The organism is Oceanimonas sp. AH20CE76, assembly GCF_039654065.1.
Taxonomy (GTDB): domain Bacteria; phylum Pseudomonadota; class Gammaproteobacteria; order Enterobacterales; family Aeromonadaceae; genus Oceanimonas; species Oceanimonas smirnovii.
This window is the reverse complement of sequence record NZ_CP155481.1, coordinates 1,051,717-1,107,106: the sequence shown is the minus strand read 5'-3', so window position 1 is coordinate 1,107,106 and position 55,390 is coordinate 1,051,717. Positions and strand designations below refer to the sequence as shown.

The window sequence follows — 55,390 nt, the reverse complement described above, 5'->3', positions numbered from 1 at the left end:
GGTTGTTATAATCTTTGGCAAGTTTCACTACCACACCCGACAGCAGCAAGATAGCCACCAGGTTAATCAGTGCCATCATGCCCATGGAGGTATCGGCCATGGCCCAGATAATAGGCAGCTCACCCACAGAGCCAAACATCACCATGCCCAGCACAAACAGCCGGAACACCAGCAGGCCGCCTTCGTGGTTGTGCTCCAGAAACACCAGGTTGTTCTCGGCGTAGGCATAGTTGGCCACTATGCTGGTAAAGGCAAAAAACAAAATGGCAATGGCAATAAAGATATTGCCCCACTCACCCACCTCGCTCGACAGCGCTTTCTGTGTCAGCTCAATGCCGGTCACACCAGAGCCTGGTTCAAACTGACCCGACAGCAGAATAATAGACGCGGTACAGGTACAGATCACAAGAGTATCAGCAAACACACCCAGCATTTGCACATAGCCCTGAGACGCCGGATGGGGCGGATAAGGGGTAGCCGAGGCTGCCGCGTTGGGTGCCGAGCCCATGCCTGCCTCGTTAGAGAACAAACCGCGTTTAATACCATTGATCAGTGCCTGAGAAATGGCATAGCCCATGGCACCACCACCGGCCTGCTCCAGACCAAAAGCTGATTTCACTATTAACGACAGCACACTGGGCAGCTCGCTGATGTTCATGGCCACCACCACCAGCGCAATCAGCAAATACGCCAGCGCCATCACCGGCACTACCAGCTCTGCAAAGCGCGCAATGGTGCGCAAACCACCAAAAATAATCAGCCCCGCCAGCACTACCAGCACCATGCCGGAAGCCCACTCGGGCACATTAAAGGCCACCTGCATGGCAGCACTGATGGAATTGGCCTGCACCGCGTTGAACACCAGACCAAAGGCAATAATCAGAAAAATAGCAAACAGCACGCCCATCCAGCGCATGCCCAAGCCCCGTTCCATATAATAGGCCGGCCCGCCCCGGTAGTTGCCCTCGTCATCTTTTACCTTATAAAGCTGAGCCAGTGCGCTTTCGGCAAAGGCAGTAGCCATGCCAATCAGAGCAATCAGCCACATCCAGAAAATGGCGCCGGGCCCACCCAGATAAAGCGCTACCGCCACCCCGGCCAGGTTGCCGGTGCCCACCCGGGCCGCCAGACTGGTGCACAATGCCTGAAACGATGAAATGCCCGCTGCATCGGACTGACGGCTGTGCTTCAGCACCGAGAACATATGGCCAAAGTGACGAAATTGAATAAAACCTAAACGAAAGGTAAAAAATACCCCCACACCCAGCAGCAGGTAGATCAGCACGGATCCCCACAGCAGATTGTTGATAAAAGCAATAACAGAATCCATGAACACCTCTGCGTTAGTCCCATATGAAGCGGCGCAATGTAACACACACGCCCGCATGGCGATAAATGACTTTTGTGGCTGATAAAACTAGAATATAGCGCTAACACACACCCACAGGACCCGTTCATGGCCAATTCTCTTACTCAACTGCGCAAGCTCACCACAGTGGTAGCCGACACCGGCGACATTGAAGCCATTCGCAAATATCAGCCTGAAGACGCCACCACCAACCCGTCGCTCATTCTGAAAGCCGCCCAAATTCCGGAATATCGCCCGCTGCTGGAAGATGCCGTGGCCTGGGCCAAGGCACAAAGCGACAACCCGGCGCAACAGCTGACTGACGCCTCCGACAAGCTGGCGGTAAACATTGGCTGTGAAATTCTGAACATTATTCCCGGCCGCATCTCCACCGAAGTAGACGCTCGCTTGTCGTTCGACACCGAAGCCAGCATTGCCAAGGCCCGCCGCCTTGTTGCCCTCTATGCCGATGCCGGTATCAGTAAAGAGCGTATTCTGATCAAACTGGCGTCTACCTGGGAAGGCATTCGTGCTGCTGAAGTGCTTGAAAAAGAAGGTATTAACTGTAACCTGACGCTGCTGTTCAGCTTTGCTCAGGCCCGTGCCTGTGCCGAAGCCGGCGCGTACCTGATCTCTCCTTTTGTGGGTCGTATTCTCGACTGGTATAAAAACAACACCGACAAGAAAGACTACACTGCAGAGGAAGATCCCGGCGTACAGTCTGTTACCCGCATTTATAACTACTACAAAACCCACGGCTATAGCACAGTCGTCATGGGAGCCAGCTTCCGTAATACCGGCGAAATCATTGAGCTGGCCGGCTGCGATCGCCTCACCATTGGCCCCGACCTGCTGGAAGAGCTGAACAATGCCAGCGTAACAGTGACAGCCAAGCTGAAAGACACCGGAGCCAATAAAGAACGCCCCGCCCCCATGACCGAAGCCGAATTCCGCTGGGAGCAAAACCAGGACGCCATGGCCACCGAGAAACTGGCCGAAGGCATTCGCAACTTCGCCGTGGATCAGGGCAAGCTGGAAGACATGCTGAAGGCGATGATCTGACATTCGTCCACGATTTAACAGAATAAAAAAGGCGTCTTGCGACGCCTTGATTATTTTGTGCTCTTAAAGCTCCAGCTCTTCGGGCAGCGCCTCAAGTTCGAGGGTGCAATCCAGATCCTGAAGCTCTTCCTGCAAACGCTTTTTATCCATAATGGCTTCAATTTCCCGCCACTTGCGCTTTTTTGCCGGTTCCCGTGGTGTACGGGGTGCCCGTTCAACTACAAAGTCCTGATCGAAGCTTGACCTCTCCATGTGAGCTCCCTCCTGTTGGTTATCAGTTGCAGTCGGCTATTGATATATCACAAGAGGTTATAAAGTAGAACTTTGTTATTGCAAAATTATTAAGCTGCAACGCAAAAAAGAAAAAACACCTGCATATATTAATCAAGTTGCCAGTTAACAGGCGTTTTGCCGTCGTTTTGCAGCAACTGGTTGGCTTGCGAAAAATGCCGGCAGCCAAAAAAACCACGGTAGGCAGACAAGGGGCTGGGATGCGGGCCGCTTAATACATGATGACGCTCCCGGTTAATATGCCGGCCCTTTTTCTGGGCATGACTGCCCCACAGCAAAAACACCACTCCCTCACAATGCTCATTGACTGCCTGAATCACTTTGTCAGTAAAGATCTCCCAGCCAAAACCAGCATGAGAATGTGCCTTGCCCTGCTCTACGGTCAATACCGTATTCAGCATTAGCACCCCCTGCTGCGCCCACGGCTCAAGAAAACCATGATCGGGCGCGACAAAGCCGGGAATATCCGTTTCCAGCTCTTTATACATATTGCGCAAAGAAGGCGGTACCTTAACACCGGGGCGCACCGAAAAACACAAACCATGAGCCTGGCCCGGCCCGTGATAGGGATCCTGCCCCAGCATCACTACTTTCACATGCTCCAGCGGTGTCAGCTCAAGCGCCCGGAACATATCCTTTCTGGGCGGAAACACCTGCTTACCGGCAGCCCGGGCCGCATCTACTGCATTTATGGCCTCAATAAAATAAGGCTGTTGCTTTTCCGGGCCAAGCACATCATGCCAGGAAACAGCCATCACTGACCTCCCCGCGGACGAATAAGCCCTTCCTGCATGGCCGTGGCCACCAGACGACCATCGCGGCTGTAAAAGTGCCCCTGTACCAGGCCTCGACCGGCAATGCTGCGCGGGCTTTCCATGACATACAAGATCCAGTCATCAAACCGAAAGTTGTCATGAAACCACATGGAATGGTCAATGGTAGCCACCTGCAGCTGCGGCTCCCAGAACGAATGACCATGGGGCATCAGTGCCGTGGGCAAAAAGTTAAAATCAGCGGCATAGGTCAGCAGATATTTATGAATGCGGGGATCGTCGGGTAACTCGCCATTGGCCTTCAGCCAGATATAGCGCAGCGGCTCGGCTTTTTCCGGCTTCATCGGATCCACATAGTTCACCTGACGCATATCGATAGGATTTTCTGCCAGCAGCTTTTTACGCAGCTTGGCCGGCACCTTGTCGGCCAGCGCCGCCAGCCGTTCGCTTTCAGGGGTTAACTCTTCCGGCCCCGGCACCTCAGGCATAAGCGACTGATGCTCAAACCCGGCTGCCGGCTGCTGAAACGAGGCCGTCATATAAAAAATAGGCTTACCATATTGCAGCGCCTGCACCCGGCGGGTGGAGGTAGTTTTGCCATCACGGATGTTTTCTACATCGTAGATAATGGGCTTGTTAACATCGCCCGGGCGTAAAAAATAAGAGTGGAAAGAGTGCACCGGTCGCTCCGGCTGCAGCGTATATTTAGCCGCTGCCAGCGCCTGCCCCATGACCTGGCCGCCAAACACGGCACCAAAGCCAAGATCTGTGCTCTGGCCGCGGTAAAGGCCATCATCCAGCGGCTCCAGGGCCAGCAAGGTTAATAAATCATCCAGTGCTTTGCTCATATTGTTATCCCGTTGAATATAACCCCGTCACTTCGGCGCAGGCCGGCGTTTGTTCTGTCAGCAACGCAAATGTTGGAAGTCGCTTCGCTCATTCGCAAAATCTTACCATTAAAAAAGGGGCTTTCGCCCCTTTATGATAACCGGATATGCCGGCAATTAATGCAGAATACGGGCACGAATGGTGCCATCAATGGCCTTCAGCTTGGCCAGAGCCTGCTCGCTTTGGGCGGTTTCCACATCAATCACCACATAACCAATTTTCGGCGACGTTTGCAGATATTGTGCGGCAATATTGATGTCATCACCCGCAAAGGCCTGCGCAATCTGGCTCAGAATGCCCGGCTTGTTATGGTGAATGTGCAGCAAACGGCTGGTTCCGGCATGGCTGGGCAAAGACACTTCAGGGAAGTTCACAGCAGACAGCGTAGAGCCGTTATCGGAATATTTAATCAGCTTGCCGGCTACTTCATAACCAATGTTTTCCTGCGCTTCCTGAGTAGAGCCGCCAATATGCGGCGTCAGGATCACGTTATCAAACTCTCGTAGCGGAGACACAAACTCTTCGTCATTAGACTTGGGTTCAACCGGGAATACATCAATGGCGGCACCGGCAATGTGCCCGGAAGCCAGCGCAGAAGCCAGCGCATCAATGTCGACCACTGTGCCTCGTGAGGCATTAATCAGAATGGTTCCCGGTTTCATCATCGCAATTTCTTCAGCACCAAGCATGTTCTTGGTTTGCGCGGTTTCCGGCACATGCAAGGACACCACATCCGCCATGCCAAGCAGCTCTTTCAGGCTGCCCACCTGAATCGCATTACCCAGCGACAGCTTGTTTTCAATGTCGTAGTAATACACCTGCATGCCGATGCCTTCAGCAATAATGCCAAGCTGAGTCCCAATGTGGCCATAACCGATAATGCCCAGCTTTTTGCCACGCGCCTCAAAAGAGCCGGTCGCGGTTTTTTGCCACTCACCACGATGGGCCTTGGCGTTGCGCTCCGGAATACCCCGCAGCAGCAACAACAGCTCGCCCAGCACCAGTTCAGCCACACTGCGGGTGTTGGAGAAAGGCGCATTAAACACGGGAATGCCGCGCACCTGGGCCGCATCCAGGTTAACCTGGTTAGTGCCAATGCAAAAACACCCAATGGCAACCAGCTTCTCAGCGGCATCCAGCACAGACTCAGTCAGTTGAGTGCGGGAGCGCAGGCCCACAAAATGCGCATCTTTAATGCGCTCTTTCAGCTCATCTTCGGCCAGAGACGTTTTCAGATAATCAATATTGTTGTAGCCAGCGGCTTTAAAAGAATCCACCGTGCCCTGGTGCACACCTTCGAGCAACAAAATTTTGATTTTATCTTTATCTAGAGAATAGTTGGCCATTACTGGGTCCTTTATGACTACTGCGTTAGGGTTTTTCATAAAGTACCAAAAACATCGACTTTAGGGAATTTTTGCCATCAAAGTCACGTTTTTTTAACTTATAAATTTTTTTTTAAGAATTACTTAAGGGTATAAACCACCTGAACTCTGTCGGTAAACTCTATCTCGTTTTGCTGATAGCTCTCGACAGGCGCATCTGCGGCCATCATTTTAGCCATGCCCAGAGGACGCGGATGCACAGGCGACGACTCGGTGTATTCAATGGCATAAATATCGCCCAGGCTCTCATCAAAGCCGGTGGCAAGCTCGGTGGCAAGCTCGGTAGCACGCTTGATGGCTGCTTGCCGGGCTTTTTGCTGATAGCCGTCAGCTTCACGCACACCATAAGCAATATTCTGAACATTTTGTATGCCCTGCTTCAGTACAGTATCAATTACCTGACTGAGGGTATCCAGCTGATACAACCTTACCGTGACATGGCGCTCAGCAACGTAACCGTTCAGCTCACGTTTGCCGTTTTCAGGATAGTGATAATCGGGCCGGGTAAGCAGATTGCCGCTGTCAATATCGGCTTTTTTGATACCCAGACCGTTCAGACCACTGAACAAGGCAGCCACACGAGTGTCTGCTTCGGTTTTGGCCTCACTGCTGTCGTCCTTTAATGCGGTTACTTTAAACGTCAGGGTGGCCATGTCCGGTACCACACTGATGCTGGCCTGACCTTCCGTAACCAAATGCGGCGCATCGGGCACGGCAATGGCAAAACTGGCTGAGCTGAATAACAAAGGCAAGCTATAGAAGGCAGGACGTACAAATTTACGCATAATCACTCTCCGCAGATGGTTACTCGTAGCCACTATACACCGAGAGCCAATTGATCAGTGAGTCTTGTTGCATCAGACATCGGAAACGAGTTTAATCTGCGGCTGATTTTTTGCGCTGTTGCAAAGACAAGCAACGCTGTATGCTACGAACAATAAAGATAGCCCCCCGCTCTGCCATTGCCTTTGGCACGCTTGGCCTTATTACCCTCATTATTGGCTTAATGGCCATTTTTCAGCTGAAAAACATCGACAACCTGGTTTCCGGGCTTACCTACAAACGTATTCCTGCTACCAACAATGTCGGCAAGCTGCGCCAGGATTTTTTGCTGATCCGGCTGTACACTGTCAATGCTATCTACCCGCAAAGTGACCAAAGCCGCCGCCAGGCACTGACCCGCCTTGAACAGCTGGGTACCGAATTTAATAATGAACTGCAAATCATCAATTTTGCGCGGGAAACCCCGTCCTTTCAGGGCGGGGAGGGATAGCACGGCGGCGTCAGCCGCCCCTGTTCCCGCTCCTCCTTTTAAACTGGCTATCTATACAGTGGTTTACTAAACTAAGCGCATGACGAAACGCGCTTATAAATATCGGTTTTACCCGACCCTCGAACAAATTGAGCTGTTGGCTCAGACCTTCGGTTGTGTGCGTTTTGTCTATAACGCCATACTGCGCTGGCGTAACGATGCTTTTGAGCTGCGTCAGGAAAAAATCGGCTACGTTGGCGCTAACGCCCGACTGACCGAACTCAAAAAAGATCCTGAGCTGGCGTTTCTGTCTGAGGTGTCGTGTGTGCCCTTGCAGCAATGCTTGCGCCACCAGCAAACCGCCTTCAAAAATTTCTTTGAAGGCCGTGCCAAATATCCGGTATTTAAGCACAAGCGGCACCGCCAGTCGGCGGAGTTCACCCGCTCGGCCTTCAAATACCGGGACGGCAAGCTGTACCTGGCCAAGAGCAAAACCCCGCTGAATATTCGCTGGAGCCGTGAACTGCCCGGCGAGCCCAGTACCGTCACCGTTTCCAAGGACGCGGCAGGCCGTTACTTTGTGAGCTGCTTGTGTGAGTTCGCGCCCAGTAAACTGCCGGTGACACCGAACACAACCGGCATCGATCTGGGTCTGAAAGATCTGTTTGTTAACGACCAGGGTAAGCCGGTCGGCAATCCCCGCCATACTGCGAAATACGCCGCCAGGCTGGCCAGAGCGCAGCGCCGGCTGAGCAAGAAACAGCTCGGCTCGGCCAATCGTGCCAAGGCCCGGCAGAAGGTGGCGAAACTTCACGCTAAAATCTCCGATTGCCGACAGGACAACTTGCACAAGCTGTCCCGCAGATTGATTAACGAGAACCAAGTGATCTGCGTCGAATCCCTGAAAGTGAAAAACATGATGCGCAACCCGAAACTCAGCAAAGCCATCGCTGATGCTGGCTGGGGCGAGTTCGTGCGCCAGTTGGCGTACAAGGCGGAATGGGCCGGGCGCTCCCTGGTCGCCATTGACCAGTGGTTCCCCAGCTCCAAACGCTGCTCGGATTGCGGGCATACCTTGTCGTCGCTGCCGTTGTCGGTCAGGGAGTGGGACTGCCCCGAATGTGGTGGCCACCATAACCGCGACCACAATGCCGCGATCAATATTAAAGCCGCTGGTCTAGCGGTGTTAGCCCTTGGAGAGAATGTAAGCGGCATGGGGTCAGTCTCCGTGCCCGGTTCTCAGTGAATTGGGAATCCCCTTCCTTCAGGGAGGGGAGCAGTCAAGCAGAGCTTCTTAACCACAGACGAAGGCAAAGCGCTGCAAACCCGGCTGGAAAATGCCAAAGCAGCGTATGATCAACGCCACCGCCAACTGGTGGGCATGATAGAACGCAACCAGCTGGAACAGGCAGATTTCTTTCGTCATCAGGGTTTTAATGAGCTGGGCATAGCGGTAAGCACCGCGCTCAGCGACATTGCCGGCTACCATCAGCGCCGCGCTGCCGAGTCTTCTGAAGAAGCCAACAGCACCATGCATCATGCAGTACAGAGTAACCCTGCCGTCATTCCGGGCTTGACCCGGAATCCATCTGTCAGCCAGCGCTGTGCTAACCGATGGTGCACCATGCCATAGACTCTGGCCCGTCATGCTGAACTTGATTCAGTACAGAGTGACCCTGCCGTCATTCCGGGCTTGACCCGGAATCCATTTGTCAGACGGCGCTGGGCTAACCGATGGTGCACCATGCCATGGACTCTGGCCTTCGCCAGAGTGACACAAGAGGAGCCAGAGTGACCCTACTCCCCAATCACTATGTTTGTGTCCGGCAGCAACTCCCCCAGCCTTGCCTGCAACACCGCTTTCGCTTCCGCTTCACCGTGGATCAACCTGATCTGCCGTGGCGGAGGATGAATGCCGGTGGCAAAGGCAATTAAATCATCCTGGCCGGCATGAGCCGAATAACCACTTATCTGATGCACCTGAGCGCAAATATCAAACCGCTCGCCATCCAGCTCCACCCAGCCACCATCGGGGCCATATTCCAGAATATCCCGCCCCGGTGTGCCTTCTGCCTGATAACCCACAAACAACACATCGTTGCGGGCATCATTGAGCAGCGCCTTTAAATAATTCACTACCCGCCCGCCTGAGCACATGCCCGAGCCCGCCAGCACCACACAGGGCTTGTGCGAACGTGCCAGATAACCCACTGCATTTAAATGATCGCCATGGGAGTTAATCACGGTTAACTGCTCAAACGACAACGGATGCCGGCCCTCACTCAGGCGCGCTTGTGCTTCCTCATTCCAGAATGGCTTGAGCTTGCGATAAAGCTGAGTAAAGTTGGCCGCCAGGGGGGAGTCCACCACCACTTCCAGTTCGCTCCAGGGCAAGCCCGGTGCCGCCTGCTCGGTGCCAAACTCGGCAATCAGGCTTTCCAGCTCATACAGCAAATCTTGCGTGCGCCCCAGGCTGAACGCCGGAATAAGCAAGGTGCCGCCGTCTTCCAGCGCATGCTCTACCGCTGCTTTTAACCGCAGACGGCGGTGTTCACGGCTTTCATGGTTTTTATCGCCATAAGTGCTTTCCAGCACCAGCACGTCGCACCGCTCGGGCGGCACCGGAGCCACCAGCAGCGGCGAATGGGGCGCACCCAAATCACCACTGAACACCACCCGCTCGCCGGCGGCCTCACATTCCACATAGGCCGAGCCCAGAATATGCCCCGCCCGCTGCAGCCGAATGCGCACATCACAGCCTTTAATTTGCTGCCACTGGCCATAAGGCAACGGCCGCAAGCGCTGCTCCAGCACCTTAAGCACCCGATCAATCAGCTTTTTATTACGGGTAAAACCAATTTTCAGCGCGTCTTCCAGCATGGCCGGCAACAACAACGCCGACGGCTGCGAGCAATAAATGGGCCCTTCAAAGCCCGCCCCCAGCAAATAAGGCAAACGACCAACGTGGTCTATATGCACATGAGTCACCACCAGCGCCTTGATATGATCAATAGCAAAATCAATGGCCAGCTCATCTCGCGCATCCAGTCCCTGAAACAGCCCGCAATCAATTAAAATGCCCGCATCATTCACGCGCAACTCATGGCAAGAGCCGGTAACGCCGCTCACCGCCCCGTGATGAATAATATCCATTTTACCATCTCTCCCATACAGGCCGGACTTTATGTCCGGCAGCGGCATCGCATGCAACCACTGAGGGAATAGGAAGCAGGGAATGGGGAATCCTCACCGCCCGGCCCTACACACTAAGCACGGCCACCAGCACACAACCCAGCACCAGACGATAAATAACAAATGGCAGCACACCAATGCGGTTAAGCAACGCCAGAAACAGCTTGATGCACGCCAGCGCACTCACAAATGACACCATAGTACCAATGCCAATGGCCGACCAGGGCATAACAGACGCCGAGCCCAGCAAACCACCGGCCTGATGGCTGCCCGCCAGAAAAATAATGGGAATGGACATTAAAAACGAATAGCGCGCTGCTGCCTCACGGGTAAAGCCCAGCATTAACCCGGCGGTCATGGTAATGCCACTGCGCGATGTGCCCGGCACCAATGCCAGCGCCTGAGCACACCCCAGAAACAAAGCACCGCGCCAGCCGGCTTCATATTCTGTTCTATGCTGTTTGGCCACTTTATCGGCCCACCACAGCAAAAGACCAAACACCACAGTGGTCGCGGCAATTACCCAGCCGCTGCGCAAATAAAGCGCTATGGCATCACCAAACAACAGCCCCACCACACAGGCCGGAATGGTAGCCAGCACAATGCCCCAGGCCAGCTGCGACTCAGCCGTGCGCTGGCCACCGCGCAACGACCCAAACCAGGCGCGTGCCATGGCGTTTACCTCAACCCGAAAGTAATACACCACCGCCAGCAAGCTGCCCAGGTGCACCGCCACATCAAACGCCATGCCCTGATCCTGCCAGTCCAGCAACACAGACGGCAGTATCAGATGCGCCGAGCTGGAAACAGGCAAAAACTCAGTAAAACCCTGGATCAGAGCCAAAAAAATCGCGTGAATCTCCACAGTTACTCTTCCCGTAAGGTAACGATCACAAGACCATGAAATTACCACCAAATAATGACAACTTGAGTGCATCAGAAGAGAAAATGTTAACTGACACAACATCCGTTAAACAGGCTCCTGATTAGGTTATGGGTATTCAGCAGCACTTTGCTGCTTTGCGCGAGCCGCCGGCTCAGGCAGAATAGATCTAACTCATTCTGATATTAAGGATTTGTCATGCGTGTTATTGCTTTGGCTGTGGTTGCTTTGGCGTTGTCTGGCTGTGCCAATATGGCGGTAGACAGCAATGTGTCGCCTTCCGGCATTAAGGATTATTACAAGGGTAATAACGTTAAGCTGTATGGCCGTGATGAGCTGAAAGATGTGAACTATGTGACTCTGGGCACGGTGGAAGGTGAGGCCTGCCAGATTGAGGCTAACGAGCCGCCCCCCAAAGATGCTGACGCCCGCGCCCACCTGCGCCGCCGCGCCGCCGATATGGGGGCCAATGGCGTACTGCTGGACAGCTGCATTCGCTTTGACGATATGCCCGGCTGCATTGAGCAGGTGCTGTGCAGCGGCCAGGCGCTTAAAGTGAGCGAGCTGTAAGCTGTCAGCTGTAAGTGGTGTTGGCTGGAGATGCTGTGGTGTGTTTGTTGGCCTGGCACTGTTTGTGGCATGGATTCCGGCCTTCGCCGGAATGACTGCGTTTTTTGCACGTGTTTTGTAGCTGCCGCTTTAGCCGGCAGGGCCTGCAAAGCAGGCCTGAGTTACCGTCACCGACGGTATGCGCCAACTAAAGTGGCGCCTACAATCTCTACCACTTACAGCTGATAGCTTAAAGCTTACAGCTGTCTTTTTGAGGATTTATGACCACCATTAACCTCGACCCCATCGGCGTGATTCGCTCGCCATATAAAGAGAAGTTTGCGGTGCCGCGCCAGCCGGGGCTGGTAAGCCGTGCTCGCGCTCAGCTTGAGATGCTGCCGCCCTATAATGACCCCAGTGCATTCAGAGGCCTGGGCGAGTTCAGCCATTTGTGGCTGGTGTTTGTGTTTCATCAGACCATGGAGCAAGGCTGGAAGCCCACGGTGCGCCCTCCCCGCCTTGGCGGTAATGAACGGGTGGGCGTGTTTTCTACCCGCTCTACCTTTCGGCCCAATCCGCTGGGGCTGTCGGTGGTGGAGCTGCGCGACATGTGCAAAAGCGGTAACAAAGTGTGGCTGGAGCTGGGCGGGGTAGATCTGGTAGACGGCACGCCCGTGGTAGATATTAAGCCCTATTTACCCTGGGCCGATGCCGTGCCCGGTGCGCACGGCGGCTTTGCACCGGCTCCGCCGGATTTGGGTATGGAGGTGATTTTTTCACCGGACGCTGAGTTGGCATGTGCCCGCTCAGCTGTGCCCGAGTTGCAAGAATTTATTACCGAAGTATTAGTGCAGGATCCCCGCCCGGCCTATAAAAAAGCCGAGCAGAGCTGGCGGCAATATGGCGTGCGTTTATACGATTACAACGTACGTTATGAAGTGCTGGGCCAGCTTACCCGGGTGTTGGCCATCGAGCCTGTGTAAGCCCTACAATATTCCTTTTTCCATCCAGCCTTTAAGCCATGCCAATGCGGGCACTTCCGGCTCCAGAGTGTCTGAGGCGTCTACTTTAAGGTGCTCGGTAACTTCCTGTGCCTGCAGTTCTTGCAGTTGCTCGTTCAGCCGTTCGCCGGCACCGCAAAAGTGCTCATAGCTGCTGTCGCCCAGCGCCACCAGGGCATAACGCACATTCGGGATAGGCGGACAGGTGTCGCGCAGCTCCTGATAAAAGGGCACCAGATCCGGGGGCAGATCACCTTGCCCGGTGGTAGAGGTAACAAACAGCCAGAAGTGAGACTGGTCGAGTTCGGCCAGCGCTGGCTCTTCGTGCAGCGCTACCGTGTGGCCGGCTTTTATCAGCTCTTCTTCCAGGGTTTCTGCCACCAGCACTGCCGAGCCGTAAACCGTTCCGATAATAATATCCACTGTTGCCATGAGCGCACTCCTTGTTGTTAGTTATCAGTGCACTATGCCACGGCCATGGGTTTATTTGTAGGCCCCAATTCATTGGGCAAATGGCACAACATGCGGCACAGTTCGCCCGAAAAATTCGGGCCTACAGGCTCCACCCAAACTCGGTGGCCAGGCGCTGCCAGTGCTGATCGGTGGCGGCAGTAATGTGTAATGGTTTGCCGGTTACCGGGTGGCTAAGGCGTAAACCGGCGGCGTGCAGCATGAGCCGGTCACATTGATATTGCTCCCGAAAGAAGCGGTTGTGGCGGCCGTCGCCATGACTGGTGTCACCGACGATGGGGTGGCGCAAATGGGCCATGTGCCGGCGCAGCTGGTGCTTGCGGCCGGTTTCGGGGCTGAGTTGCATCAGGCTGTAGCGACTGGTGGGATGCTTTTTGGAGACGGCAAAGGGCAGCTCCACTTTGGCCAGGCCCTGCCAGTGGGTAATGGCGTCTTGTGGCGGCTTGTCGGCATCGGCAAATTTGTCGGCGATGTCGTCCAGCTCCCGGGTAAGGGCATAGTCGAGCCGGCCTTCGCCTTCCAGGTAGCCGCGCACCACTGCCAGATAGGTTTTGCTGATTGCCCGGCTGCCAAAGGCCTCGGTAAGAGTGCGCGCCACTTCGGCGTTTTTGGCAAACAGCAGCACGCCGGAAGTGGGCCTGTCCAGCCGGTGCACCGGAAACACATGGCAGCCCACGGCATCACGGGTAAGCTGCATGGCAAAGCGGGTTTCATGGCGATCCAGCCAGCTGCGGTGCACCAGCAGGCCCGGCTCTTTGTTTACCGCCACCAGCCAGTCGTCTTCATAAATCAGCTCAATGCTCATCAATTTTGCGCGGGAAACCCCGTCCTTTCAGGGCGGGGAGGGATAGCGCGGCGGCGTCAGCCGCCCCTGCTCCCGCCTCTCCTTTAAAGCTGGCTATCTATACAGTAGTTTACTAAACTCAGCGCATGACGAAACGCGCTTATAAATATCGGTTTTACCCAACTCCCGAACAGGCTGAGCTGCTGGCTCAGACCTTCGGCTGTGTGCGTTTTGTCTATAACGCCATACTACGCTGGCGTACCGATGCTTTTGAGCTGCGTCAGGAAAAAATCGGCTACGTTGGTGCTAACGCCCGACTGACCGAACTCAAAAAAGATCCTGAGCTGGCGTTTCTGTCTGAGGTGTCGTGTGTGCCCTTGCAGCAATGCCTGCGCCACCAGCAAACCGCCTTCAAACACTTCTTTGAAGGCCGCGCCAAGTACCCGGTATTTAAGCGCAAGCGGCACCGCCAGTCGGCGGAATTCACCCGCTCGGCCTTCAAATACCGAGGTGGTAAGTTGTACCTGGCCAAGAGCAAAACCCCGCTGAATATTCGCTGGAGCCGTGAACTGCCCGGCGAGCCCAGTACCGTCACCGTTTCCAAGGACGCGGCAGGCCGTTACTTTGTGAGCTGCTTGTGTGAGTTCGCGCCCAGTAAACTGCCGGTGACACCGAACACAACCGGCATCGATCTGGGTCTGAAAGATCTGTTTGTTAACGACCAGGGTAAGCCGGTCGGCAATCCCCGCCATACTGCGAAATACGCCGCCAGGCTGGCCAGAGCGCAGCGCCGGCTGAGCAAGAAACAGCTCGGCTCGGCCAATCGTGCCAAGGCCCGGCAGAAGGTGGCGAAACTTCACGCTAAAATCTCCGATTGCCGACAGGACAACTTGCACAAGCTGTCCCGCAGATTGATTAACGAGAACCAAGTGATCTGCGTCGAATCCCTGAAAGTGAAAAACATGATGCGCAACCCGAAACTCAGCAAAGCCATCGCTGATGCTGGCTGGGGCGAGTTCGTGCGCCAGTTGGCGTACAAGGCGGAATGGGCCGGGCGCTCCCTGGTCGCCATTGACCAGTGGTTCCCCAGCTCCAAACGCTGCTCGGATTGCGGGCATACCTTGTCGTCGCTGCCGTTGTCGGTCAGGGAGTGGGACTGCCCCGAATGTGGTGGCCACCATAACCGCGACCACAATGCCGCGATCAATATTAAAGCCGCTGGTCTAGCGGTGTTAGCCCTTGGAGAGAATGTAAGCGGCATGGGGTCAGTCTCCGTGCCCGGTTCTCAGTGAATTGGGAATCCCCTTCCTTCAGGGAGGGGAGCAGTCAAGCCTCGCGCTCCACCGGCTGGCCGGTTAAGGCTTCGTCGAGCTGAGCAATCACCTCCAGCAGCCGGGCCGGGTTTTCATCTACTCCCTTAAAACATTCGGTGGCCATGGGATACACCGCAATACGGTTGGGCAACGGCTGGCCGGCTTGCAGCATCTGATGCAACCTGGGCAGCAGCACAAATTGCAGCCATTGGGGCAGGCTTAAGGTATCCAGGCAAAAGGGCTGGGTGCTTTGCAGTGCCGAGACCGCAGGCGGCTCACACTGCCACCATTCAAGGGCTTTCAGCTCGTCTTCTATGCTGAGCAACAACTGATGAACCGCAGCCGACATGGGGTAACTCCTTCTTTAAAACAGCCCGCTATTATACCATCCTGTGCTGCCACTCCCTATAATTCGCCGCTGCAGACAGGAGAATTCAGATGCAAATAGACACTCTCAGCGATTTTTTAACCCAGGCCGGCACCGAATTCAGATTGTTTGACCTGGGACGCCGCCTGCAGCCGTTGGCGCACAGTGACTTTGCCGCCATTGAGGCCGGCCAGCGCCCTTATCCCTGGCCGCTGCAGCGCCATGCCTGGCTGGCGGTGTGCTATTGGCAGCAGCAGGGCGGCCAGCCTTATGTGTGGTTTTTAAAAATTCCGCTGGATGAACGTGGCCTGTTTAACAATGCCGCAGTGAAGCATTTTCTGGCCGCACTGGTGGAGCAGCTGGGCGGCGATATTCATGCGCCGCTGACCGAGGAGCAGCAGCAAAACCTGGCTGACACGCCGTTTACCTTTCAGCCGCCACAAGACAAACTGGCGGCGTTTCATGCCCGTCTGAGCTTGGCTCTGGAGCATGCGCCGTCGGCGTTTTATCAGGGTGCGGTAGATTATTTGAATGCGCCCGCCAGGCACAACTGGCAACAGCTTGGACTGCAGGGCCTGGCCGATGTGGCAGCGCGGCTGCATAAGGACGATGCGCTGGCCCGGCGGGTGCAACAGCAGCTGTGGCAATTGCCGGCTCCGGTGCAGCAGGCACTGCTGACCCAGTGCGAGCATCATCCGCTGCCGGCGGCGCTGGCCAACAACATTATTACCGCCATCAGTGCCGAGCAGGAGCGTGGCGAGCCCGATGAAGAGCGCATTGCACTGCTGCTGCGGGCCACCGCCGGCTGTGCGCCGTTCAGGGCGCGCAGTGCCAAGCTGTCCAGCCTGATGTCGCTAAATCCTGGCCAGCCGGTGTTGCTTGCGCTGGCCGCCCGCCTGTGGCAGGAGCTGACCGACGAAACACTGCTCTTGCAGTATTTGACTTTGCTGGCAGAGCACCATGGCGATTTATTTAACGGTCTGTTTGCCGAGCTGGTGTCGGTGCCCGCCCTGCGCCCGCTGATCCTGGCCAATTTGCATAATCCGGAGTTGCCTGCTCCACTAAAACAGGCGTTTGGCAATTTGTTTGCAGCCAGCCGTGGTTGAGCTGCTTGGCCTGCTGGCACTGTTTGTGCTGGGTGCCGTGGTGTGGCAAATGCGCCGCCAGAGCGAGTTTGCCAACCGCTGGCTGGTGCATTACTGCAAGCGCCAGCAGTTTCAGCTGCTGAGCGTGTATCGCTATCGGTTTTGTATGCGCAAGGGCCGGTTGCTGGCTCATTTTCGTTTTGAATTCAGCCACGATGGTGTGCAGCATAATGAAGGTGATGTGTGGCTTGCCGGCGTGCAGGTGGTTGAGGTGTCGGTGCCGGTGCTAAGAGAAGACTCCTTTGGAGAGCTGTAAGCTGTCAGCTTTCAGTGGTGTTGATTGGAGACTCAGTCTGGTGCCTGATAATGTGGTGGTCATTGAAAAACTGACAGCCAAAAAAGGAGAAAAATATGGAACATATGATTCATCCGTTCAGTGAGTTGTTTGAACAGCTGGGGCTGGATGCCTCTCATCAGGGCATTGAGCATTTTTTGCAGCAACATAAGTTACCGGACGAGATTGAGCTGGTGAATGCGCCTTTCTGGAGTCCGGCTCAGGCGGCATTTTTAACAGAAGGCCTGCAGCAAGACTCCGACTGGGCTGAAGTGATTGATCAGCTGAATGTAAGTCTGAGGTAATAAGCGGAGTTGTCATGTCGCAAGACATCATAGAAGTTATTCACCGCCTGGCCACTGAAGGCAAGGCGGTCACCACTGCCACAGTGCGGGCCCGCTTGTCGGGCCCGGTTAATATGGCGGAACTCATTAGCCTGGTAAACCGCTATCGCACGGCACCGGAGTCGTTGCCGGAAACCGCACCGGAGCCCATTACCAGTGAGCCCGACAGGCTGACAGCTCTGGAAGAAAAAGTGCGCCAGCTTGAAGCCCGGCTGGCCAGGCTTGAGGGTAATACCTGATGTGGGTATGTGAGCTGCAGTTTGACTGCTACCAGGACACACAGCTGGCCGACGCAGAGCAGGCCATTCGCCAGCTGCTGGACGCCCTGCGTTACAACGGCCAGATTATTGGCCGGGAATTTCCCACTGTTATTCATCAGGGCTGGCTGACCAGCCGGGTAGTATGCCCGGAGCAAAACAGCCTGCACCCGGATAATTACAGCCGCCAGGTGGAGCTTGCCATTGAGCAGCTGCACCGGGCCGGTCTTACCAGCCCCAAGGTCACGTCACGGGGGCCGGATTTAAACTCGGACACCACCGATGAGATCCACTCCCCCGAGTGGCAAGTGCTGTATACCAGTTATTTACATACCTGCTCACCGCTGCGCTGTGGTGAGCATTTTGCGCCCATTCCGCTTTATCGTATTCCGCCGGTGGCCAATGGCGATTTCAAGCAGGTGCTGAAATGGCAGGAAGACTGGGAAGCCTGTGATCAGCTGCAGATGAACGGCTCCATTCTGGAGCACGGTGCGGTGGAAGAAATTTCATCCCCCGCCAGCCTGCTCAGCCGCCGTGGCCGGGATCTGGCCAAGCGCATTGAGTTTTTAACCAGGGTGCCCACGTTTTATTATTTGTATCGCGTGGGCGGCGACAGCCTGGCCAGCGAGCAAACCCGCCCCTGCCCTGGCTGCGGCAGTGACTGGCACCTTGACACCCCGCTGCACGATATTTTTGATTTCTTCTGCGAGCCCTGCCGGCTGGTATCGAATTTATCGTGGGATTTTAAATCGTAGGACCCACCGGCTCAGCCCGTTGCAAGAAAGTGGCGAGATTCGGGGCCAGGGTGCCGATGGTGCCTTTACCAAGGCGTTCCAGCAACACAGCTCCGGTGGTGTTGTCGAGGGTAACCAGCCGGTGTTCGTCGCGGCAGGTGGCAATAAACCAAGTGGCGGGCAGCGTTAATTTTTGCTGCATAAGCTGATGGCCAATCTGGTTTTGCTGCAGGCGCTCAAAATCAGCTTCATTCCAGGGCTGCAGCAGGGTGATAAACAGCCCCTTGTAACACAAGGGTAAATGTCCGGCGTAATAATGGCCGAACAAGGCGGCTAATGACGGATGCACGGTAAGGTTAAGTGCATGGCCAACATTATTAAAATGACCGGGTTCGGGCCGGACATAAGGGTGCCAGGCTACCTTACCCTGATGCGCGGGCAACTGCTCGGCCGGAGAGGGTTCGCTGGCATCATGCTCAGCCAGCGGCTGACCATAACAACGCTGATAATGTTCAAACAGAGCGGCCAGCGCCGGCACCACTTGATTCTGCATGGCAAACCCTCACAATGCGGTGAACAATGTATACAAATTTAAAGCCCCATATTACCAACCGGAAATTGAAATGACACCTGAGCAAAAATATCAACAGAGTGAATCTTTGGCGGATCTGGCCCTGGGCAAGCAGAGCAGCTATGTAAGCGAGTATGATCCTGCTCAGCTGCAGGCGGTGCCGCGCAGCCTGAACCGGGATGACTTGCAGCTGCAGGCTGGTGCTCTGCCTTTTTCCGGTGAAGATTTATGGAATTTGTATGAGCTGTCGTGGCTGAATGCCAGAGGCAAGCCGGTAGTCGCCATGGGAGAGGTGCGGGTACCGGCCACCAGTACCAACCTGATTGAGTCCAAGTCGTTCAAGCTGTATCTGAACAGCTTTAATCAGAGCCGCTTTGAAAGCATGACGGCAGTGGAAGAGACGCTGGCCCGTGATCTGTCGGCCTGTGCTGATGGCAAGGTCACGGTCAAACTCTACGAGCTTCATGTCGCTCCGGCCCAGTTTGGCCGCCTGCCCGGCCATTGTATTGATCAGCTCGATATTGATATACAACACTATCAACCGGTACCCGAGCTGCTGGCGAATGCCACCGAAGCAGAGCAAACCTGTGAGACGCTGCACTCTCATTTACTTAAGTCCAACTGCCTGGTCACCGGCCAGCCGGACTGGGGCAGCGTAATGATCCGCTATCAGGGCCCACGCATTCGCGAAGATGCCCTGCTGCGCTATCTGGTGGGTTTTCGCCAGCATAATGAGTTTCACGAGCAGTGTGTGGAACGTATTTTTATGGACATTATGACGCACTGCAAACCCTCCGAGCTGACGGTATATGCGCGTTATACCCGCCGGGGTGGTCTGGATATTAACCCCTATCGCAGTAATGTGGCCGGCAAGGCAGCCAATGTGCGCCTGCTGCGCCAGTAAGCATTGAGTCCGGCAATGCTGGACGCGGGCCGGCGGGCTTCGTAAACTGCGCCACTGGCCCGGTTTTTTCGGTACGATTATTGTGATTCTGTCTGTCGCCGTTCTGGTGTCACATCTGGCGGGTGCTCCGCCACTGTCTTCTTACCAGCCCGAGCCCGCTGAACTGCAGCGGGCCCGGCGACTGATGCTGAGCCGCCCCGGCGAATGTGTGGCACTCACCCATTTCTTTTTGCAGCGAAAAGAAGCCAGGCCCGCATCCATGTTCAACTCACGCCAGGAGCTGGACAAGCTGGAGCAGGCCAAGCGCTACCGTACCCGCGGCCAGACCTTTACTGCCTGGCAGCTGCAGGCCTTGTGTCAGGCCAATGATGGTCAACTGCTGACCGCCGATGCCAGCATCAACAAGGCCATTGCGCTGGCCCGGCAGCAGCGTCAGCCCGATGCGCTGGTAACGGCGCTGCTGATCAAAACCAAGCTGGCGCTGGCCACGGATCATACTGCGCAGGCTCAGTCACTGCTGGATGAAGCGAAAAGTGTCAGCCTGCCGGCCGGTGACGGCCTTATTGGCGATCTGCAATTACTGCAGGCCACTGTGCTGATGCACCGGCACCGCTACGATGAAGCCCGCCAGCTGTATGAGCAGGTGCGGCTGCAGGCGCTGCAGCAGGACGATATGCTGCGCCAGTCCTGGGCCAACTTTTTGCTCGGTGATTATTATCTGCAGCTGCAACAGGATGAGCTGGCCCTGTCTCACTTTCTGGAAACACTGGATGTGCTGGGCGATCGTCGCCAGTTTTACGTTAAGGCGCTGGCCGCCAAAAAAACGGCCGCCATTTATGCTGCTCTTGGCCAGAATGACAAGGCGCTGCAGTTTGCCAACCAGTCTACCACCGAGTTTGAACAGCTGGGCAACAGCCCGCTGCTGATAAGCTCACTCATTAATCTGGGCCGCGTAACCCGGGCCGGAGATGATGCCAACCTGGCACTGGTGTATTTTTTTAATGCACTGGATTTGGTGAAAATTCAGGGTGACGCCAAGCTGATGGCGCAGCTTTATCTGGAACTGGGCCAGTCTTATTCCGACCTGGGCAATGATAAGGAAGCACGGCATTACCTTAATCTGGCCCGCAGTGGTTTTGAGCATACCGACGATTTGCCCCGCCAGACAGATACGCTGATACAACTGGGCAAAATGTATCTGGCACAACATGAATATGGCGTTGCCTTGCTGCACCTGGAACGGGCCAAAGCGACAGCCGAACAGCTGGATGATGTGCTGCGGCTGATGGAAAGCCACCGCTGGCTGTCCAGGTTATTTGAGCAGAGCGGCAATATGGCTGCCGCCCTTACCCATCAAAAAGCCCTGCATGCCTATTTTAAACGGGCCACCACGGTTAACCGGCTGCTGACCCAGAGCCTGGTGCAGGATAACGAACAACAGCTGCAACAAGAACGTGAGCTGAGTGAGCTGGGCCGCAGGAGTGAAAAACTGCAGCAGGACAGAGAGCGCTTTGCGCTGCTGGCCGCCGGGCTGAGTTTGCTGTCACCACTGCTGCTTTATGGTTTGCTGAGAAACCATATTCGCAGCCGCCGGCTGTGGCAGCAAAACCAGGATCTGCAGCAGTTACTGCTGGTTGAGCCCGCGACCGGCCTGCCTAACTGGCGACAACTGATGCAGCGCCTGCCTCAGGAAATGGCACGCCAGCAGCAACGTTCGGAGCAGTGGTATCTGAGTGAAGAGCAGGCTCGCCCCTTTGATGACAAAATTTACTACATGCTGCTGCAGGTGCCCTTTATGAGCAATCTGCGGGAACGGGTGGGACTGGCTGCCGCCAGTCAGATCCAGCTGCAGCTGGGAGAATATCTGCGAGGCCGGCTGCACCCCAGAGCCCGGCTGTATGACTTGCGTGACGGCCAGTTTATTTATGCTATTCCGCAAAAAGAAGTCGCCGAGCTGGCTCCTATTCTCACGGCCCTGGAACGCATGTTTGCCGAGTTTCCCTGTGAGTTTGAGCTGGACAGACAGATTTATACCGGCATTATCGGCCATCCGTTTTTACCCAAGGCCCCCAATGCACTGGACGACTTACGCCTGGGTGATGTGCTTTATCTGGCCCTGGCCGCCGCCCGTGAACTGGCTCACAGCACCGGTGAGCCGGCCTGGGTGGAGCTGGTAGCGGTAGACTGTCAGCAGGCGGCTTTTTTCACCGGAGACATACGCAGCTGCTGCATTCAGGGTATTATGAAAGGGCTGGTAAAAGTGAACAGCTCACATAAAAAGCAACAAATTAACTGGCAAGCACTGCAACCCGCATTACCATCAGAAGATTCAAGGGGCGCTGTATAGGCTTATGATGAGAAATAATGACCACAGCATATTGCAGGATCTGACCTCTGCCATTACCGCGCTGGAAACCCTGTGCAACAGTCTGCAGCAAGAAGCCCCGGATGCTGAAGCACTGGCCGCCCAGGATTCCGGTCCCGGCTTGCTGCTGCAGTGGCAAAAGCTGTTTGGCAATCATGCCGATATCAATAAGCCTGCGGCCGAGCCTTCAGACGATCTGGCAGATATGCTGCGCCAGCAGCTGGCCCGGCTGAAACGGCATGCTCAGCAACAGCGCCAACAACAGCAAACAACCCGGGAGCAGTTGTTGCAGGCGGCATGTTATCTGCAGGACAGCCCGTTTATCAGTGAACAACTGACCGGCATTATTCATCAGCTGGAAAATAAAGGCAGTCCGCTATATTACCTTCAGCCTTTGCTGGAGTGTTATCAGCAGGCCCTGACCCTTTCCCGGGAGCAGCAAAGTACGCAGCATGAGCTGTGCCAGCGTCTGCTGCAACTGATTGATGAGCTGGATTACCACGGTGAGATAGGCAACGAGATTCACGCCATTCAGCAGCAGCTGCTGACACAGCATGATCACAAAGCCCTGCCGGCCCAGTGCCTGCGCCTGATTGAACTGATTATTGAGGGCAACCGTAACGAACGCCGGCACTCCGCCCGGTTTTTGGCACTGCTGAATGACGATCTGCAAAATATACATAATCAGTGCAGTGACTCGGTGACCGAAGGCAAGGCACTGATTCAGGATCGTCAGTCTCAGGACGCAGCGCTTGCCCATGAACTCAATGCCATCAATATTGATTTAACCAGTGATCCCGAAGTACAACTGGCGCTGTCTGTTGCCAGCCGTATACAAAGCCTGAAAAATATCGTTAACCAGCACCAGCGGCTGCAGCAACGGGAGTCTGCTTTGCTGAACCGGCTGACAACGCTTGAAGATCAGGTGAGTGCACTGCAGGAACAAGCCAGCGATTATCAACGAAAGTTACTCAGCCAGAATGAAAAGCTGATGATCGACAGTTTAACCCAGATCTATAACCGGGCCGCGCTTGATGAACGACTGAAAATTGAGTTTGAGCGCTGGAAAACAGCAAAAAACCCGCTGGCAGTTGTTTTACTGGACATAGATTACTTTAAACATGTTAACGACAAATACGGCCACCTGGCCGGAGACAAAGCCTTGCGGCTGACCGCCCGGACACTGAGGGAGAGCACCAAGGAAAGTGACTTTGTTGCCCGTTTTGGCGGCGAGGAATTTGTCATTTTAATGCTGAATGTGGATCCTGCATTACTGCACCGGCCACTCCAGCAACTGCTCAAGAAGATTGAGTCTATACCATTTCGTTTTAAAAAAGAGCGCGTGACCATTACCGCATCTATTGGTGCCACCCTGCTGAAATCCGGTGATACCATTACCTCTGCCCTGGAACGCGCTGACCAGGCTCTTTATCGGGCGAAAAATGCAGGCCGCAATCAACTGGTTATTGCGTAAGCCGTTTACACCAATTCAGGGATAAATTAATGATTACTCACATTAATCCGGTCGGCAGCATGAATATGCTGTCGCAAATGGAAGTTGATCGCCTTAAGCAGTCTGCCTCCGGCAGCCTTTATCACTTGTTCAGAAACTGTGCGCTGGCAGTACTGAATTCCGGCAGTAAAACCGACAGCTCCAAGGAAATTCTGGAGCGTTATAAAGACTTTGATATTAACGTCATTCGTCGTGAGCGCGGCATTAAGCTGGAGCTGTTTAATCCGCCCGAACACGCCTTTGTAGATGGTGAAATTATCCGCAGCATTCAGGATCATCTGTTTTCGGTATTACGCGATATCATTTATGTAAACAGTCATTTGCAGGCTTCTTCACTGTTTAATTTAACGGCTTCTACTCATATTACCGACCTGGTGTTTTCCATTCTACGCCATGCCAGAGCCATTAATCCGGGGGCGGATCCCAACATAGTGGTGTGCTGGGGCGGACACTCCATCAGCCCGGTGGAATATCAGTATACTCGCGAGGTAGGTAACGAGCTGGGCCTGCGTGAGCTGAACATTTGCACCGGCTGTGGCCCGGGTGCCATGGAAGGACCGATGAAGGGGGCAGCTGTCGGCCATGCCAAGCAGCGTGTATCCGGCAGCCGTTATATTGGTCTGACCGAGCCATCCATTATTGCCGCCGAGCCGCCCAACCCCATTGTAAATGAGCTGGTTATTTTGCCGGATATTGAAAAACGTCTTGAAGCCTTTGTTCGTCTGGGCCATGGCATTGTTATATTTCCCGGTGGCGTGGGCACGGCAGAAGAAATTTTATACATTCTGGGCATTATGATGCATCCGGAAAACCGTAATCAGCCGCTGCCCATTATTTTGACCGGGCCTAAAGAAAGTGCTGATTACTTCCGCAGCGTAGATGAATTTATCGGCAACACGCTGGGGCCGGATGCTCAGGCACTGTATCAGATTATTATTGATGATCCGGCAGAAGTTGCCCGGCGCATGAAAACCACCATGCCGCTGGTGCGTGATTATCGCAAGTCGGTGGGTGATGCTTATTCTTTCAACTGGTCATTAAAAATTGAGCCTGAGTTTCAGCTGCCATTTGAACCCGATCACGAAAGCATGGCCAATCTTAATCTGAACTGGGATCAGGCCCCCCAACAACTGGCGGCCAATTTGCGCCGGGCCTTTTCCGGCATTGTAGCGGGCAACGTAAAAGAAAGCGGCTTGCATGCTATTGAGAAGAAGGGTCCTTTCCTGATTAACGGTGACCCCAAACTGATGAAGATGATGGACAAACTGTTGCGTCAGTTTGTTGAGCAGCAGCGTATGAAACTGCCGGGCTCCACCTATGTGCCCTGCTATCGCATCAACCGCTGATATGCTGCTGATCCTGGATGCCATGAACCTGGTGCGCCGCCTGTTTGCGGTGCAACAGCAACAAAATGCCGATACTGACGCACAGCTGATAGCCACCCGTGCTGCGCTGGCGCAGGCTGCCGGCAAGCTGCTGACGCGGTTTCGGCCCAGTCATGTGGTAGCGGTGTTCGATGGTGCACCGGTAGGCTTTCGTCATCGTCTTTATCCCGATTACAAGGCCAACCGCCAACCCATGCCCGATGCGCTGGCCGGTTATCTGGGTGAATTGCAGCAGGCGCTGTGGCAACAGGGCATTGATGCCCTGCTGTCGGACAGTGAAGAGGCAGACGATCTGGTGGCCACACTGGCCTGCCAGCTGGCCCGCTATGGCAAGAACAGCGTAATTGTGTCTACCGACAAGGGCTTTTGTCAGCTGCTGGGGCCACATATTCAGCAGTGGGATCACTTTGGCCAGCGCTGGCTTGATGAACAGCATGTGCAGCAGAAGTTTGGCATAGCGCCGGCCCAGCTGGTGGACTACTGGGCGCTGACCGGGGTCTCGGGCAGCAATGTAAAAGGGGTGCCAGGTATTGGCCCCAAACGCGCCTGTGGATTATTGCAACAATTTGACAACCTCGACACTCTGCTGACTGCACCGGCAACCAGCAAAGAACAAAATATCGTGCAGCAACACAGAGATGAGGCCCTGCTGGCCAGGCAACTGGTGAAACTGGTGGATGATATTGAGCTTGGTGTTAATTTGCAGCAGCTTCGATATCACAATCCGACCAAAGGGCCATAGGCAAAATGGGAACAAAATGTTATAAAGTCGCTGCAAAACAGAGTATAAACCAACCACTGATAACGGAAGCTGCCCATGAACAAACGCAGTATTACCGTGATCCCGGGCGATGGCATTGGTCCCAGCATTATCGATGCCGCCCTGCGCATTATGGATCACGCAGGTTGTAATTTTCACTACGATTATGCCGATGCAGGCCTGATGGCCCTGGAAAAACACGGCGAACTCCTTCCTCAGGTTACCCTGGACCAGATAACCCAGAATAAAATTGCCCTGAAAGGTCCGCTCACGACCCCTGTAGGTGGCGGCTTTACCTCCATTAACGTGTCTTTGCGCAAACTGTTTAACCTCTACGCCAACGTGCGCCCTGTGGTGTCGTTTGAAGGCACGCAAAGCCGCTATAACAATATCGACATTATTACTATTCGGGAAAATACCGAAGGCATGTATTCCGGTGCCGGGCAGAAGCGCTCCGACGACAACAGCAGCGCCGAAGCCATGAGCATTATTACCCGGGAAGGTGCCGAGCGCATTGTGACCTTTGGCTATGAGCTGGCCCGCAAGGAAGGCCGCAAAAAAGTGACAGTGGTGCACAAGGCCAATATTCTGAAGTCAACTTCCGGACTGTTTCTGGAAGTGGCCCGTGAAATCGCTCCCCGCTACCCTGATATTGAAACTCAGGAAATGATAGTGGATGCCGCCTGTATGAACCTGGTGATGTATCCCGAGCGTTTTGACGTCATCATTACCACCAACCTGTTTGGTGATATTTTGTCGGACTTGTGTGCCGGTCTGGTAGGTGGCCTTGGCATGGCACCGGGTGCCAATATCGGCAAAGACGTGGCCATTTTTGAAGCGGTGCACGGCTCTGCCCCGGATATTGCCGGCCAGAATATTGCCAACCCCTGCTCGGTGATTCTGGCATCCATTCAGATGCTGGAACACCTTGGCATGGCCGACAAGGCCGCACAAATCCGCAACGCCGTGCGCAAGACCATTGCCGAAGGAAAAACCGTGACCCGGGATCTGGGCGGCAACGCCAGCACCACCGAGTTTACCGACGCGATAATTGCCAACCTCTGAAAACAGCGGTCAGCTATAAGCTGTAAGTAAAAAACGGCGCTGTTCTCACAGCGCCGTTTTTCTGTCTGGTTTTGTGCCGCCTCAGCCGGCAGGGCCAGCGAAAGCAGACCTGGTTTACCGGTACCTCCAGACAACATCACTTACAGCTGACCGCATAAAGCTGACGGCTCCCCGAAGGGGTCAGTCCTTGGGCTGAAGCTTGGCGACTTTACGTGGCTGACACACATGCACCGTAATTTCTTCCCGGTCGTGATAGAGCTGCTTGGCCTGCACCTGAAACCCTCCCAGCTGATCGAGCTTTTCCTGCAATTGCTGCAGGTTGTGCACGGCTTCAGCGTAGCGCTTTTTCATCGGCAGCTTGAGGTTAAAAATGGCCTCCTGGCAGTCTTCTGCCAGCAGCCAGTCGGCCATGAGCGCCACCACCCGGGCGGGTTTGTCTACCATGTCGCACACCAGCCAGTAAGTGTTTTTGCGGCTGGGCCGCCATTTAAAACCATCTTCCCGATAGTGTTTTACCTGGCCGGTTTCCATCAGGCTGTCGGCCATGGGGCCGTTATCAATAGCGGTGACCATCATGCCCCGGGCGACCAGCTGATAAGTCCAGCCACCGGGAGCGGCCCCCAAATCGACACCACGCATGCCCGACGTCAGCCGGGTATCCCACTCTTCACGGGGAATAAACACATGAAAAGCCTCTTCCAGCTTGAGGCTGGAGCGACTGGGTGCATCGGCAGGAAACCGCAGCCGGGGAATGCCCATATGAAAGGGTGACTGGTTATAGGAATAGGAATAACCCAGCATGACCTTATTGTTGGCGGTAAAGAACAGATGCAGTGTGGGCCGGTTGCGGGCTTCGGCGCGGGTTAATACCCCCTTGCCGCGCAAAGCCTGACGCGCCGGCACGGTAAATTTGCGGCAAAACTTTGACAGCTCCTTGCCATCATTGGTGTCGGCAGTTTCTACCCGAATATCACCGCACAGAGGCATGCCCTCGGCGGCATCAATAATAGGGCTGATGCGATCGTCCAGCGGCAGATCATTCAGCTCGGCCCATACCACCAGCATCTGACGGGCAAAAATCAGCTCACGAAATGGCAGCTTACGGCCCAGCAGATCGCCGTCTTCCGGCTGAAAGCACTCATACACCACATAACCGCTGTTATCTTTGGTGCGGGCAAAGCCCGGGCAACCCATTTGCCCTGCCCTGTCCTGAATTTCGGCCGCCGCTTCTTTTTCAAATCCGGGACGGCAATAGATCAACAACTGTTTCATTTAAACCTCAACCAGGTGCGGCCAGCCAGCAACAGGCATAACCAACCCACCATAAAACTCAACCCCCCGAGCGGGGTAATAAAACCAATCCCTTTGGTGCCAAACAACACCAGGGCATAAATACTGCCGCTGAACATCACCATGCCCAGCACAAAACAAACGACCGCGGCGTTGATCAGCACACTGGCCCGCTGCCGGAGCATAATGGCCAGCAACAGCAGTGCCAGGGCGTGCAGAAACTGATATTGCACACCGGTATTAAACGCCGATATCAGCGCCGGGGCTGCCACCAGGCCATGGGCACCATAGGCCCCCAGCGCAGTGGCACTGAGGCCGGCCAAAGCCGCAGCATAAAAGGCAAGATTAATGATCATGAATAAAGCTCCTCATGCGTTCAATCACCTGAGCCAGATTGCCCTCAAGGGTTGCACCCGAAGACTTGCGCGGCTTGAAGCCATGATCGCCGTCGGTAATCCAGCCGGTTTGTACCGTATCAGCCAGATCGTAACCGGCCACGGCTTCCCGGTTGCCAAAAGTGTCGCGCTCCCCTTGCAACAACAGGGTGGGCGTGGCAATGGAGGCCAGGTGCTGCCCGCGAAAACGTTCGGGTTTGCCCGGCGGATGAAACGGAAAGCCCAGCAATATCAGTCCGGCAGGGGCCAACTCATCGGCCACCAGTGAGGCCATGCGCCCGCCCATGGACTTGCCTGCCAGAAACAACCGCGGATGAGTAAACTCCGCCGCCAGCTCGCGCCAGCAGTTCAGTAATACCGGCTCACGATCCGGCGGCCGGCGGCGGCCATCACTTCGGGTTTTTTGCATATAAGGGAACTCAAAGCGCACCACCTGAATATGCTCGTCTGCCAGTCCCCGGGCCAGTGTGTGCATGACATCGTGCTCCATACCGGCACCGGCACCATGGGCCAGCAGTACTCTTGCTGCAGCATGGTCGGGGCCATCTTTTAATACGTTCAACCGTTTACCCCTTTTTGTTTTTCTTCTTTACTGACCAGCGCCAGCATCCAGTCACGAAAGGCAGCAATTTTGCCAAGGTTTGCCTGAGCCTCATGACTGACCAGGTAATACGCATTTTTTGACATTAACACCTGCTCAAAGGGGCAGACCAGCCGGCCGGCATCGATTTCCGGCTGAGTGAGCACGCTGTGGCCAAGGGCCACCCCCTGGCCATGAATAGCCGCCTGGATCACCATGGAGGAATGACTGAAAATCGGCCCCTGATTGACGTTGGCGGCCTGAATATCCAGCTGCTTGAACCAGGCCTTCCAGTCACGCCGCGAAGTATCGTGCAGCAGAGTATGCCGGGTTAAATCTTCCGGGGTTTTCAGCGGCCGGGTGCCCATCAGCAGCATGGGCGAGCATACCGGGATCAGGTATTCCGCATGCAGCTTGTCGGCGCGCAGACCGGGCCAGTGCCCCTTACCATAATAAATAGCCACATCCACGTCGTCGGTGAGCGAGCCTTCGTCCAGATCCACCGCCTTGATGCGCACGTCTATGTCCGGATGTGCCTCACTGAAGCGCACCAGCCTGGGCACCAGCCACTGAATGGCAAAACTGGGCTGCAGGCTGACGGTAAGGGCTCCTTTGGCACTGCGCGCCAGCAGGCGTTCGGTGGCATCGGAAATACCGGTAAAAATATCCTTTATTTCCAGAAAGTAACTCTGCCCTTCTTCAGTGAGCAGCAGCGAGCGGTTACGCCGCCGAAACAGCTTGATACCCAGAAATTCTTCCAGCGCCTTGATTTGATGGCTGATGGCGGCCTGAGTCACAAACAGCTCTTCAGCTGCCCGGGTAAAGCTCAGGTTACGGGCAGCGGCTTCAAAGGCTTTCAGCGCGTTAAGCGGAGGTAATCGCCGGGACATGCTCATCTCTGACAGCGTTTAAGTGGCTGTGAATTATAGGGGTCTGCGGCTGCGCATACCAGCATGGCTCTGGTTCATTTTTAATGACGGGCTGAGTACACTGGCATTCTTTATCTATGGCGGACTGAAGATTGATGGATTGGTTACCTGTGTCACTGCTCGACTGGCTGATGCTGACCTTTGTGGGTTTGCTGGTGTTGCTGATGCTCTATAGTCTGCTGCGCCGGCTGTGGCGGGGCAAGCCGAAAGTACTGTTTGAGCCCGCCGTGATGTTCAGCCCGGAAGCCGCCACTGCCTTTGCATTGCTGGAACAGGCGGTAAATCACCGGCTGCGGGTGTTTGCAGCGGTGCAGATGAGCGAGGTTCTGGCAGTCTCTGCGGCACTTGGTAAGGCACAACGGGAGCAGGCCGCTCAGATGATGCTGGGCGAGACACTTGATTTTGTGTTGTGCTCTCCCGGGGAGCTGATGCCCCGGGTGGTCGTCGCACTGACCGACGACAGCCTGAGCCGCACCGACGGCCGCCACCGGCACCGGCTGCTGGAGCAGATTGAGACCGCCGGCCTGCCGGTAGTGCACTTGTCGCCCAAAGACTGGCCCGAGCCCGGCATGTTGTGGGAAGAAATAGCCGCCCTGCTGCAGCCCGATACCATTCAGCCGTTTGCCGTTAACGGCCGCCGTGAGCCTACCCTCAGCCTGCCCGACGATGAACCCGACGACGAGCCGGAAATAAAATGGTAGGCCTGCTTAACCCATGCCAAAACGCTTTTTGGTCAGCCGACAACCTTTGTCATTCCGGGCTGACCCTGAATCCATCCTGCAAAGGATATCGCCCTCTACAAGCACTGCTCACAACTCACAGCCGGCACCCACTTACAGCTGAAAGCTTATGGCTTACGGCTCTCCCGAAGGGAGCAGGTTAAAGCCATAACTCACTTAACGGCGTCTCCGGCGTATAGTGATGGGCAATTTGTGCCAGCAACAGTTCGGCGGTGGCCAGGGCATCGGTTAAAGCATGGTGGGGCGAATAATGGGGCAGATTATAGCGCTCACGGCTGTTGGCCAGACGAATGGATACCGGCTTGCGCCCCCGCAACCGGCTCCACAGGCTGAGCTGACGAGGGTGAAAGCGGGTTTCCAGCTCCATGGTATCGATCACCGGAAAGCGAATATCCTCATATAGCCTCGCCTTCAAGGCAGCGGCAAAGAAAATCTGCTCTATGCGCCGGTAGTGCACCACCACAATACGCCCGGCCAGGGCGTTGAGCAGTTCATCCAGCACCTGTAACAAGTCCGGCGCTTCCTCTATTTCCGAATGGGTAATACCGTGAATGGCCACGGTATTACCCGCCATTGGCCGGTGCGGGTTGACAATCCAGTGAGCAGATGCGCGACAGTAAATGCGCTGCAGATCGAAAGGCACCACCCCTATGCTGACAATGGCGTCTTTTCTGGCATCCAGTCCGGTGGTTTCAAAGTCCAGCGCCACAAAAGGCACGTCTGCCAGCGGCGTGTCCGGACCCGGCAGGCCAGCCCGGTAAAAGCGCTGCAGCCGGTAGTCACGGGCGCTGCGGGCACGCTCTTCAAACAACGCCGGCCAGTCGGGTGCACTGGCGGTGTCGACCAATGATGACGGTCTGAGATACATCATAGGCTCCTTACGAGGCTCGTCCGGGCTGATAACGGAACTTCAGAAATTTCTGTGCCTGACTCAGGATCTGAAACGCCTCTTTAAGGTTGCGCCGTTCAAAGTCGGACAGGTTTTCCGGCTCTATATTGTTATCAGGCTCTCTGCCCGCTTCTACGTCCATGGCCTGATGACGAATGCGCACCATGGCAATAAACTCCATGGCGTCCCGCAGATCCGGCCCTCTGCCTCTGGGCAGTATATCGGCCTCAATCACATCGTTCAGCCGCTCAAAGGAATTCTGTGCCTTGGAACCTACCGCCAGGGCATGCACACGAATTAAATCTGCCAGCGGTGCCGTGCCGCGGCGCTTAAGGTTAATGGAGTTGTTATGTTTGCCGTCCTGCTCCATGACAAACTCTTTAAAGAACCCGAGCGGTGGCGTGCGCAGCAGCGCATTACGGGCCATGCTGGCCAGAAAACGCGGACTGCGGCGGGCGCGGCGCACAATTAAGCGATTAAGCTGTTCGGCCCATTCCAGGTGGCCGTATACGCCGTCAAGATCAAAGAAGATATTACTGTTCAGCAAAGAACGGGCGCTGGGGTTGTCTATCCAGTCAATAAAGCACTGCTCCCACTCTGTGCGGGTTTTGCGCCATTCCGGGTTGGTGGCCATAATGTTGCCGGTGCAGTAGCTGTAGCCACAGGCGGCCAGGCCATCACACACAAAGTTGGCCAGCTCAGCAAAATAGTCATTGTGCCGTTCGGCATCATAGCTGTTATCGAGAATAATGGCGTTATCCTGGTCGGTCACCACCAGTTGTTCGTCCCGGGCCATGGAGCCCAGCGCCAGAAAGCAGTACGGCACCGGCGGCGGCCCCAGTTTTTCTTCGGCCAGCTCCAGCAGCCGCTGCTTGAAGCTGCGGCCAATCACCGCCATGGCGGAGCCAATCATGTGAGAGTTGGCGTCTTCGTTAACCATGCGCACAAAGCAGGCTCTGGCATCGTCGGCAATGGTGGCCAGCTCGCCGGCATCCTGGGCGCGAAAAATATGCCGCACCACAAACAGGCTGTTGCGGGATTCATGACGCATAACATCCGACAGCGCCACCACACCGATGGGCTTGCCTCTGTGCAGTACCGGCAAATGGTGCAGGTTATAGCGCAGCATGGTCAGCATGGCTTCAAACACATATTGATCACTTTCTGCCGCCACCAGATCCACCGACATGATCTCGGCTACCGGCGTACTGGAAGGCAGCTCTTCGGCCAGCACCCGGGTACGCAGATCCCGGTCGGTAATAATGCCGGCCACTTCTACCTCTTCCCCTTCTTCGTTCAGCACCAGAATGGAGGAAACGGCCTCTTCGGTCATTTTACGGGCGGCATCAAATACACTGGCAGCGCGGCCGATAGATACCGGCTCGCGGGAAATCAGTTCACGAATGCTGGACGTCATCAGTTCGTTGGCCTCCTGATGACGGGACACCGCATGGCGCAGCCGGGCACTGTCTCCCACTTCCACAAAATCGGCAAAGACTTCAAAGCGTTCATACAAATCATGAAACACGGCTTCGGGCAGGCAATAGACCAGGGTGTCTTCCAGCGTAGTGGCAGGCAAGCGGTTTTTATTATTCATCAGCAGCCCCATCTGACCAAACAGGCTGCCTTCACTCAGGCGGTTATACAGCTCACCGTTACGGCGGTGTATTTCTACCGCCCCGCTGCGAATAAGATAGAGATGGTGCACCGCATCGCCATATTTAAAAATAACGGTACCGGCCCGAAAGTAGCTGACCTCCACCTGAGTGGCTATGTGCTCCAGCTCCTGGTCGGGCAGCGCCTTGAAGGGATAGCACTGGCGTATAAAAGCGAGTACCTCCAGCTGCTCTGCTTCCATGATTCACTCCTGCAAAACGTGAAAAAGGCAGCACCCGGCTGCCTTTAAATTGATTAACGGTGCCGCAGGCGCTTAGCCTCTTGGCTCCGACATCAGCCCTTTGATCAGCGCTACACAGGAAATAAGCAGCACTATGGTAAAGGGAAAGCCGGTAGATACCGCCATGGCCTGCAAACCGGCCAGACCGCCGCCCAGCATCAGGGCAATGGCCACCAGACCCTCAAAGGTACACCAGAACACCCGCTGCGGCTTGGGCGCGTTGACCTTTCCGCCGGCGGCAATGGTGTCGATGACCAGCGAGCCGGAGTCGGACGAGGTAACAAAGAACACCACTACCAGCACAATACCGATAAAGGAAGTAATGGCGGTGAGCGGCAGCTGCTCCAGCATCACAAACAGCTGCAGCGGCAGTGCGGCTTCACTGACAGCCTTGATGCCGTCACTCACCACCAGATCGATGGCGGTACCGCCAAAGGCGCTGAACCACAGCATACAGGCAGAAGTTGGCACCACCAGTACGGCAATCAGGAACTCACGCACCGAACGGCCACGGGATACCCGGGCAATAAACATGCCTACAAAGGGTGACCAGGAGATCCACCAGGCCCAGTAGAAAGCAGTCCAGCCCTGGGAGTAATTGGCATCTTCCCGGCCAAAGGGCATGGACAGCGCAGGGAAATACTCAAAGTATGCAACAATATTGTTGAACAGACCGGTAAAGATAAGCAGGGTCGGCCCCACTATCAGCACAAAGCCCAGCAGCAGTGCCGCCAGCCCCATGTTGATTTCAGACAGGCGTTTTACCCCCGCATCCAGCCCGGCCAGCACCGACACCAGTGCCACCAGAGTAATGAGGATCACCAGCACTACCTGAGTGGTGACCGTATCGGGAATATCAAACAGAAAGTTAAGGCCGGCCGAGGCCTGAGAGGCACCGTAACCCAGCGACGTAGCCAGACCAAACAGAGTGGCGACCACCGCCAGAATATCAATAATATGACCAGGCCAGCCCCATACCCGCTCACCCAGCAGCGGATAGAGCACGGAGCGCATGGTCAGCGGCAGCCCCTTGTTAAAGGAGAAAATGGCCAGACCCAGTGCCAGCACCGCATAAATGGCCCAGGGGTGCAGTGCCCAGTGATACAGGGTGGCGGCCATGCCAAGACGGCTGGCCTCGGCGGCATTTCCGGCAGCTCCGCCCAGCGGAGCCCAGTCAGTGCGCACGCCGTTTTCTACCGTGGTGCCGGCAAACGAGGTACCGAAGTGAGTCAGCGGCTCGGACACACCGAAAAACATCAGACCTATGCCCATGCCGGCGGCAAACAGCATGGAGAACCAGCCGATATAGGTGAAATCCGGGCTGGCTTCGGTGCCGCCGATGCGGACTTTGCCCAGGGGGGAAATAATCAGCCCCAGACACACCAGCACAAAAATGTTACCGGCGGAAAGAAAGAACCAGTCAAGGGTGGACGTGAGCCAGCCGCGCAGATCGCTGAACATGGGCCCTACCTGGTTCTGAAACGCCAGGGTGAGAAACACAAAGGCCACAATAGCCAGACCGGAGATCATGAATACACGGTTATGAATGTCGAGCCCGAACGGACCAATTTGCAGGGCGATATTGTCTTGCCCTATCTGATAATCGGTATCAATGGGCGTCACTTTGCCCTCGGGGGCGATAACATCATGGTTATCTTTTTCTGCCATGAAGATGCTTCCTTTTTTAAGGGATTGGCTTGCTTGAACCACTCTAGGGTAGCACAGCAGCGACACAGAATGGCCAGGCGGGGGCTCAGCTGAACAACATTTAGCCAGAGCAAGGCACTTCTTCCCGCTCCGCCCCCCTGCTACAATTCAGGCTTTCACGGATTTTAAGCTTACAAGGTTCCCGTTCATGCGTACCAGTCAATACCTGCTTTCCACTCTTAAAGAAACTCCGAGCGATGCCGAAGTGATCAGCCACCAGCTGATGCTGCGGGCGGGCATGATCCGCAAGCTGGCCTCGGGCCTGTATACCTGGCTGCCCAGCGGTTTGCGGGTGCTGAACAAGGTGGCGGCCATAGTGCGGGAAGAAATGAACCGCGCCGGTGCCATTGAAATGCTGATGCCGGTAGTGCAGCCCGCCGATTTGTGGCAGGAAACCGGCCGCTGGGACAAGTTCGGCCCCGAGCTGCTGCGCATTAAAGACCGCCACGATCGTCCCTTTGTGCTGGGCCCCACCCATGAAGAAGTGATCACCGCCATGGTGCGCAACGAGGTCGCCTCTTACAAGCAGCTGCCTCTGAATCTGTATCAGATCCAGACCAAATTCCGTGACGAGGTACGCCCGCGTTTTGGCGTGATGCGCTCCCGCGAATTTGTAATGAAAGATGCTTATTCTTTCCACACCACTCAGGACAGCCTGCAGCAGACCTACGACGACATGTATGCCGCCTACAGCCGCATTTTTGAACGCATGGGTCTGGACTTCCGCGCTGTGCTGGCCGACACCGGTGCCATTGGCGGCAGTGCTTCGCACGAGTTTCATGTGCTGGCTCAAAGCGGTGAAGACGATATCGCTTTCTCCACCGAGTCCGATTACGCCGCCAACATTGAAATGGCCGAAGCACTGGCCCCGAAAGCAGCCGCCGATGCTCCTACCCAGGAGATGGTGCTGACCGACACGCCCGATACCAAGACCATTGCGGATCTGGTAGAAAAATTCGGCCTGAACATTGAGCAGACCGTGAAAACCCTGCTGGTAAAAGCCGCCGACGATATGGATGCCCCGCTGGTGGCGCTGCTGGTGCGCGGCGATCACGAGCTGAACGAGGTAAAAGCCGAAAAGCTGCCCCAGGTGGCCAGCCCCCTGACCTTTGCCACCGAAGAAGAAGTGCGTGCCGCCGTGGGTGCCGGCCCGGGCTCGCTGGGGCCGCTGAACATGCCGGTGCCGGTAATTGTAGACAGAGCCGTGGCGGTAATGAGTGACTTTGGTGCCGGTGCCAACATCGACGACAAGCACTATTTCGGCATGAACTGGGGCCGTGATCTGCCCCTGCCCGAGGTGGCCGACCTGCGCAATGTGCGTGAAGGCGACCCCAGCCCCTGTGGCAAGGGCGTGCTGCAGATTAAACGCGGCATTGAAGTGGGTCATATCTTCCAGCTGGGCAATAACTACTCCGAGAAAATGAACGCCACCGTGCTGAATGAAGGCGGCAAGGCCACCGTGCTGGAAATGGGCTGCTACGGCATTGGCGTGTCACGCATTGTGGCCGCGGCCATTGAGCAGAACTTTGATGATCGCGGCATTATCTGGCCCGATGCGCTGGCCCCCTTCCAGGTAGCCATTATTCCCATGAACATGCACAAGTCTCATCGCGTTCAGGAAGTGGCCGAGAAACTTTATGCCGAGCTGACCGCCGCCGGCATTGAAGTGCTGTTTGACGATCGCAAGGAGCGCCCGGGCGTGATGTTTGCCGATATGGAGCTGCTGGGTGTGCCTCACAGCATTATTATTGGTGAGCGCGGCCTCGACAACGGTGTGGTGGAATATAAACACCGTCGCGGCGGCGACAAGCAGGAAGTGGCCATCGATGATGTGATTGCCAAGATTCAGGCGTTGATTGGCTAACTCCCTTCGGGAGAGCTATAAGCGATCAGCCTTAAGCTTTAAGAAAAACAACCGGTGCTTACAGATAGCACCGGTTTAAAAGTCATTCCGGCCTTTGAGCCGGAATCCATTCTGCAGGCGACTGAGTCTGTATTCGAACAGCCGTGCTTTATACAATAGTCTCTGGGTCCGTCATGCTGAACTTGATTCAGTACCGGAGTGACCCCGCTGCTCTACTTACAGCTGACAGCTTACGGCTTACAGCCCCCGAAGGGGATTAATCCGAATGATGGCGGCTGTCGTTGGCCTGGGCCAGCAACATGCGGCTTTCTTTAAGGAAAGTGTCGGCATAGTCGCCGAAATAATCACTGACAGCGCTGAACTGCTTTACAAAGGCGTCGCGCTGTCCATTCTCCAGCTCTTCCAGTAACTCGCCAAAGCGCCCGTGATAACGTCGTATCATCGCCAGATTGCGGGGTGACGACAGAATAATGTCGGCATACAGCGCCGGATCCTGGGCAAACAAACGGCCTACCATGGCCAGCTCCAGCCGGTAGATGGGCGAGCTTAACCGCAGCAGACGAGACAAATCTGCTCCTTCAGCACACAAATGAGCACCATAGGCAAAGCTGGTAAAGTGACGCAGCGCCTGTACCAGGCTCATGGCCTCGTCGTGCTCGGCCGCCGGCACCTCCTGCAGGCGGGCCCCCCAGATACGCATTTGCGCCAGCAGCCATTCATAGTCTGCTTCGCCGCGGCCATGGCAGTGAATAATCACCTGCTTGGCCAGGCTGGGAATATCCGGTCCGAACATGGGGTGCAGCCCCAGCACAGGGCCTGAATGCGCGTTCAGCATGGCGGCCACCGGCTCGCTCTTGACGCTGGTCAGATCTACCAGCAGGCAGTGCTCGGGCAGCTTGGGCAGACGCTCTATGACCGCCACGGTTTGATCGATGGGCACGGCAATCATTACCAGACCCGCATCGGCCAGCAGCGTATCGGCCTTGTGCCAGTCGTCCTTTTCAAGGATCTCGGTGTGGTAACCAGACAGGCTCAGCAGGTGGGCAAACAGACCACCCAGCTGGCCGCCACCGCCAATCACCACCGCCTTGCCCAAATCCGGATTCACACATTTGAAGCCGGTGTCTTTTTCACTGGCATAAGATTCGCGCATAAAGCGGCGCAGCACGTCTTCTATCAGGTCGGGCGGCACACCCTGTGCTTCGGCTTCGGCCCGGCGGCTGGCGAGCATGGCGGCTTCCCGGTCGGGCGCATAAATAGGCAGGCCATGCCGGCTTTTTACTTCCCCTACCCCCGCTACCAGCTTAAGCCGCTGCGCAAACAGCTTGACCAGCTGCTGATCCACTTCGTCGATTTGATCCCGCAGGACCTTGAGTTCATCTACCATTTTATCCATCCCGGAATTAACACGCCGGACCTGAGTCCGGCGTTGCATTATGCCTGTTTATTGCGTGAGCTGACAATGTCAGGCAACGCGTGCCTTGAGTGAGGCAGACAGCTGCTGATGGCAACGTGCCAGCAGTTCGGCGGTGGTGTCCCAGCCGATGCAGGCATCGGTAATGGACACACCGTACTGCATCTCACTCACCGGCTGCTCGCTGGGCTGGTTGCCCTCAAACAGGTGTGATTCCAGCATAATACCGAGAATAGACTCATTGCCTTCCTGGATCTGGCGCACCACATTGTCGGTCACCAGCGGCTGCAGGCTGTAATCCTTGTTGGAGTTGCCGTGACTGCAGTCCACTACCAGCCGCGGCGTCAGGCCGGCACTGATCATGGCTTTTTCGGCCAGGGCAATATTGACCGAGTCGTAGTTGGGCTGCTTGCCGCCACGCAGGATAACATGGCCGTCGGGGTTGCCCTGAGTCACCAGCAGCGCTACCTGACCTTCCTGATTAATGCCCATAAAAGCGTGGGATTCGGCAGCCGCCTTCATGGCGTTGATGGCAGTGCCCAGGTTACCGTCAGTGCCGTTTTTAAAGCCCACCGGCATGGACAGGCCCGAGGCCATTTCTCTGTGAGTCTGGGATTCGGTGGTGCGGGCACCAATGGCAGACCAGGAGAACAGCTCTGCAAGATATTGCGGACTGATCGGGTCCAGTGCTTCTGTCGCCAGAGGCAGCTCCAGCTCCGCCAGCCAGCACAGCAGCTCCCGGGCTTTGTGCAGGCCCAGCTCAATATCAAAGGTGCCATCAAGGTGAGGATCGTTAATAAAGCCTTTCCAGCCTACTGTGGTGCGCGGCTTTTCAAAATAGACGCGCATTACAATATAAAGGCTGTCGCGATATTCATCATGCAGTTTTTTGAGGCGGGTTGCGTACTCTTTGGCTGCGTCTACATCGTGAATGGAGCAAGGACCACAAATAACCAGCAAGCGGTGATCCTTGCGGTGCACAATATCAGAAATGGTTTGCCGGGCCTGGCCGATGTAATCGAGCGCTTTTTGAGAAATGGGCAGCTTGGCTTTCAGCTCGGCCGGAGTGATCATCACCTGCTCGGATTGAATATGGATATTGTTTAATGTGTCTTTCTGCATGATGACATCCTCACTGTAAACTTTTTTATACAACCAAAGAGAAAGAAAAGGTTAGTCTCGTTTGACATATAGAAACTTCTTTTCTACGCAACCGGCTTCAACCTTATCAAGGCTGGCCGGGGTTGCAAAGCCCGGGAGAGCATCAAATGCGGTTTATTTTGTTTATAATTGAAAAAAATGAGGAGCCTGTATGCAATTAAGCAATCGCGAGCAGCAGGAGCTGGTACTGGCCCTGCGGCGCATTCTGGATCACTACGGTGTAGACTACCGGCAAAGCCCCGAGTCTTATGATTATGATACGGTTTATGACCATCAGTGCCGGCTTATTCTGGATGAAGTGGCAGCAAGCTGGGAGCAGCATTACGGTTACCGCCCCAGCCCCATGACGCTGCAAAAAGCCCTGTTTGCCGCCGAGCACAGCCGCCAGTTTTCCCCGCCCTGGTACAGACGGATTATCAACGCGATAAAGTGGTAGGCCCCAATTTATTGGGGCAACCCGTGCATGATGCGACGAAGCAGCCCCGTTTGCCGGGTATAAACCCCGGCCTCATCCACCAACGCGACTTCCAGCTTTATTTTACCCGTCAATCTCATCCATAAAGGCGTCAAGGTTTTCGTCGTCAGGCATTTCACGCTGTTTGCCGACTTTGGCATCCTGAAACTGCAGATAGAAATCCTTGGTCAGACCGTAGGGATCAAGCGAGTTATCAATAATGGCCTCGCGCTCTATCAGCTCACTGCGCTGATAAAGCCCGTCCAGCGCCCATTTGCCGGTGCGCATGGCAAGAGACATAACGTCATAAGGAAAGTACAGCGTATCCACCACATCGCCGGTCAACTGACGCAGAGTGGCCGGACCATAGAGCGGGATCATCATATAAGGGCCATTACCAACTCCCATTTGTCCCAGAACCTGACTGAAATCTTTGGCTTTAGGTTCAAATGAGAGCTTCTGGGCCACATCAAAGTAACCCAGCACGCCCACAGTACTGTTAACGCCAAAACGCACCAGGTTAGTGCCGGCACCGGATAAGTCGCCGGTAACCAGATGGTTGACGAAGCTGGCAGGCTCTTCGAGGTTCAGCACTACATTCTGAATGCCCGTACGCACCGAACGGGGTACATAGTCGGCATAAGCGTGGGCAGCAGGACGTACAATATAGGGCTCGGCTACATCATAGTTAATGACCCAGCTGGCCCGGTTTACCGGCTCAAAGGGATCACGAGGATCATCCGCGGTAGATTTGGCATAGTCTGCCGGCACAGCCGGTGAGAAAGGATCATTCACCCGCTCCTGCTGCACCCCCTGGTGCGCCGCACAGCCGGTAAGCACGGTGCCGGCCATGAGAATAAGTGCTCTGTACCACATGGTTAGGTCGCTCATTTTTGTTGTTATAAAAGAGTAAGTCTACTCATGACTGACCAACACGGCCAGTCATCACCACCGGCTGAAAGCCATATTATAACGGCGTGTCGATAATCACGCTCAGCTGCTTGTCTTCACTGGTGCTGAGCACACCACTGCGTCCTTCCCAGGCGTTGGTGACATCGGTAACGTTACCGCTGGGAGCAATACGCGCCTTAATAATAATCTCATCGCGGCTGCTCATGTTATTGTCAGGCACCATGGCATCGGCATTGGACAGGGTGACGCTGAGCGGAAACGCCGGCTGCTCTATCCGCCGGGCCACCAGCGGCATTTCGCCACCATTGGCATCCACGGCAAACACAAACAAAACAGCGCCGGGGTGATAAGGCACACTGGTGCCGGTATTAATTTCTATCTGATAGCGGGGGCCGGTAACCGGCGCCTGCTGATTGCTGCTCATTTGCTGCTCGGCAAACGCAATGGACCGCTGGATCATGGCATAACGCGGATGCTCGGGAGACATAATCTCGAGCATTTGCTGCCAGCGGGCTCTGGCCTGTTCAAAATCATTCTGCTGTACCGCCATAAAGGCAAACACTGACCAGGCTTCCAGGTTACCGGGCTGGCTGACCAGAACATTGCGTATCATTTGCTCGGCACGCAGGTTTTCTCCGGTCATGGCCAGTGCCTCGGCATAGGGCACGTATACGGCTTCAGGCTCATCGGTAAGTTTAATGGCTTTTTCCAGTGCCTCCCGGGCAGTTTCACCATCACGCATTTCCAGCGATAACCGCCCCAGCAACAGCCAGCCACGGTAGTCGTCGCCATCCTGATGCAGGCGGGTACGCAGCGCCAGAATAAGCTCGCGCACGTCCTGCTCGGTCACGCTTTCATCCGGCTCTATCAGTACCTTGCGCGACAGTTCCTGAAGATTGCCGGATACCCGCTGCCACTCGGCCACTTCCTCATGTGCTCCCACCTGCCAGTAAACCCCGGCACTGACCGCTATCATCAGCACCAGCGCCGAGATAATGGTGAGCGGGCTGCGGCCGTCCCGGGCCTTGGTTTCATTGGTGACCACATCATCCAGCAGACTTTTCTGCAGCTCCTGCTGCAGGGCCTCGTCATCTTCCAGCAGGCCCAGTTCACTGTCTTGCTCCAGCTCTTTTATCCGCTGGCGGTAAAGCTGAGTATTGAGCTCGTTACGACTGTGGCTGGACTCAGCCCGCCCACGGATAAGAGGAAAAATAATGATCAGTGCCAACAGCAGAGTCAGGCCGGCACAAAGGATCCAGAATAAGGTCATGTCAGCTCTCTTTGTTCTTGTTCAGCAGGCGCTTGAGGCGCTGTTTTTCTTCTTCGCTCAGGGTTTCGTCAGCAGCCAGCGCCGGCTTTTTACGAGTACGCACCAGCACCACCACCAGGCCAATTAACAGCACCAGCACAGGGCCGGCCCAGAGAATAAGGGTGGACGCCATAAAAGGAGGCTTATAGAGAATAAAGTTACCGTAGCGGGCTACCATGTAGTCCACTACTTCTTCTTTGCTGCTGCCTTCCTGCAGCATCTGATAGGTTTTTTCCCGCAGATCCTTGGCCAGCTCGGCGTTGGAGTCAGCTATGTCCTGATTCTGACATTTAGGACAACGCAGCTCTTTTAACAACTCACGAAAGGTCTCTTCTTTTTTCGGGTCGTCAAAGTTGTATACATCGATGGCGGCATGAGCTGCCGGTAGCCAGAGCATGGCCGCCAGCATAAGTATTCGCATCAACATGGACATTACTCCATTTGCTCAAAGATAGGCTTGAGGGTCTGCTTCCATACCTGATCGTTCACATCCCCCACATGGCGGTAGCGAATAACGCCGTTGCTGTCGATAAGGAAGGTTTCAGGCGCGCCGTATACGCCCAGATCCAGACCCAGCATGCCGCGGGGATCATACAGATCGATGGCATAGGGGTTACCCAGATTACTGAGCCAGCGCAGCGCCTTTTCACGCTCATCCTTGTAGTTCATGCCAATAATATGCACGCCCTCACTGGCCTTGAGCTGGTTGAGATATTCGTGCTCGGCATAACAGGTAGGACACCAGGTGGCCCACACATTGAGCAGCATGGGCTGGCCGGTAAAAATGGACTTGTCATGCTGTTTGTCGGGGTTATGCAAGTCCTGCAGAGTAAACTCAGGAATAGGCTGATCAATCAGCACCGATTCCAGTTTGGTGGGATCGGAAAACAACCCCTTGTACAGAAATACACTGGCACCCAGAAATATCAGCAGCGGAATGGACAGAATAAGAATACGACGGTTCATCAGGCCTCCGCGGCTTGTTGTTTGCGGCCAAAACGGTAGCGCTTGTCGATAATGGCAATCACACCGCCAATGGACATCAACAGTGCTCCAAACCAGATCCAGCGTATAAAGGGCTTGTAGTAAAGCCGCACCGCCCAGGCACCGTCATCCAGCTCTTCACCCAGCGCCGCGTACAGATCGCGGGTAATGCCGGCATCAATGGCCGCTTCGGTCATGGACATGCGTTGCACCACATACATGCGTTTTTCGGCTTTCAGCTCGGTCAGCGGTTTGCCGTTTTTGGACACACTGATCACCCCTTTGAAGCCTTCGTAGTTGGGGCCGTCAGCATCACGAATGCCGTCAAAGGTAAAGGTGTAATCGGCAAAGGTGACGGTATCACCGGGCACCATGCGTACATCCCGCTCTATGCTGTAAAGCTGGGTGCAGCTGATGCCAACAATGGTCACCGCCAGACCAATGTGACCCAGGATCATGGCCCAGTGGCTGTTGCCCAGCTTGCGCACACCGGTAAAGAACGAATGCCGGTGCGTGGCCCGCACCCAGGTTTCCTGCAGGCTGGTAATGGTAATAAAGGCACCCAGGCCAATCCCCACGGCAGCCCAGGGTTCAAAGCTGGCGGAAAACAGCAGCGGCAGCGCCACCCCGGTGACAATACTGAGCACCAGCGCCAGCAGCAGCTTGCCGTTCACTTCCTTCATTTGCTGGCGACGCCAGCGAAACAAGGGCCCCGCCCCCAGCAGCAGCGCAAAGGGAATAATCAGCCAGGCATAGAGGCTGTCAAAGAAGGGAGCACCAATGGAGATGCTGCCCATACCCAGCTCTTTATGTACCAGCGGCAGCAGAGTACCGATAAGCACCACCACCAGGCCGGCCATCAGAATAATGTTATTGCCCAGCAGCAGGCTTTCCCGGCTGGCCAGCTCGTGCTTGCCATGGCTGCGCACTTCTGCGCCCTTAATGGCATACAGCAGCAGGGAGGATCCCACCACCAGCAGCAGGAAGATCAAAATAAACAGACCCCGGGTGGGATCGGAGGCAAAGGCATGCACCGACACCAGAACACCGGAGCGCACCAGGAAGGTGCCGAGCAGACTCAGGGAAAACGCCATGATCGCCAGCAGCACCGTCCAGGCCTTGAAGCTGGCCCGTTTTTCGGTCACGGCAAGGGAATGAATCAGCGCCGTACCGGCCAGCCAGGGCATAAAGGAGGCGTTTTCTACCGGGTCCCAAAACCACCAGCCGCCCCAGCCCAGCTCGTAATAGGCCCACCAGGAGCCGAGCGCAATGCCAAGCGTCAGGAAAATCCAGGCGGCCATGGTCCAGGGCCGGGACCAGCGGGCCCAGGCTGCATCCAGTTTGCCGGTCATTAAAGAGGCAATGGCAAAGGCAAAAGCCACCGAGAAACCCACATAGCCCATATAAAGCATGGGCGGATGGAAAATCAGCCCGGGATCCTGCAGCAGCGGATTCAAATCGCGGCCATCTACCGGAAAGAACGGCAGGGTGCGCTCAAAAGGGTTGGAGGTGAACAGCACAAACAGCAGAAAGCCGATGGCGATCATGCCCATCACGCTCAGTACCCGGGCCACCGCATCCAGTGGCAGCGCCCGGCTGAAACGGGCTACCGCAGCAGTCCAGCCTGCCAGGATCAGCACCCACAGCAGCAGTGAGCCTTCATGGGCACCCCATACCGCGGAAATGCGGTAAGCCAGCGGCAGCAGACTGTTGGAGTTGGAGGCCACATAGAGCACGGTAAAGTCGTGCTCCACAAAGGCCCAGGTCAGGCACAGAAAGGAAATAAACAGAAAGCCAAACTGGGCATAGGCCAGCGGCCGGGCCAGCAGCATCATGGCAGTATTGCCGCGGGATGCCCCCAGCAGGGGATAAATACTCAGCACCAGGGCACTGGCCAGGGCCAGCACCAGGGTGAATTGTCCAAGCTCGGGGATCATAGGTTACTGCCCTTCAGCTGTGCCTCCGTGTATTCGGGTTTAAAGTGCTCCATTCCCTTGAGCGCTTCCGCCACCTCCGGTGGCATGTATTCTTCGTCGTGCTTGGCCAGTACTTCAAAGGCATCTATGGTGCGGGCATCTGCCAGATTGCCCTGCGCCACTATGCCCTGCCCTTCCCGGAACAGATCCGGCAGAATGCCGTCAAAGCGTACCGTTACCTGCTCGCCACCGGCATCCACCAGATCAAAGCTGACGTTCAGGCTTTGCTGATCCCGCTTCACCGTACCCGGCACCACCAGACCACCAATACGCAAACGCTGGCCTACTTCCGGTTTGATCTGATCTTTACCCTTGCCCTGCACCAGCTCGGTGGGGGTATAGAAAAGATCAATATTTTGCTGCAGAGCATAGAGTACCAGACCTACCATAACCGATAACCCGGCAACGACCGCCAGCAGCAGTGTCATTCGTTTTTTACGTCTAGGGTTCATAGCGTATTCTCCAACTTGCGGGCAGCCTCACGGCGGGCGGCCCGGGCCTGTTTTTGGCTGACTTCGCGCAGCAGGCGTTTTTTCGTGTTAATGGTGGCCACTACCAGCCCCAGCAGGGCCAGCAAAGTGACGGCAAAAGAAAGCCAGACATAAAAGCCATAACCGCCCATGGCCAGAAAGGCAGACCAGCTATCAAATTTCATTGTGTTTCTCCGCCATGTTCAGCACCCAGGGACGATGAGATTCACGCCGTATCAGCTCGTTGCGCAGGCGCATCAGCGTCACCGCCCCCAAAAAGCAGATAAAGGCAAAAATCATGATAAGCAGCGGCCAGAGCATGTCATTGGAAATGGAGGGCTTGGCAAACTTGGTGATGGTGGCCCCCTGATGCAGGGTGTTCCACCATTCCACCGAGTAGTGAATGATGGGCAGGTTGATGACTCCTACCAGGGCCAGAATGCCGGCGGCACGACCGGCCAGTACCTTGTCGGAAATGGCGTTATAGAGCGCAATGACACCCAGATAAAGAAACAGCAGAATCAGCTCGGAGGTCAGGCGGGCATCCCATACCCACCAGGTGCCCCACATGGGCTTGCCCCAGGCGGCACCGGTGAACAGCGCAATAAAGGTGAACACAGCCCCTACCGGCGCAATAGCCGATACCGCCATATTGGCGACCTTGATTTGCCATACCAGACCAATAAAGGCGGCAATGGCCATGGAGGAGTAGGCACCCATCGACATGATGGCGGCCGGAACATGAATATAGATGATGCGAAAAGCATCACCCTGCTGATAATCGGCGGGCGCAAACGCCAGGCCCCAGACCAGACCAATGGCAAAGGAAACCACGCTGAATACGGCGAACCAGGGCAACCATAGTCCGGCAATACGATAAGCCGTTTCCGACTTGGCATAGGGGTGTAACCATTTCCACATCTTGCTCACAGACCTTTTTTGTACTAATGCGTTATTTTGGCGCGCTTAAGATACCCCAAATTCCCTCTGTTTAGAAACCCTTCACCGCCAAACCCGACTGAATTGAAACTAATTAACACTGACCCGCAGCGCTGCCGCAATGGCAAACGGTGCCAGAGTAACGCTGCCAGCCAGCATGGCACCCAGAATGGCCAGCTGGCCACTGTAAGGCAGTCCCAGACCGGCCGTTTCTATTGCCGACGTGGCAAAAATCAGCACCGGAATATACAAAGGAAGGGTCAGCAGACTCAGCAGTACGCCACCCTTGCCAATGCCCACGGTTAATGCCACGCCAATGGCACCCAGCAGGCTGAGAATGGGCGTGCCCAGCAGCAGAGTCCAGAACATGCCGAAAAAGCCGTTCATGTCCATGCTCAGCAGCACGGCTATCAGCGGCGACAGCAGCAACAGCGGTAACCCGGTCAGCAACCAGTGCGCCAGCACCTTGGCCAGCACCACTACTCCTAAAGGACAGGGCATCAGCATCATTTGTTCCAGGGTGCCGTCGATATAGTCATCCCGAAACAGCCGCTCCAGCGCCAGCAGGGATGACAGCAACGCCGCCACCCACACTATGCCCGGCGCAATACGCGCCAGCAGCGCAGGCTCGGGCCCCACGCCTAAAGGGAAAAGCGTGATAACAATCACAAAAAACCACAGCGGATTAAGAATATCAGCGCGCCGGCGCAGCGCACTGACCAGCTCCCGGCGCACCACGCCGGTAAAGGAATGCATCATTGAGCGTCCTCGCGGGATGGCGAAAGATGAAGAATACGAGCGCGGCCGGCGCAAAGGTTAAGATCCTGATGGGTAGTGATCAGCACCATGCCGCCGGCATCGGTGTGCTCCAGAAACAGCCTTTCCAGCACTTTTACCCCGTGTTTGTCGATAGCGGTAAAGGGCTCGTCAAGGATCCAGAGCCGGGGCCCGCCCAGCCACAGCCGGGCCAGTGCCACCCGCCGCTTTTGTCCGGCAGACAGCTGGCCGGCATATTGCTCTTCCAGCCCCGCCAGCCCCACCTGTGCCAGCACCTCCCACAGGTTAGCGGTGCTGCCCTTGTGGTGCATGCGGCGAAAAAAAGCCAAGTTTTCGTAGGCGGACAGCTCGTGTTTGATACCGGCCTGATGGCCCAGATAGAAGAGATTCTGATGAAAGCTGTCGCGACATTGCTCTATGTTTTCTCCCTGCCAGCTGACGGCTCCCTCATAAGGCCGGGATAAGCCTGCCAGCAGCCGCAACAGACTGGTTTTACCGGCACCGTTGGGGCCGGCAATCTGCACCAGCTCACCAGGTGCCACCGCAAGGGAAAGATCACTGAACAGAGTTCGTTCTTCCCGAACACAGGTCAGAGCGTGGGCTTCAAGCATAAGTTAATATTCTGTGGTTAATAAGATGGTTTGCCAAATGTGAAATGGTTTGCCGCGCGTAAAGCACGGCCTGCAGGGATAAGCGACTATCATCGCCAGCCTACTTTTGCCGGTGCAAAGACAGCAGCAGTTCAGCTTCGGCTCTGGGCATTTCGCATTCGGCCATGATTTCTTCAATACCGGCTCCCAGCTGCACCATTCGCGCGGCGCGGCTGTAGAGCTTGCTTTGGGGATCTTTTAATGCCAGCTCCTGCTGCTGCTCGCGCAGCGCCGCTATATAGCGCCCCAGTTCGTTCAGCTTTTTGCCCATGCCAATATTGGCGGTCTGCAGCTCTTCCAGCTGTTTGCGGTAGCTGTCCCGGCTGCGGGCCAGCTCACGCATCAGGGTGCTCATGGCATCCAGCTTGCGCTGGCTGCGCCGCCACATCATCCAGGCCAGGCCAATGGCGGCCAGTGCCATCACCAGCCCCAGTACCGCCAGAATAAGCGCCAGTTCACTGATCATTAAAGCTGACTCAGCTCTTCCCACTCGTCATCGGACAGCAATTTGTCGAGATCCACCAGAATAAGCAGCTCGCTCTCGCGGTTACATACGCCCTGAATAAAGCGCGCACTCTCGCTGGTACCCACATTGGGCGCCGTTTCAATTTCCGACGACTTGAGATAGACCACCTCAGCCACACTGTCGACCAGAATACCAATGACCTGCTTTTCCGCTTCAATGATCACAATGCGGGTATTGTCGGTTACTTCCGCACTGGGCAGGCCAAAACGCAGCCGGGTATCAAGCACAGTAACCACGTTGCCGCGCAGGTTGATAATACCCAGCACATAATCTGGCGCGCCCGGTACCGGAGCAATGTCGCTGTAGCGCAATACTTCCTGTACCTGCATAACGTTAATGCCATAGGTTTCGTTATCAAGCCGAAAGGTCACCCACTGCAACACTTCGCCTTCAGCCAGATTTTCCGCCACATTACGATGATTGCTCATACACTCACCCTTATCTCTCTCAGACCCGTTGTCCGTCTATATTTTTGCCCTGCTCCAGTAATGCAATCAAGGCATCAACATGAAGCAAGGCACACATTTTTTCTTTTACCATACCTGCCAGCCAGGGCCGCGTGCCGGGCGTAGTGCGCCACTTTACCTGCTCACGGCTGAGCAGAGCCGTTCCCTTGAGCTGATGGCAGGACAGCCCCCAGTTACTTTCGCCCAGGGTCACCACATATTGATATTGCTCATCCTGAGTGTGGCCTGGCATGGCCCAGCGCGCCGTATCCACCACACTGAGCTGACGCTCCCGCTCCGTCATAATGCCAGCAAACCAGGCCGGCTTGCCAAACAGACTGGTAAGCCTGTCAAGCTGATAAATGCCACCCAGATGAGTAAGCGGCACAGCAAAGGTCATGCCTGCCACCTCAAAGAACAAGGCCTGAAACTGTGCTTCCGTGTCCATATTGCGCCAGGGGGCCGGCTCCGGCTGTACCTCGGGCGCGACCACCGGCATCTCTGCAGGTGATGGCACATCAATAACCGGTTCTGCCTGGCGCGACTGCGGATCGGCGCTGGCGGCTTCTTCTTCTTTCAGCTCGGCAACCGTCGCCAGCAGTGATTCCAGTGCACGGCGGCGCTCTTCTTCTTTTGGATCAACATAAACCACCGGTCTGGCAGCAGCGTTTGCTGCTTCTGCAGAAACCTGCAGACGTACTGCCGGCTCATCCAGCAGCGCATCAAAATAATCATCCAGAGCTGAAAACTGGCGTTGGTTCATAACGGCTGGTCTCCTCCGTCGAGACGCCACAAAAAGCGCAGCAGGGTCTGATAGGCATAGACACCCCGGCTGCCCTTGGCAAAGTAAGACGGTGGCTCATGGCGCAGGCTGGCATCGCGAAACTTGGTGTCTACCGGTATCACAGCCGGCCAGACTCTGTCACCGTATTGCGCTTTCAGACTGTCAAGGCTCTGCACCGACGCCCGGGTGCGCTGATCATACATGGTTGGCACCACTGTGTAATTAAATCCGTCTTTGCGGGCCTTGTGCATCAGTTTAAAGGTGCTGACCATGCGCTCAAGCCCCTTAAGCGCCAGAAATTCGGTTTGCACCGGTACCAGAATACGGTCACAGGCGGCCAGGGCATTGACCATCATCACGCCCAGCACCGGCGGACAGTCGATAATGGCCACATCAAAGTCATTTTTTACTTCAGCCAGCAGCCGTTTGAGCACCAGTCCCATACCTTCCCGGCTGCTGGAGGTTCGCTCCAGGGTGGCCAGCGAAATGGAAGCCGGCAGCAGTGTGATGCCATCAAAACGGGTATTCAGTGCCACCCGATCAAATTCAGCCCGGCCGGCACCGGCCTGAAACAAATCAAACAGAGTGCCCGGCAGTTCATCGGAGTTGTAATCCAGATAGGCGGTAAGCGAGCCATGAGGATCTGTGTCGATCAGCAGCACCCGCTTGTTATGCTGTGCCAGCAGGCCTGCCAGCGCCACCACTGAAGTGGTTTTGCCAACACCGCCTTTTTGGTTTGCTACGGTCCAGACTATCACGGCGTTATCCTGTCGTTGGTAATGCGAATGCCGCCTCCCGGCAGCTCATAAACCTGAATACCTTCTTTTTGGTCCGGCTCCGGCGGCCGTGCCGGTGGCGGCGAAGGTGGCTGCCAGCGTTCGGCAGCAATAGCAATTTCTACCCGTCGCTGGGGTGCCCTGCCCGCCTCACGGCGCTGTGCAGTCTCTGCCGGCCGGTATTGGCCATAGGCCTCCAGACGCAGCCGCTGAGGTGCAATGCCCTTTTGCTGCAGCTGCTCCAGCACGGCTCTGGCCCGCTCTGCGGACAATTGCCAGTTGGAGTCATAAAGCTCGTTGCTGACAGCAATGCTGTCGGTAAAACCACGCACATGAATAAAATGAGTATCTTGACCCAGCACCGGCATCAGGGCGGAAAATACCGCGTCACTGTTGCCCCTGAGCAGCGCACTGCCCTGGGCAAACAGCAGGCTGCCATCCAGGGTCAGCACCAGTTCATGCGTCCCCTGCTCTATGCCGGCCAGCTGCCGCTCGGTCAGCGGAGCAAGCGTGTTACCCAGCTCCAGTTTCAGCTGATGCAGACTGTTGGCGCTGCTGCTGGCCACCGGCAGTTCACTCACCGGCAGGGCCGGCTGGCCCTCACGCTCCATGGCACCGGTTTGCTCGGGCCGGGAGCCCAGTTGCCCCAGCGCCTGCTGTACCCCCTCCATGACTGGCTGGCGGAGCTCGGTGCGGGATGCATGCACGGCATAGAGCACCACAAACAGGGCAAAGGCCAGGGTCATGTAATCGGCATAGGACACCAGCCAGCGCTCCGTGTGCTGATCCCGCGGCTTTGATACCAGAGAGCGGCGCTTCATCAATGCCGGCCTCCCTGAAACTGATTGAGCTGCCGGCTTACCGACAGACTGCCCTCGCCCCGGGCAATGGCCAGCAGGCCAATGGCGGTGAGTTCACGGTAGCGCAGCTCCAGCCGGTAAAGCGCCCGCAGCCGGTTGGCCAGAGGCAACAGCAGCAGGTTGGCCAGCCCCACGCCATAAAGCGTGGCCACAAAGGCCACGGCGATACCGCTGCCCAGTCTGGCGGGATCGTCCAGATGAGACATGGCCTGAATCAATCCCAGCACGGCCCCGATAATGCCAATGGTGGGGCTGTAACCGCCCATGGCTTCAAATACGCCGGCTTCCAGCTCTTTTTGCTCTTCAATACGGGCCAGCTCGTTATCCAGCAGCTGCTCCATCATGGCCGGCTCGGTACCGTCTACCAGCCATTGCAGCCCCTGACGGGTAAAGCCATCGATGGTATCGGAATGCAGCCGGCCTTCCAGCGCCAGAAACCCGGACTGACGGGCCTCATGAGACCAGCGCAGCAGGCGCGCGCATTGATCGTGAAAAGGCCACCGCGGAGGGACCAGCACAGTGCGCAGGGCATGTAAGGCGGCGCAAAACTGAAACCAGGGAGTTTGCAGCCAGACGGCACCCAGGCTGCCGCCCAGCACAATCAGTAATGCCGGACCATCAAGCAGCACAGACAGGCTGCCGCCGTGCCACCACTGAGCCAGCACGATGCAGACCAGCGCAAGCAGCAGACCGGCCAGTGCCATATCAGCCCACCATTTCGTTAACGATGGCCTCGCCAATCAGCGGCAGCGGCAATGACTCAGTCGCAATGCCCGCTTTGGCTACCGCCTGAGGCATGCCATAGACCACACAGGTTTCTTCATCCTGTGCCCAGATGCTGGCCCCCTGCTCTTTCAGCAGACGCGAGCCGTCACGGCCATCGGCACCCATACCGGTCAGCACCACGGCCAGCACCTTGCCACCGTAAATATTAGCGGCGGAAGCAAAGGTAATATCCACACAGGGCTTGTAGTTAACCTTGTCGTTGCCGTCGAGAATGCGCAACCGGGCAGCACCGGGCCGGCCTTCAAGCATCATTTGCCGGCCACCGGGTGCCAGATAGGCATGGCCCGGACGCAGCATGTCACCGTCTTCGGCCTCTTTCACCCGAATCTGGCACAGGCCGTCAAGCCGGGCAGCAAAGGCAGTGGTAAAGGTACCTGGCATATGCTGCACCAGCACAACAGGATGCGGAAAATTGGCGGGCAGCTTGGTCAGCACCGCCTGCAGGGCTACCGGGCCGCCGGTGGAGGTGCCGATGGCCAGCAGCTGATAACTTTTGCCACTGCGCCGGGGCAGACTGCGCCGCTCGGGGGGAGCGGACGCAGCAGGAGCGGCAACCGGTTCACGACTGAAACGGGATGAGACGGGCGTGCGCGGTGCAACGGAAGATGCAACCGGTGTGGTGCGGCTGACGGCCGCCCTGGGACGACGGCGGGCAATGGCACGCACACGCTGCTGCAGCTGGGAAATAGCTTCTTCCTTGCTGCGGGCTATGTCTTCAAAGCGTTTTGGCAGAAAATCCATGGCACCGGCATCAAGGGCTTCCAGGGTGGCCCGGGCACCATCGTGAGTGAGCGATGAAAACATCAGCACCGGCGTGGGCGTGGTTTTCATGATTTCACGCACGGCGGTAATGCCGTCCATCACCGGCATTTCAATGTCCATGGTGATCACATCCGGCCGCAGGCTTTTTGCCTTGTCGATGGCCTCTTTACCATTGGCGGCAGTGTCTATCACCTCAAGCAGCGGATCCTGTTGCAGGATCTCGCTCAGCCGGCGACGAAAGAAACTGGAGTCATCAACTACCAGAACCCGAATAGTCATTATTGTTATCGTGCTCCCTGTTGGTGCGTCAGGCGTAACGCCGCGCATAGGCCTTGATCAGGCCTGCAATATCAAGAATAAGGGCAATGCCGCCGTCACTGGTAATGGTGGCTCCCGCCATGCCCGGCGTGCCATGCAACAGCTGATCGAGCGGTTTGATAACCACTTCTTCCTGGCCGATAAGGCCGTCAACCACAAAGCCGACCTGCTGATTGCCTATCATTACAATCACCACATGACCATGGGCCTTGCGATCCCGCTTGCCGCCACGCAGCAACCAGTCCTGCAGATAGAACAGCGGTATGGCCCGGTTACGCACCACTACGGTGAGCTGACCGTCCACCATGCTGGTTTTGGTGAGATCCAGATGGAAAATTTCGTTCACGTTAGTCAGCGGCAGAGCAAAGGTCTGCTCTCCCACTACCACCATCAGGGTAGGCAAAATGGCCAGGGTGAGCGGCACCTTAATCTGCAGTTTGGTGCCTCTGCCTTTTTCCGAATCGATAAAAATGGAGCCATTTACCGAGCTGATGCCGGTTTTCACCACATCCATGCCCACGCCCCTGCCGGAGACGTCGGTGATTTCTACCTTGGTAGAAAAGCCCGGGGCAAAGATCAGGTTATAGGCTTCGTTGTCGCTCATGCGGGCGGCACCGTCGGCGTCGAGAATACCTCGCTTGATGGCCAGGTTCTTGAGTTTTTCCGGATCCATGCCGGCACCGTCGTCTTCGATGCCCAGCAAAATATGATCCCCTTCCTGGGACGCGGTAAGACGGATCACGCCCTTGCGGGGCTTGCCGGCGGCTTCGCGCTCTTCCGGCAGCTCGATGCCGTGATCACAGGAGTTGCGCACCAGGTGCACCAGCGGATCGGCCAGGGCTTCTACCAGGTTTTTGTCGAGATCCGTGTCTTCTCCCACCATCTCAAGCTCAATTTCCTTTTTCATGTTGCGGGCAATATCACGCACCACGCGAGGAAAACGGCCAAATACCTTTTTGATGGGCTGCATGCGGGTTTTCATCACAGCGCCCTGCAGATCACCCGTGACCGCATCCAGGTTGGTCACCGCTTTGGTGATCTCTTCATTTTCGTGACCGGACTGCAGGCTGAGCAGGCGGTTACGCACCAGCACCAGCTCGCCCACCATGTTCATGATGCTGTCGAGGGTTTTGGTGTCGACCCGAACCGTGGTGTCGGCCGGCGGCGGAGCGGCCTTGGCAGGTGCGGCTGGTTTGGCGTCAGGAGCGGCTTTGGCTGGCTGGCTGCTGGCCGGCACGGATTTTTCCGGTACTGACGTGGCAGTAGGCCCCTTGCCGGCACCGTGGAGTTGATCCAGCAGGGCTTCAAATTCGCCATCGTCAATCAGCTCGTCGTCACCACCGGCAGTATTTTTGTCGGCTGCGGTGTCGGCTGCCGGCGTTTCTGCGGGCACACCACCGTGCTTGCCGGCACCATGCAGCTGATCCAGCAGGGCTTCAAATTCGTCGTCGGTAATATCGTCGCTGTCGCTGCCCGAGGTCGCTTGTTCCTGCTCAGGTTCAGCTGCCAGCTCACCCAGCATTTGCTGATATTCCTGCTCGTTCAGAGACTCGATGCTGTTGCCGGCAGGAGCCGCTGCCTCGGCTGACGGTGCAGTTTCATCTTCCTGCTCCGGCTGACAGTAAAAACTGAGCTCTTCCAGCAAGGTCGGATCGGCAGGTGTGGGCTCCTGACGGCTCTGAATTTCAGCAAACATGGCGTTTACGGTATCCAGCGCCCGCAAGATCACGTCCATCAGCTCTGAAGTAACACGACGCTGACCGGTGCGCAAAATATCAAAGACGTTTTCCGCCTTGTGGCAGGTCTCTACCAGTGCCGTAAGCGACAAAAAGCCGGCACCGCCTTTTACGGTGTGAAAGCCGCGAAAAATAGCATTTAACAGGTCCTTGTCGTCGGGCTGACGCTCCAGGGTGACCAGT

The 55,390-nt window shown here is 55.9% G+C and carries 60 protein-coding genes (2 of these 60 running past the window's edge); 20 read left to right on the top strand and 40 right to left on the bottom strand.

The annotated features are described in order from the left end of the window. Window positions 1-1,330, bottom strand: the 5' portion of a protein-coding gene (locus tag N2M06_RS05400; RefSeq protein ID WP_346351845.1) for a sodium:alanine symporter family protein. It extends 92 nt beyond the left edge of the window; only the first 1,330 of its 1,422 coding nucleotides appear in the window; the start codon lies at window positions 1,328-1,330; its stop codon lies beyond the left edge, outside the window. Between the two features lie 126 nt (window positions 1,331-1,456). Between N2M06_RS05400 and tal the strand changes: the two genes are divergently transcribed. Continuing rightward, window positions 1,457-2,410, top strand: coding sequence for a transaldolase (tal, locus tag N2M06_RS05395; RefSeq protein ID WP_346351844.1), 954 nt, complete (start codon window positions 1,457-1,459; stop codon window positions 2,408-2,410). A gap of 63 nt (window positions 2,411-2,473) precedes the next feature. On the opposite strand, the gene N2M06_RS05390 is transcribed toward tal, so the two are convergent. From N2M06_RS05390 to N2M06_RS05370, 5 genes are all read right to left on the bottom strand, one after another. Continuing rightward, on the bottom strand, window positions 2,474-2,662 hold the full coding sequence (locus N2M06_RS05390) for a DUF3545 family protein (protein WP_019934172.1): 189 nt from the start codon (window positions 2,660-2,662) through the stop codon (window positions 2,474-2,476). Window positions 2,663-2,790: 128 nt separating this feature from the next. Beyond that, window positions 2,791-3,456 (bottom strand): uracil-DNA glycosylase, encoded by a 666-nt coding sequence (gene ung, locus N2M06_RS05385; protein WP_019934173.1) that lies wholly within the window; start codon window positions 3,454-3,456, stop codon window positions 2,791-2,793. After that, window positions 3,456-4,322 (bottom strand): acyl-CoA thioesterase II, encoded by an 867-nt coding sequence (tesB, locus tag N2M06_RS05380; protein ID WP_019934174.1) that lies wholly within the window; start codon window positions 4,320-4,322, stop codon window positions 3,456-3,458. Before tesB ends, ung begins: the two co-directional genes overlap by 1 nt. A gap of 156 nt (window positions 4,323-4,478) precedes the next feature. Further along, complete coding sequence (gene serA / locus N2M06_RS05375) at window positions 4,479-5,708, bottom strand: phosphoglycerate dehydrogenase (RefSeq protein WP_019934175.1); 1,230 nt, start codon at window positions 5,706-5,708, stop codon at window positions 4,479-4,481. A 119-nt stretch (window positions 5,709-5,827) separates the two neighbouring features. Further along, window positions 5,828-6,532: an SIMPL domain-containing protein gene (locus N2M06_RS05370; RefSeq protein ID WP_019934176.1), complete on the bottom strand. Its 705-nt coding sequence runs from the start codon at window positions 6,530-6,532 to the stop codon at window positions 5,828-5,830. 140 nt (window positions 6,533-6,672) lie between these two features. On the opposite strand from N2M06_RS05370, the gene N2M06_RS05365 reads away from it, so the two are divergent. Then, window positions 6,673-7,020: an MCP four helix bundle domain-containing protein gene (locus N2M06_RS05365; RefSeq protein WP_346351843.1), complete on the top strand. Its 348-nt coding sequence runs from the start codon at window positions 6,673-6,675 to the stop codon at window positions 7,018-7,020. Window positions 7,021-7,099: 79 nt separating this feature from the next. After that, entirely contained in the window at window positions 7,100-8,245 is a 1,146-nt protein-coding gene (locus N2M06_RS05360) for a transposase (protein ID WP_346351842.1), read from the top strand. 48 nt (window positions 8,246-8,293) lie between these two features. Here the strand turns inward: N2M06_RS05360 and N2M06_RS05355 are convergent, their stop codons facing one another. From N2M06_RS05355 to N2M06_RS05345, 3 genes are all read right to left on the bottom strand, one after another. Beyond that, a complete protein-coding gene (locus tag N2M06_RS05355) occupies window positions 8,294-8,539 on the bottom strand; it encodes a hypothetical protein (RefSeq protein ID WP_346351841.1) in 246 nt (81 codons plus the stop codon). Between the two features lie 257 nt (window positions 8,540-8,796). After that, window positions 8,797-10,152 carry an MBL fold metallo-hydrolase gene (locus N2M06_RS05350; RefSeq protein WP_346351840.1) on the bottom strand — a complete coding sequence of 452 codons (1,356 nt, stop codon included), beginning with the start codon at window positions 10,150-10,152 and terminating at the stop codon, window positions 8,797-8,799. A 106-nt stretch (window positions 10,153-10,258) separates the two neighbouring features. Then, a complete protein-coding gene (locus tag N2M06_RS05345; protein ID WP_019933620.1) occupies window positions 10,259-11,056 on the bottom strand; it encodes an undecaprenyl-diphosphate phosphatase in 798 nt (265 codons plus the stop codon). Between the two features lie 216 nt (window positions 11,057-11,272). Here N2M06_RS05345 and rcsF point away from each other — a divergent pair, with 216 nt between their 5' ends. Both rcsF and tsaA read left to right on the top strand, forming a co-directional pair. Next, window positions 11,273-11,644, top strand: coding sequence for an Rcs stress response system protein RcsF (gene rcsF, locus N2M06_RS05340; RefSeq protein WP_019933619.1), 372 nt, complete (start codon window positions 11,273-11,275; stop codon window positions 11,642-11,644). A gap of 260 nt (window positions 11,645-11,904) precedes the next feature. Continuing rightward, window positions 11,905-12,606 carry a tRNA (N6-threonylcarbamoyladenosine(37)-N6)-methyltransferase TrmO gene (tsaA, locus tag N2M06_RS05335; protein ID WP_317074039.1) on the top strand — a complete coding sequence of 234 codons (702 nt, stop codon included), beginning with the start codon at window positions 11,905-11,907 and terminating at the stop codon, window positions 12,604-12,606. 3 nt (window positions 12,607-12,609) lie between these two features. On the opposite strand, the gene N2M06_RS05330 is transcribed toward tsaA, so the two are convergent. Beyond that, on the bottom strand, window positions 12,610-13,056 hold the full coding sequence (locus N2M06_RS05330) for a flavodoxin (RefSeq protein WP_346351839.1): 447 nt from the start codon (window positions 13,054-13,056) through the stop codon (window positions 12,610-12,612). Window positions 13,057-13,177: 121 nt separating this feature from the next. Continuing rightward, entirely contained in the window at window positions 13,178-13,900 is a 723-nt protein-coding gene (gene truC / locus N2M06_RS05325; RefSeq protein WP_346351838.1) for a tRNA pseudouridine(65) synthase TruC, read from the bottom strand. Between the two features lie 125 nt (window positions 13,901-14,025). Here truC and N2M06_RS05320 point away from each other — a divergent pair, with 125 nt between their 5' ends. Continuing rightward, window positions 14,026-15,171: a transposase gene (locus tag N2M06_RS05320; RefSeq protein ID WP_346351837.1), complete on the top strand. Its 1,146-nt coding sequence runs from the start codon at window positions 14,026-14,028 to the stop codon at window positions 15,169-15,171. Window positions 15,172-15,205: 34 nt separating this feature from the next. Here N2M06_RS05320 and N2M06_RS05315 read toward each other — a convergent pair whose 3' ends face one another. Beyond that, window positions 15,206-15,541 (bottom strand): YqcC family protein, encoded by a 336-nt coding sequence (locus N2M06_RS05315; protein ID WP_346351836.1) that lies wholly within the window; start codon window positions 15,539-15,541, stop codon window positions 15,206-15,208. Window positions 15,542-15,630: 89 nt separating this feature from the next. Between N2M06_RS05315 and N2M06_RS05310 the strand changes: the two genes are divergently transcribed. The 5 genes from N2M06_RS05310 (at window position 15,631) to N2M06_RS05290 (ending at window position 18,334) form a co-directional block, all read left to right on the top strand. Then, window positions 15,631-16,665, top strand: coding sequence for a DUF3549 family protein (locus N2M06_RS05310; protein WP_019933614.1), 1,035 nt, complete (start codon window positions 15,631-15,633; stop codon window positions 16,663-16,665). Then, on the top strand, window positions 16,658-16,960 hold the full coding sequence (locus N2M06_RS05305; protein WP_346351835.1) for a DUF3301 domain-containing protein: 303 nt from the start codon (window positions 16,658-16,660) through the stop codon (window positions 16,958-16,960). The genes N2M06_RS05310 and N2M06_RS05305 overlap by 8 nt, the downstream gene beginning before the upstream one ends. Before the next feature lie 95 nt (window positions 16,961-17,055). Beyond that, window positions 17,056-17,283, top strand: coding sequence for a DUF2789 domain-containing protein (locus N2M06_RS05300; RefSeq protein WP_346351834.1), 228 nt, complete (start codon window positions 17,056-17,058; stop codon window positions 17,281-17,283). A gap of 14 nt (window positions 17,284-17,297) precedes the next feature. Further along, complete coding sequence (locus N2M06_RS05295) at window positions 17,298-17,561, top strand: hypothetical protein (RefSeq protein ID WP_019933611.1); 264 nt, start codon at window positions 17,298-17,300, stop codon at window positions 17,559-17,561. Continuing rightward, window positions 17,561-18,334 (top strand): Zn-ribbon-containing protein, encoded by a 774-nt coding sequence (locus N2M06_RS05290; RefSeq protein ID WP_346351833.1) that lies wholly within the window; start codon window positions 17,561-17,563, stop codon window positions 18,332-18,334. The genes N2M06_RS05295 and N2M06_RS05290 overlap by 1 nt, the downstream gene beginning before the upstream one ends. Here the strand turns inward: N2M06_RS05290 and syd are convergent. After that, on the bottom strand, window positions 18,324-18,866 hold the full coding sequence (gene syd, locus N2M06_RS05285) for a SecY-interacting protein (RefSeq protein WP_317074035.1): 543 nt from the start codon (window positions 18,864-18,866) through the stop codon (window positions 18,324-18,326). The genes N2M06_RS05290 and syd overlap by 11 nt on opposite strands. Window positions 18,867-18,936: 70 nt before the next feature. Between syd and queF the strand changes: the two genes are divergently transcribed. The 6 genes from queF to N2M06_RS05255 all read left to right on the top strand — a co-directional run bounded on the left by queF (window position 18,937) and on the right by N2M06_RS05255 (window position 26,876). Then, a complete protein-coding gene (queF, locus tag N2M06_RS05280) occupies window positions 18,937-19,788 on the top strand; it encodes an NADPH-dependent 7-cyano-7-deazaguanine reductase QueF (RefSeq protein WP_346351832.1) in 852 nt (283 codons plus the stop codon). An 82-nt stretch (window positions 19,789-19,870) separates the two neighbouring features. Next, window positions 19,871-22,135: a GGDEF domain-containing protein gene (locus N2M06_RS05275; RefSeq protein WP_346351831.1), complete on the top strand. Its 2,265-nt coding sequence runs from the start codon at window positions 19,871-19,873 to the stop codon at window positions 22,133-22,135. Between the two features lie 4 nt (window positions 22,136-22,139). After that, entirely contained in the window at window positions 22,140-23,627 is a 1,488-nt protein-coding gene (locus N2M06_RS05270) for a GGDEF domain-containing protein (RefSeq protein WP_346351830.1), read from the top strand. 29 nt (window positions 23,628-23,656) lie between these two features. Then, entirely contained in the window at window positions 23,657-25,012 is a 1,356-nt protein-coding gene (gene ppnN / locus N2M06_RS05265; RefSeq protein WP_019933605.1) for a nucleotide 5'-monophosphate nucleosidase PpnN, read from the top strand. 1 nt (window position 25,013) lies between these two features. Further along, entirely contained in the window at window positions 25,014-25,793 is a 780-nt protein-coding gene (gene xni / locus N2M06_RS05260; protein ID WP_346351829.1) for a flap endonuclease Xni, read from the top strand. Between the two features lie 75 nt (window positions 25,794-25,868). After that, window positions 25,869-26,876: an isocitrate dehydrogenase gene (locus N2M06_RS05255; protein WP_019933603.1), complete on the top strand. Its 1,008-nt coding sequence runs from the start codon at window positions 25,869-25,871 to the stop codon at window positions 26,874-26,876. A 180-nt stretch (window positions 26,877-27,056) separates the two neighbouring features. Here the strand turns inward: N2M06_RS05255 and rlmM are convergent, their stop codons facing one another. The 4 genes from rlmM to N2M06_RS05235 are packed head-to-tail and all read right to left on the bottom strand — an operon-like array spanning window position 27,057 to window position 30,031. Further along, entirely contained in the window at window positions 27,057-28,148 is a 1,092-nt protein-coding gene (gene rlmM, locus N2M06_RS05250; protein WP_019933602.1) for a 23S rRNA (cytidine(2498)-2'-O)-methyltransferase RlmM, read from the bottom strand. Continuing rightward, a complete protein-coding gene (locus tag N2M06_RS05245) occupies window positions 28,145-28,522 on the bottom strand; it encodes a DUF423 domain-containing protein (protein WP_317074028.1) in 378 nt (125 codons plus the stop codon). Before N2M06_RS05245 ends, rlmM begins: the two co-directional genes overlap by 4 nt. Continuing rightward, on the bottom strand, window positions 28,512-29,123 hold the full coding sequence (locus N2M06_RS05240) for an alpha/beta fold hydrolase (RefSeq protein ID WP_317074027.1): 612 nt from the start codon (window positions 29,121-29,123) through the stop codon (window positions 28,512-28,514). The genes N2M06_RS05245 and N2M06_RS05240 overlap by 11 nt, the downstream gene beginning before the upstream one ends. Continuing rightward, a complete protein-coding gene (locus N2M06_RS05235; protein ID WP_317074026.1) occupies window positions 29,120-30,031 on the bottom strand; it encodes a transcriptional regulator GcvA in 912 nt (303 codons plus the stop codon). Before N2M06_RS05235 ends, N2M06_RS05240 begins: the two co-directional genes overlap by 4 nt. A gap of 134 nt (window positions 30,032-30,165) precedes the next feature. On the opposite strand from N2M06_RS05235, the gene N2M06_RS05230 reads away from it, so the two are divergent. Then, window positions 30,166-30,771, top strand: a complete 606-nt coding sequence (locus N2M06_RS05230) for a DUF2726 domain-containing protein (RefSeq protein WP_346351828.1) — start codon at window positions 30,166-30,168, stop codon at window positions 30,769-30,771. A 178-nt stretch (window positions 30,772-30,949) separates the two neighbouring features. Here the strand turns inward: N2M06_RS05230 and N2M06_RS05225 are convergent, their stop codons facing one another. From N2M06_RS05225 to N2M06_RS05215, 3 genes are all read right to left on the bottom strand, one after another. Beyond that, on the bottom strand, window positions 30,950-31,681 hold the full coding sequence (locus N2M06_RS05225; RefSeq protein WP_346351827.1) for a 3'-5' exonuclease: 732 nt from the start codon (window positions 31,679-31,681) through the stop codon (window positions 30,950-30,952). Window positions 31,682-31,688: 7 nt separating this feature from the next. Continuing rightward, window positions 31,689-33,557, bottom strand: coding sequence for a DUF294 nucleotidyltransferase-like domain-containing protein (locus tag N2M06_RS05220; protein ID WP_317074023.1), 1,869 nt, complete (start codon window positions 33,555-33,557; stop codon window positions 31,689-31,691). A gap of 72 nt (window positions 33,558-33,629) precedes the next feature. Next, window positions 33,630-35,264 (bottom strand): BCCT family transporter, encoded by a 1,635-nt coding sequence (locus tag N2M06_RS05215; RefSeq protein ID WP_019933595.1) that lies wholly within the window; start codon window positions 35,262-35,264, stop codon window positions 33,630-33,632. A 187-nt stretch (window positions 35,265-35,451) separates the two neighbouring features. Between N2M06_RS05215 and N2M06_RS05210 the strand changes: the two genes are divergently transcribed. After that, window positions 35,452-37,167: a proline--tRNA ligase gene (locus N2M06_RS05210; protein ID WP_346351826.1), complete on the top strand. Its 1,716-nt coding sequence runs from the start codon at window positions 35,452-35,454 to the stop codon at window positions 37,165-37,167. 256 nt (window positions 37,168-37,423) lie between these two features. Here the strand turns inward: N2M06_RS05210 and tyrA are convergent, their stop codons facing one another. Together tyrA and N2M06_RS05200 are read right to left on the bottom strand one after the other, a co-directional pair. Next, window positions 37,424-38,554, bottom strand: a complete 1,131-nt coding sequence (tyrA, locus tag N2M06_RS05205; protein WP_346352155.1) for a bifunctional chorismate mutase/prephenate dehydrogenase — start codon at window positions 38,552-38,554, stop codon at window positions 37,424-37,426. Window positions 38,555-38,632: 78 nt separating this feature from the next. After that, the gene (locus N2M06_RS05200) at window positions 38,633-39,703 is read right to left on the bottom strand and encodes a 3-deoxy-7-phosphoheptulonate synthase (protein ID WP_019933592.1); all 1,071 of its coding nucleotides are present in this window, start codon (window positions 39,701-39,703) and stop codon (window positions 38,633-38,635) included. 190 nt (window positions 39,704-39,893) lie between these two features. Between N2M06_RS05200 and N2M06_RS05195 the strand changes: the two genes are divergently transcribed. Further along, complete coding sequence (locus tag N2M06_RS05195; RefSeq protein WP_019933591.1) at window positions 39,894-40,178, top strand: hypothetical protein; 285 nt, start codon at window positions 39,894-39,896, stop codon at window positions 40,176-40,178. Between the two features lie 102 nt (window positions 40,179-40,280). On the opposite strand, the gene N2M06_RS05190 is transcribed toward N2M06_RS05195, so the two are convergent. The 18 genes from N2M06_RS05190 to N2M06_RS05105 form a co-directional block, all read right to left on the bottom strand. Further along, complete coding sequence (locus tag N2M06_RS05190) at window positions 40,281-41,072, bottom strand: VacJ family lipoprotein (RefSeq protein WP_026344632.1); 792 nt, start codon at window positions 41,070-41,072, stop codon at window positions 40,281-40,283. A 91-nt stretch (window positions 41,073-41,163) separates the two neighbouring features. Next, a complete protein-coding gene (gene ccmI / locus N2M06_RS05185; protein WP_346351825.1) occupies window positions 41,164-42,378 on the bottom strand; it encodes a c-type cytochrome biogenesis protein CcmI in 1,215 nt (404 codons plus the stop codon). Window position 42,379: 1 nt separating this feature from the next. After that, complete coding sequence (locus tag N2M06_RS05180; protein ID WP_026344631.1) at window positions 42,380-42,838, bottom strand: cytochrome c-type biogenesis protein; 459 nt, start codon at window positions 42,836-42,838, stop codon at window positions 42,380-42,382. 11 nt (window positions 42,839-42,849) lie between these two features. Further along, the gene (locus N2M06_RS05175) at window positions 42,850-43,383 is read right to left on the bottom strand and encodes a DsbE family thiol:disulfide interchange protein (RefSeq protein WP_019933587.1); all 534 of its coding nucleotides are present in this window, start codon (window positions 43,381-43,383) and stop codon (window positions 42,850-42,852) included. Beyond that, the gene (locus N2M06_RS05170; RefSeq protein ID WP_019933586.1) at window positions 43,383-45,338 is read right to left on the bottom strand and encodes a heme lyase CcmF/NrfE family subunit; all 1,956 of its coding nucleotides are present in this window, start codon (window positions 45,336-45,338) and stop codon (window positions 43,383-43,385) included. Before N2M06_RS05170 ends, N2M06_RS05175 begins: the two co-directional genes overlap by 1 nt. Continuing rightward, a complete protein-coding gene (gene ccmE, locus N2M06_RS05165) occupies window positions 45,335-45,829 on the bottom strand; it encodes a cytochrome c maturation protein CcmE (RefSeq protein WP_026344630.1) in 495 nt (164 codons plus the stop codon). The genes N2M06_RS05170 and ccmE overlap by 4 nt, the downstream gene beginning before the upstream one ends. Continuing rightward, on the bottom strand, window positions 45,826-46,032 hold the full coding sequence (gene ccmD / locus N2M06_RS05160) for a heme exporter protein CcmD (protein WP_019933584.1): 207 nt from the start codon (window positions 46,030-46,032) through the stop codon (window positions 45,826-45,828). Before ccmD ends, ccmE begins: the two co-directional genes overlap by 4 nt. Next, window positions 46,022-46,768, bottom strand: coding sequence for a heme ABC transporter permease (locus N2M06_RS05155; protein ID WP_026344629.1), 747 nt, complete (start codon window positions 46,766-46,768; stop codon window positions 46,022-46,024). The genes ccmD and N2M06_RS05155 overlap by 11 nt, the downstream gene beginning before the upstream one ends. A 108-nt stretch (window positions 46,769-46,876) precedes the next feature. After that, window positions 46,877-47,542, bottom strand: a complete 666-nt coding sequence (gene ccmB, locus N2M06_RS05150) for a heme exporter protein CcmB (RefSeq protein WP_211212421.1) — start codon at window positions 47,540-47,542, stop codon at window positions 46,877-46,879. Then, the gene (ccmA, locus tag N2M06_RS05145; protein ID WP_019933581.1) at window positions 47,542-48,174 is read right to left on the bottom strand and encodes a cytochrome c biogenesis heme-transporting ATPase CcmA; all 633 of its coding nucleotides are present in this window, start codon (window positions 48,172-48,174) and stop codon (window positions 47,542-47,544) included. Before ccmA ends, ccmB begins: the two co-directional genes overlap by 1 nt. A 100-nt stretch (window positions 48,175-48,274) precedes the next feature. Further along, complete coding sequence (locus N2M06_RS05140; protein WP_019933580.1) at window positions 48,275-48,679, bottom strand: DUF2802 domain-containing protein; 405 nt, start codon at window positions 48,677-48,679, stop codon at window positions 48,275-48,277. Next, the gene (locus tag N2M06_RS05135) at window positions 48,679-49,167 is read right to left on the bottom strand and encodes a chemotaxis protein CheW (protein ID WP_019933579.1); all 489 of its coding nucleotides are present in this window, start codon (window positions 49,165-49,167) and stop codon (window positions 48,679-48,681) included. Before N2M06_RS05135 ends, N2M06_RS05140 begins: the two co-directional genes overlap by 1 nt. A gap of 19 nt (window positions 49,168-49,186) precedes the next feature. Further along, the gene (locus tag N2M06_RS05130; protein WP_346351824.1) at window positions 49,187-49,948 is read right to left on the bottom strand and encodes a chemotaxis protein CheW; all 762 of its coding nucleotides are present in this window, start codon (window positions 49,946-49,948) and stop codon (window positions 49,187-49,189) included. Beyond that, window positions 49,945-50,727: a ParA family protein gene (locus tag N2M06_RS05125; RefSeq protein ID WP_019933577.1), complete on the bottom strand. Its 783-nt coding sequence runs from the start codon at window positions 50,725-50,727 to the stop codon at window positions 49,945-49,947. The genes N2M06_RS05130 and N2M06_RS05125 overlap by 4 nt, the downstream gene beginning before the upstream one ends. After that, entirely contained in the window at window positions 50,724-51,566 is an 843-nt protein-coding gene (locus N2M06_RS05120) for an OmpA family protein (protein ID WP_019933576.1), read from the bottom strand. Before N2M06_RS05120 ends, N2M06_RS05125 begins: the two co-directional genes overlap by 4 nt. Beyond that, the gene (locus N2M06_RS05115) at window positions 51,566-52,309 is read right to left on the bottom strand and encodes a flagellar motor protein (RefSeq protein ID WP_019933575.1); all 744 of its coding nucleotides are present in this window, start codon (window positions 52,307-52,309) and stop codon (window positions 51,566-51,568) included. Before N2M06_RS05115 ends, N2M06_RS05120 begins: the two co-directional genes overlap by 1 nt. Window position 52,310: 1 nt before the next feature. Beyond that, a complete protein-coding gene (locus N2M06_RS05110) occupies window positions 52,311-53,432 on the bottom strand; it encodes a chemotaxis response regulator protein-glutamate methylesterase (protein ID WP_317074013.1) in 1,122 nt (373 codons plus the stop codon). A 28-nt stretch (window positions 53,433-53,460) separates the two neighbouring features. Further along, a protein-coding gene (locus N2M06_RS05105) for a chemotaxis protein CheA (protein WP_346351823.1) crosses the window boundary here: on the bottom strand, window positions 53,461-55,390 show its 3' portion. Its footprint extends 80 nt past the window's final position; only the last 1,930 of its 2,010 coding nucleotides appear in the window; its start codon lies off the right edge, out of view — the gene reads right to left on this strand; its stop codon occupies window positions 53,461-53,463.

Coding starts and splice junctions, on each gene's coding strand:
- tal (WP_346351844.1), top strand. CDS start 1,457: ATGGCCAATTCTCTTACTCAACTGCGCAAGCTCACCACAGTGGTAGCC.
- N2M06_RS05390 (WP_019934172.1), bottom strand. CDS start 2,662: ATGGAGAGGTCAAGCTTCGATCAGGACTTTGTAGTTGAACGGGCACCC.
- ung (WP_019934173.1), bottom strand. CDS start 3,456: ATGGCTGTTTCCTGGCATGATGTGCTTGGCCCGGAAAAGCAACAGCCT.
- tesB (WP_019934174.1), bottom strand. CDS start 4,322: ATGAGCAAAGCACTGGATGATTTATTAACCTTGCTGGCCCTGGAGCCG.
- serA (WP_019934175.1), bottom strand. CDS start 5,708: ATGGCCAACTATTCTCTAGATAAAGATAAAATCAAAATTTTGTTGCTC.
- N2M06_RS05370 (WP_019934176.1), bottom strand. CDS start 6,532: ATGCGTAAATTTGTACGTCCTGCCTTCTATAGCTTGCCTTTGTTATTC.
- N2M06_RS05365 (WP_346351843.1), top strand. CDS start 6,673: ATGCTACGAACAATAAAGATAGCCCCCCGCTCTGCCATTGCCTTTGGC.
- N2M06_RS05360 (WP_346351842.1), top strand. CDS start 7,100: ATGACGAAACGCGCTTATAAATATCGGTTTTACCCGACCCTCGAACAA.
- N2M06_RS05355 (WP_346351841.1), bottom strand. CDS start 8,539: ATGATGCATGGTGCTGTTGGCTTCTTCAGAAGACTCGGCAGCGCGGCG.
- N2M06_RS05350 (WP_346351840.1), bottom strand. CDS start 10,152: ATGGATATTATTCATCACGGGGCGGTGAGCGGCGTTACCGGCTCTTGC.
- rcsF (WP_019933619.1), top strand. CDS start 11,273: ATGCGTGTTATTGCTTTGGCTGTGGTTGCTTTGGCGTTGTCTGGCTGT.
- tsaA (WP_317074039.1), top strand. CDS start 11,905: ATGACCACCATTAACCTCGACCCCATCGGCGTGATTCGCTCGCCATAT.
- N2M06_RS05330 (WP_346351839.1), bottom strand. CDS start 13,056: ATGGCAACAGTGGATATTATTATCGGAACGGTTTACGGCTCGGCAGTG.
- truC (WP_346351838.1), bottom strand. CDS start 13,900: ATGAGCATTGAGCTGATTTATGAAGACGACTGGCTGGTGGCGGTAAAC.
- N2M06_RS05320 (WP_346351837.1), top strand. CDS start 14,026: ATGACGAAACGCGCTTATAAATATCGGTTTTACCCAACTCCCGAACAG.
- N2M06_RS05315 (WP_346351836.1), bottom strand. CDS start 15,541: ATGTCGGCTGCGGTTCATCAGTTGTTGCTCAGCATAGAAGACGAGCTG.
- N2M06_RS05310 (WP_019933614.1), top strand. CDS start 15,631: ATGCAAATAGACACTCTCAGCGATTTTTTAACCCAGGCCGGCACCGAA.
- N2M06_RS05300 (WP_346351834.1), top strand. CDS start 17,056: ATGGAACATATGATTCATCCGTTCAGTGAGTTGTTTGAACAGCTGGGG.
- N2M06_RS05295 (WP_019933611.1), top strand. CDS start 17,298: ATGTCGCAAGACATCATAGAAGTTATTCACCGCCTGGCCACTGAAGGC.
- N2M06_RS05290 (WP_346351833.1), top strand. CDS start 17,561: ATGTGGGTATGTGAGCTGCAGTTTGACTGCTACCAGGACACACAGCTG.
- syd (WP_317074035.1), bottom strand. CDS start 18,866: ATGCAGAATCAAGTGGTGCCGGCGCTGGCCGCTCTGTTTGAACATTAT.
- queF (WP_346351832.1), top strand. CDS start 18,937: ATGACACCTGAGCAAAAATATCAACAGAGTGAATCTTTGGCGGATCTG.
- N2M06_RS05270 (WP_346351830.1), top strand. CDS start 22,140: ATGATGAGAAATAATGACCACAGCATATTGCAGGATCTGACCTCTGCC.
- ppnN (WP_019933605.1), top strand. CDS start 23,657: ATGATTACTCACATTAATCCGGTCGGCAGCATGAATATGCTGTCGCAA.
- xni (WP_346351829.1), top strand. CDS start 25,014: ATGCTGCTGATCCTGGATGCCATGAACCTGGTGCGCCGCCTGTTTGCG.
- N2M06_RS05255 (WP_019933603.1), top strand. CDS start 25,869: ATGAACAAACGCAGTATTACCGTGATCCCGGGCGATGGCATTGGTCCC.
- rlmM (WP_019933602.1), bottom strand. CDS start 28,148: ATGAAACAGTTGTTGATCTATTGCCGTCCCGGATTTGAAAAAGAAGCG.
- N2M06_RS05245 (WP_317074028.1), bottom strand. CDS start 28,522: ATGATCATTAATCTTGCCTTTTATGCTGCGGCTTTGGCCGGCCTCAGT.
- N2M06_RS05235 (WP_317074026.1), bottom strand. CDS start 30,031: ATGTCCCGGCGATTACCTCCGCTTAACGCGCTGAAAGCCTTTGAAGCC.
- N2M06_RS05230 (WP_346351828.1), top strand. CDS start 30,166: ATGGATTGGTTACCTGTGTCACTGCTCGACTGGCTGATGCTGACCTTT.
- N2M06_RS05225 (WP_346351827.1), bottom strand. CDS start 31,681: ATGATGTATCTCAGACCGTCATCATTGGTCGACACCGCCAGTGCACCC.
- N2M06_RS05220 (WP_317074023.1), bottom strand. CDS start 33,557: ATGGAAGCAGAGCAGCTGGAGGTACTCGCTTTTATACGCCAGTGCTAT.
- N2M06_RS05215 (WP_019933595.1), bottom strand. CDS start 35,264: ATGGCAGAAAAAGATAACCATGATGTTATCGCCCCCGAGGGCAAAGTG.
- N2M06_RS05210 (WP_346351826.1), top strand. CDS start 35,452: ATGCGTACCAGTCAATACCTGCTTTCCACTCTTAAAGAAACTCCGAGC.
- tyrA (WP_346352155.1), bottom strand. CDS start 38,554: ATGGTAGATGAACTCAAGGTCCTGCGGGATCAAATCGACGAAGTGGAT.
- N2M06_RS05200 (WP_019933592.1), bottom strand. CDS start 39,703: ATGCAGAAAGACACATTAAACAATATCCATATTCAATCCGAGCAGGTG.
- N2M06_RS05195 (WP_019933591.1), top strand. CDS start 39,894: ATGCAATTAAGCAATCGCGAGCAGCAGGAGCTGGTACTGGCCCTGCGG.
- N2M06_RS05190 (WP_026344632.1), bottom strand. CDS start 41,072: ATGTGGTACAGAGCACTTATTCTCATGGCCGGCACCGTGCTTACCGGC.
- ccmI (WP_346351825.1), bottom strand. CDS start 42,378: ATGACCTTATTCTGGATCCTTTGTGCCGGCCTGACTCTGCTGTTGGCA.
- N2M06_RS05180 (WP_026344631.1), bottom strand. CDS start 42,838: ATGCGAATACTTATGCTGGCGGCCATGCTCTGGCTACCGGCAGCTCAT.
- N2M06_RS05175 (WP_019933587.1), bottom strand. CDS start 43,383: ATGAACCGTCGTATTCTTATTCTGTCCATTCCGCTGCTGATATTTCTG.
- N2M06_RS05170 (WP_019933586.1), bottom strand. CDS start 45,338: ATGATCCCCGAGCTTGGACAATTCACCCTGGTGCTGGCCCTGGCCAGT.
- ccmE (WP_026344630.1), bottom strand. CDS start 45,829: ATGAACCCTAGACGTAAAAAACGAATGACACTGCTGCTGGCGGTCGTT.
- ccmD (WP_019933584.1), bottom strand. CDS start 46,032: ATGAAATTTGATAGCTGGTCTGCCTTTCTGGCCATGGGCGGTTATGGC.
- N2M06_RS05155 (WP_026344629.1), bottom strand. CDS start 46,768: ATGTGGAAATGGTTACACCCCTATGCCAAGTCGGAAACGGCTTATCGT.
- ccmB (WP_211212421.1), bottom strand. CDS start 47,542: ATGCATTCCTTTACCGGCGTGGTGCGCCGGGAGCTGGTCAGTGCGCTG.
- ccmA (WP_019933581.1), bottom strand. CDS start 48,174: ATGCTTGAAGCCCACGCTCTGACCTGTGTTCGGGAAGAACGAACTCTG.
- N2M06_RS05140 (WP_019933580.1), bottom strand. CDS start 48,679: ATGATCAGTGAACTGGCGCTTATTCTGGCGGTACTGGGGCTGGTGATG.
- N2M06_RS05135 (WP_019933579.1), bottom strand. CDS start 49,167: ATGAGCAATCATCGTAATGTGGCGGAAAATCTGGCTGAAGGCGAAGTG.
- N2M06_RS05130 (WP_346351824.1), bottom strand. CDS start 49,948: ATGAACCAACGCCAGTTTTCAGCTCTGGATGATTATTTTGATGCGCTG.
- N2M06_RS05120 (WP_019933576.1), bottom strand. CDS start 51,566: ATGAAGCGCCGCTCTCTGGTATCAAAGCCGCGGGATCAGCACACGGAG.
- N2M06_RS05115 (WP_019933575.1), bottom strand. CDS start 52,309: ATGGCACTGGCCGGTCTGCTGCTTGCGCTGGTCTGCATCGTGCTGGCT.
- N2M06_RS05110 (WP_317074013.1), bottom strand. CDS start 53,432: ATGACTATTCGGGTTCTGGTAGTTGATGACTCCAGTTTCTTTCGTCGC.